This is a genomic window from Stenotrophomonas sp. 364, assembly GCF_009832905.1.
Classification (GTDB): Bacteria; Pseudomonadota; Gammaproteobacteria; order Xanthomonadales; family Xanthomonadaceae; genus Stenotrophomonas; species Stenotrophomonas maltophilia_AP.
Window position 1 is genome coordinate 4355001 of the sequence record NZ_CP047135.1, and the last position, 56420, is coordinate 4411420.

The 56420-nt window shown below is 69.4% G+C and carries 49 protein-coding genes (2 of these 49 cut by a window edge); 25 read left to right on the top strand and 24 right to left on the bottom strand.

The annotated features are described in order from the left end of the window. Positions 1-1074, top strand: partial view of a benzoate/H(+) symporter BenE family transporter gene (locus GQ674_RS19405; protein WP_159498515.1) — the 3' portion only. Its footprint begins 117 nt before the window's first position; the window shows 1074 of its 1191 coding nt (coding positions 118-1191); its start codon lies beyond the left edge, outside the window; it ends in the stop codon at positions 1072-1074. Between the two features lie 6 nt (positions 1075-1080). On the opposite strand, the gene GQ674_RS19410 is transcribed toward GQ674_RS19405, so the two are convergent. The 4 genes from GQ674_RS19410 to egtB form a co-directional block, all read right to left on the bottom strand. Next, positions 1081-1827: a GYF domain-containing protein gene (locus tag GQ674_RS19410; RefSeq protein ID WP_159498517.1), complete on the bottom strand. Its 747-nt coding sequence runs from the start codon at positions 1825-1827 to the stop codon at positions 1081-1083. A 57-nt stretch (positions 1828-1884) separates the two neighbouring features. Continuing rightward, positions 1885-4062 (bottom strand): lytic murein transglycosylase, encoded by a 2178-nt coding sequence (locus GQ674_RS19415; RefSeq protein ID WP_159498519.1) that lies wholly within the window; start codon positions 4060-4062, stop codon positions 1885-1887. 75 nt (positions 4063-4137) lie between these two features. Further along, positions 4138-5112, bottom strand: coding sequence for an L-histidine N(alpha)-methyltransferase (gene egtD / locus GQ674_RS19420; RefSeq protein ID WP_159498521.1), 975 nt, complete (start codon positions 5110-5112; stop codon positions 4138-4140). Further along, positions 5109-6398, bottom strand: a complete 1290-nt coding sequence (egtB, locus tag GQ674_RS19425) for an ergothioneine biosynthesis protein EgtB (protein WP_159498523.1) — start codon at positions 6396-6398, stop codon at positions 5109-5111. Before egtB ends, egtD begins: the two co-directional genes overlap by 4 nt. Before the next feature lie 169 nt (positions 6399-6567). Between egtB and GQ674_RS19430 the strand changes: the two genes are divergently transcribed. Next, positions 6568-7875, top strand: a complete 1308-nt coding sequence (locus GQ674_RS19430; protein WP_159498525.1) for a GGDEF domain-containing protein — start codon at positions 6568-6570, stop codon at positions 7873-7875. Here the strand turns inward: GQ674_RS19430 and GQ674_RS19435 are convergent. Continuing rightward, positions 7854-8243 carry a YchJ family metal-binding protein gene (locus tag GQ674_RS19435; RefSeq protein ID WP_159498527.1) on the bottom strand — a complete coding sequence of 130 codons (390 nt, stop codon included), beginning with the start codon at positions 8241-8243 and terminating at the stop codon, positions 7854-7856. The two genes, GQ674_RS19430 and GQ674_RS19435, sit on opposite strands and share 22 nt — an antisense overlap. Positions 8244-8400: 157 nt before the next feature. Between GQ674_RS19435 and GQ674_RS19440 the strand changes: the two genes are divergently transcribed. After that, entirely contained in the window at positions 8401-9177 is a 777-nt protein-coding gene (locus GQ674_RS19440; RefSeq protein WP_038691622.1) for a TSUP family transporter, read from the top strand. A gap of 90 nt (positions 9178-9267) precedes the next feature. Here the strand turns inward: GQ674_RS19440 and GQ674_RS19445 are convergent, their stop codons facing one another. The 4 genes from GQ674_RS19445 to folE all read right to left on the bottom strand — a co-directional run bounded on the left by GQ674_RS19445 (position 9268) and on the right by folE (position 15512). Further along, a complete protein-coding gene (locus GQ674_RS19445) occupies positions 9268-12639 on the bottom strand; it encodes an SbcC/MukB-like Walker B domain-containing protein (protein ID WP_159498529.1) in 3372 nt (1123 codons plus the stop codon). An 18-nt stretch (positions 12640-12657) separates the two neighbouring features. Beyond that, a complete protein-coding gene (locus tag GQ674_RS19450) occupies positions 12658-13359 on the bottom strand; it encodes a DUF4194 domain-containing protein (RefSeq protein WP_159498531.1) in 702 nt (233 codons plus the stop codon). Further along, a complete protein-coding gene (locus GQ674_RS19455) occupies positions 13346-14815 on the bottom strand; it encodes a DUF3375 domain-containing protein (protein WP_038691616.1) in 1470 nt (489 codons plus the stop codon). The genes GQ674_RS19450 and GQ674_RS19455 overlap by 14 nt, the downstream gene beginning before the upstream one ends. A gap of 94 nt (positions 14816-14909) precedes the next feature. Next, complete coding sequence (gene folE, locus GQ674_RS19460) at positions 14910-15512, bottom strand: GTP cyclohydrolase I FolE (RefSeq protein ID WP_038691614.1); 603 nt, start codon at positions 15510-15512, stop codon at positions 14910-14912. A 160-nt stretch (positions 15513-15672) separates the two neighbouring features. On the opposite strand from folE, the gene GQ674_RS19465 reads away from it, so the two are divergent. From GQ674_RS19465 to GQ674_RS19490, 6 genes are all read left to right on the top strand, one after another. Then, a complete protein-coding gene (locus GQ674_RS19465) occupies positions 15673-16128 on the top strand; it encodes a MarR family transcriptional regulator (RefSeq protein WP_038691612.1) in 456 nt (151 codons plus the stop codon). An 83-nt stretch (positions 16129-16211) separates the two neighbouring features. Further along, a complete protein-coding gene (locus GQ674_RS19470) occupies positions 16212-16421 on the top strand; it encodes a DUF1656 domain-containing protein (protein WP_017354740.1) in 210 nt (69 codons plus the stop codon). Next, positions 16418-17326, top strand: coding sequence for an efflux RND transporter periplasmic adaptor subunit (locus GQ674_RS19475; RefSeq protein WP_201290187.1), 909 nt, complete (start codon positions 16418-16420; stop codon positions 17324-17326). Before GQ674_RS19470 ends, GQ674_RS19475 begins: the two co-directional genes overlap by 4 nt. Then, positions 17323-18780: an efflux transporter outer membrane subunit gene (locus tag GQ674_RS19480; RefSeq protein WP_159498535.1), complete on the top strand. Its 1458-nt coding sequence runs from the start codon at positions 17323-17325 to the stop codon at positions 18778-18780. Before GQ674_RS19475 ends, GQ674_RS19480 begins: the two co-directional genes overlap by 4 nt. Before the next feature lie 4 nt (positions 18781-18784). After that, positions 18785-20833: an FUSC family protein gene (locus GQ674_RS19485; RefSeq protein ID WP_159498537.1), complete on the top strand. Its 2049-nt coding sequence runs from the start codon at positions 18785-18787 to the stop codon at positions 20831-20833. Between the two features lie 84 nt (positions 20834-20917). After that, positions 20918-21313, top strand: coding sequence for a hypothetical protein (locus tag GQ674_RS19490; RefSeq protein ID WP_137191504.1), 396 nt, complete (start codon positions 20918-20920; stop codon positions 21311-21313). A 13-nt stretch (positions 21314-21326) separates the two neighbouring features. Here GQ674_RS19490 and recD read toward each other — a convergent pair whose 3' ends face one another. The 3 genes from recD to recC are packed head-to-tail and all read right to left on the bottom strand — an operon-like array spanning position 21327 to position 30234. Then, positions 21327-23240: an exodeoxyribonuclease V subunit alpha gene (recD, locus tag GQ674_RS19495; RefSeq protein WP_159498539.1), complete on the bottom strand. Its 1914-nt coding sequence runs from the start codon at positions 23238-23240 to the stop codon at positions 21327-21329. Beyond that, positions 23237-26890 (bottom strand): exodeoxyribonuclease V subunit beta, encoded by a 3654-nt coding sequence (gene recB, locus GQ674_RS19500; RefSeq protein ID WP_159498541.1) that lies wholly within the window; start codon positions 26888-26890, stop codon positions 23237-23239. The genes recD and recB overlap by 4 nt, the downstream gene beginning before the upstream one ends. Then, positions 26887-30234 carry an exodeoxyribonuclease V subunit gamma gene (gene recC / locus GQ674_RS19505; RefSeq protein WP_159498543.1) on the bottom strand — a complete coding sequence of 1116 codons (3348 nt, stop codon included), beginning with the start codon at positions 30232-30234 and terminating at the stop codon, positions 26887-26889. Before recC ends, recB begins: the two co-directional genes overlap by 4 nt. 213 nt (positions 30235-30447) lie before the next feature. Between recC and GQ674_RS19510 the strand changes: the two genes are divergently transcribed. The 6 genes from GQ674_RS19510 (at position 30448) to GQ674_RS19535 (ending at position 34543) form a co-directional block, all read left to right on the top strand. Further along, complete coding sequence (locus GQ674_RS19510) at positions 30448-31236, top strand: ATP-binding cassette domain-containing protein (protein WP_159498545.1); 789 nt, start codon at positions 30448-30450, stop codon at positions 31234-31236. Then, on the top strand, positions 31236-31985 hold the full coding sequence (locus GQ674_RS19515) for an MlaE family lipid ABC transporter permease subunit (RefSeq protein WP_128095231.1): 750 nt from the start codon (positions 31236-31238) through the stop codon (positions 31983-31985). The genes GQ674_RS19510 and GQ674_RS19515 overlap by 1 nt, the downstream gene beginning before the upstream one ends. A 64-nt stretch (positions 31986-32049) precedes the next feature. Further along, a complete protein-coding gene (gene mlaD, locus GQ674_RS19520) occupies positions 32050-32577 on the top strand; it encodes an outer membrane lipid asymmetry maintenance protein MlaD (RefSeq protein WP_128095230.1) in 528 nt (175 codons plus the stop codon). After that, complete coding sequence (locus GQ674_RS19525; RefSeq protein WP_159498547.1) at positions 32574-33236, top strand: ABC transporter substrate-binding protein; 663 nt, start codon at positions 32574-32576, stop codon at positions 33234-33236. Before mlaD ends, GQ674_RS19525 begins: the two co-directional genes overlap by 4 nt. After that, entirely contained in the window at positions 33226-33537 is a 312-nt protein-coding gene (locus GQ674_RS19530) for an STAS domain-containing protein (RefSeq protein WP_159498549.1), read from the top strand. Before GQ674_RS19525 ends, GQ674_RS19530 begins: the two co-directional genes overlap by 11 nt. 1 nt (position 33538) lies before the next feature. Then, positions 33539-34543, top strand: a complete 1005-nt coding sequence (locus GQ674_RS19535; protein WP_159498551.1) for a VacJ family lipoprotein — start codon at positions 33539-33541, stop codon at positions 34541-34543. Positions 34544-34641: 98 nt separating this feature from the next. Here the strand turns inward: GQ674_RS19535 and GQ674_RS19540 are convergent, their stop codons facing one another. The 3 genes from GQ674_RS19540 to rmuC all read right to left on the bottom strand — a co-directional run bounded on the left by GQ674_RS19540 (position 34642) and on the right by rmuC (position 37295). After that, positions 34642-35202: a glutathione peroxidase gene (locus GQ674_RS19540; protein WP_128095226.1), complete on the bottom strand. Its 561-nt coding sequence runs from the start codon at positions 35200-35202 to the stop codon at positions 34642-34644. 57 nt (positions 35203-35259) lie between these two features. After that, positions 35260-35637 (bottom strand): hypothetical protein, encoded by a 378-nt coding sequence (locus GQ674_RS19545; protein WP_159498553.1) that lies wholly within the window; start codon positions 35635-35637, stop codon positions 35260-35262. 74 nt (positions 35638-35711) lie between these two features. After that, entirely contained in the window at positions 35712-37295 is a 1584-nt protein-coding gene (gene rmuC / locus GQ674_RS19550; protein ID WP_159498555.1) for a DNA recombination protein RmuC, read from the bottom strand. 50 nt (positions 37296-37345) lie between these two features. On the opposite strand from rmuC, the gene GQ674_RS19555 reads away from it, so the two are divergent. Next, entirely contained in the window at positions 37346-37972 is a 627-nt protein-coding gene (locus tag GQ674_RS19555; protein ID WP_159498557.1) for a glutathione S-transferase N-terminal domain-containing protein, read from the top strand. Positions 37973-37978: 6 nt separating this feature from the next. Here GQ674_RS19555 and nfsB read toward each other — a convergent pair whose 3' ends face one another. Together nfsB and GQ674_RS19565 are read right to left on the bottom strand one after the other, a co-directional pair. Next, complete coding sequence (gene nfsB / locus GQ674_RS19560) at positions 37979-38632, bottom strand: oxygen-insensitive NAD(P)H nitroreductase (protein ID WP_137191541.1); 654 nt, start codon at positions 38630-38632, stop codon at positions 37979-37981. 34 nt (positions 38633-38666) lie between these two features. Continuing rightward, complete coding sequence (locus GQ674_RS19565; RefSeq protein WP_159498559.1) at positions 38667-39674, bottom strand: zinc-binding alcohol dehydrogenase family protein; 1008 nt, start codon at positions 39672-39674, stop codon at positions 38667-38669. Between the two features lie 91 nt (positions 39675-39765). Between GQ674_RS19565 and GQ674_RS19570 the strand changes: the two genes are divergently transcribed. The 3 genes from GQ674_RS19570 (at position 39766) to GQ674_RS19580 (ending at position 41935) form a co-directional block, all read left to right on the top strand. Further along, positions 39766-40689, top strand: coding sequence for a LysR family transcriptional regulator (locus tag GQ674_RS19570; protein ID WP_159498561.1), 924 nt, complete (start codon positions 39766-39768; stop codon positions 40687-40689). A gap of 60 nt (positions 40690-40749) precedes the next feature. Next, positions 40750-41376, top strand: coding sequence for a leucine efflux protein LeuE (gene leuE, locus GQ674_RS19575; RefSeq protein ID WP_128095234.1), 627 nt, complete (start codon positions 40750-40752; stop codon positions 41374-41376). A 190-nt stretch (positions 41377-41566) separates the two neighbouring features. Further along, positions 41567-41935, top strand: a complete 369-nt coding sequence (locus GQ674_RS19580; protein ID WP_236546132.1) for a hypothetical protein — start codon at positions 41567-41569, stop codon at positions 41933-41935. Between the two features lie 11 nt (positions 41936-41946). Here GQ674_RS19580 and GQ674_RS19585 read toward each other — a convergent pair whose 3' ends face one another. After that, positions 41947-42849 carry a LysR family transcriptional regulator gene (locus GQ674_RS19585; RefSeq protein ID WP_159498563.1) on the bottom strand — a complete coding sequence of 301 codons (903 nt, stop codon included), beginning with the start codon at positions 42847-42849 and terminating at the stop codon, positions 41947-41949. Between the two features lie 120 nt (positions 42850-42969). Here GQ674_RS19585 and GQ674_RS19590 point away from each other — a divergent pair, with 120 nt between their 5' ends. The 4 genes from GQ674_RS19590 (at position 42970) to GQ674_RS19605 (ending at position 46814) form a co-directional block, all read left to right on the top strand. Beyond that, positions 42970-43965: an aldo/keto reductase gene (locus GQ674_RS19590; protein WP_159498565.1), complete on the top strand. Its 996-nt coding sequence runs from the start codon at positions 42970-42972 to the stop codon at positions 43963-43965. Positions 43966-44105: 140 nt separating this feature from the next. Beyond that, complete coding sequence (locus tag GQ674_RS19595) at positions 44106-44780, top strand: suppressor of fused domain protein (RefSeq protein WP_159498567.1); 675 nt, start codon at positions 44106-44108, stop codon at positions 44778-44780. A gap of 65 nt (positions 44781-44845) precedes the next feature. Beyond that, a complete protein-coding gene (locus GQ674_RS19600) occupies positions 44846-45253 on the top strand; it encodes a hypothetical protein (RefSeq protein ID WP_159498569.1) in 408 nt (135 codons plus the stop codon). 145 nt (positions 45254-45398) lie between these two features. Beyond that, positions 45399-46814: an amino acid permease gene (locus GQ674_RS19605; RefSeq protein ID WP_159498571.1), complete on the top strand. Its 1416-nt coding sequence runs from the start codon at positions 45399-45401 to the stop codon at positions 46812-46814. A gap of 121 nt (positions 46815-46935) precedes the next feature. On the opposite strand, the gene GQ674_RS19610 is transcribed toward GQ674_RS19605, so the two are convergent. After that, positions 46936-48186: a dipeptidase gene (locus GQ674_RS19610; protein ID WP_159498573.1), complete on the bottom strand. Its 1251-nt coding sequence runs from the start codon at positions 48184-48186 to the stop codon at positions 46936-46938. A gap of 159 nt (positions 48187-48345) precedes the next feature. Then, a complete protein-coding gene (locus GQ674_RS19615) occupies positions 48346-49515 on the bottom strand; it encodes a class I SAM-dependent rRNA methyltransferase (RefSeq protein ID WP_159498575.1) in 1170 nt (389 codons plus the stop codon). Between the two features lie 358 nt (positions 49516-49873). Between GQ674_RS19615 and GQ674_RS19620 the strand changes: the two genes are divergently transcribed. Together GQ674_RS19620 and GQ674_RS19625 are read left to right on the top strand one after the other, a co-directional pair. After that, positions 49874-50830, top strand: a complete 957-nt coding sequence (locus tag GQ674_RS19620) for a TerC family protein (RefSeq protein WP_159498577.1) — start codon at positions 49874-49876, stop codon at positions 50828-50830. A gap of 96 nt (positions 50831-50926) precedes the next feature. Next, positions 50927-51718, top strand: coding sequence for a rhomboid family intramembrane serine protease (locus tag GQ674_RS19625; RefSeq protein ID WP_159498579.1), 792 nt, complete (start codon positions 50927-50929; stop codon positions 51716-51718). A gap of 7 nt (positions 51719-51725) precedes the next feature. Here the strand turns inward: GQ674_RS19625 and GQ674_RS19630 are convergent, their stop codons facing one another. The 4 genes from GQ674_RS19630 to GQ674_RS19645 all read right to left on the bottom strand — a co-directional run. Next, complete coding sequence (locus GQ674_RS19630) at positions 51726-52685, bottom strand: hypothetical protein (protein ID WP_159498581.1); 960 nt, start codon at positions 52683-52685, stop codon at positions 51726-51728. 139 nt (positions 52686-52824) lie between these two features. Beyond that, entirely contained in the window at positions 52825-53880 is a 1056-nt protein-coding gene (locus GQ674_RS19635) for a glycerophosphodiester phosphodiesterase (protein ID WP_159498583.1), read from the bottom strand. Positions 53881-54041: 161 nt separating this feature from the next. Continuing rightward, the gene (gene mnmE, locus GQ674_RS19640) at positions 54042-55391 is read right to left on the bottom strand and encodes a tRNA uridine-5-carboxymethylaminomethyl(34) synthesis GTPase MnmE (RefSeq protein WP_159498585.1); all 1350 of its coding nucleotides are present in this window, start codon (positions 55389-55391) and stop codon (positions 54042-54044) included. 3 nt (positions 55392-55394) lie between these two features. Then, a protein-coding gene (locus tag GQ674_RS19645) for a polysaccharide deacetylase family protein (RefSeq protein WP_159498587.1) crosses the window boundary here: on the bottom strand, positions 55395-56420 show its 3' end. It continues 1650 nt past the right edge of the window; only the last 1026 of its 2676 coding nucleotides appear in the window; the start codon falls outside the window, past its right edge; it ends in the stop codon at positions 55395-55397.

Consider the following 56420-nt stretch of genomic DNA (forward strand, 5'->3'; position numbering starts at 1 on the left):
GCACGCGCGATGGGCGCCTCGCAGGCGCAGATCGCCTCATGGATGTGGGCGCTTGGACTGGGCATGGGCATCACCTGTATTGGCCTGTCGCTGCGCTACCGCGTGCCGGTGGTGACGGCATGGTCGACCCCGGGCGCGGCCATGCTGGTGGTGGGTGCCGGTGCGGTGGGCTACAGCGATGCGATCGGTGCCTTCGTGCTGGCCGCTGTGCTGGGCATGATCGCCGGCTTCTCGGGGATCTTCGCCCGGCTGATGCAGCGGGTACCGATGGCATTGGCCGCGGGCATGCTGGCTGGCGTGCTGCTGCGCTTCGGGCTGGATGTGTTCGTGTCCATGCAGACGCAGCTGGGCATGGCCCTGGCGATGTTCGCCACCTGGTTGATCGGACGCCGGCTGTTCCCGCGCTATGCGGTGATCGCCACCCTGGGGGTGGGTGTCGCCGTGGCGGCCGGCCAGGGGCTGCTGCATATGCAGGATGTCCGCCTGCAGCTGGCCACGCCGGTGTTCACCTGGCCCACGTTGTCGTGGGCGGCGGTGATCGGCGTTGCCCTGCCCCTGTTCGTAGTGACCATGGCGTCGCAGAACATTCCGGGAGTGGCGGTGATCCGTGCCTCCGGCTACGACACCCCGGTGTCCCCGGTGATTGGCTGGATCGGCGTGGCCAACACGCTGCTGGCCCCCTTCGGCGCATTCGGACTCAACCTGGCCGCGATCACCGCCGCAATCTGCATGGGCCACGAGGCGCATGAAGATCCCGCGCGCCGGTACACCGCCGCGGTGGCCGCTGGCGGCTTCTATATCGTCGTGGGTCTGTTCGGGGCGACGGTGGCGGCGGTGTTCGCTGCCTTCCCCAAGGAACTGGTGGCCTGCGTGGCCGGCATTGCCCTGTTCGGCACGATCGCCAACAGCCTGTCGATGGCGCTGCGGGAGGAGGCAGACCGCGAAGCGGCCCTGGTGACCTTCCTCGTCACCGCCTCCGGACTGTCACTGGCCGGCATTGGTTCGGCCTTCTGGGGGCTGGTGGCGGGTGGTATCTGCCTGCTGGTGCTGCGGCCCCGATCCGCGCGCGCCTGAGCCGGCTCAGGGATCCAGCAGGAAGGACAGCGCCCCGATCACCACGATGTAAACGGCTATGCCGACCAGTACCGCAGACCAGCGGGTGCCGCCCAGGCCAGCCAGTGCGGCGTGCTGGGCGGGCGCGTCGCCGGGATGGCGTGCCTCGGCCAACGCGATCATCCGCTGGGCATGCCGCAGGTACAGGTGGTTGCCCACCGAACCGGCCGCGGCGCTGGCCCCCAGCGTGATCACCAGCGAGACGTTGTCGCTGACATCGATCAGGGTTTCCAGGATGGACAGGACGGTGAGCGCGCCGATCCACATGGCCGCCACCGCATACATGCGGCGGTACAGCATCCAGAACGCGCCAAACAGGAAGGCGGGCCAATTCCAGGCGTTGGTGCTGGCCGCAACGCCGTCGGGCGTGAGGTCCAGGCGCCATTTACGGCGGTACACCGGGAAGTTACGGCCGACGAAAGCGGCATACGCCTGCTGGCCAGACGCCACGGGTTCCCGCGCAGGCAGGGCGGTGGGATCGAAGGCCGACGCCGGCGCAGCGTAGGGATCCTGCGGCCGCTCGACCGGCGTCGGCACGGGCACCGCCAGCTCGGCCACACCATGCAGGGGCTGCCACTGGGCCATGCCCTGCCGCCAGACCAGCGTGTCGGCGGTGATCTGGCCCTGCCCCAGCAACTGCTGCAGCTGCGTGGCGGGCACCGGGCCATGCCGCTGCTGCTGGTGATCGGCGTAGTACCACGGGGTATCGGACATGACTCGTTCCTTGAGGGAGAGGCACCGGTTCGCCCGTCCGGGCGTCGGCTTGGGGAGTTACAGGGGCAGCACGCGGAAGGTCTGGGTGAGCGTGTGGCTGGCGCCGGCTGGCAGGGTAATCACGTCCGGGCCGGCGTTGGCCGCCTCCAGGCAGACATAGTTGCGCCAGCCCGCACCGACGTCGGCCATGCCGGCCGCCCCCGCCTGGCCCGGGTTCCAGGCCACCAGCGAGCCACTGCCCTGGGTGGTGATCTCGATGCGCCGCTTCAGGCCGGGGTCCTTGAGCACGTAGCGGCCGCCGGCGCCGGTATAGATGCGGTCGCTGCGGCCGGGATCGCGCGGGTCACGCAGGTTCCAGTCACCCTGCTGCACGCGCGGGGTGGCGTAGTTCTCGAACTTGTCCAGGTAGGTGAGGCCGTCCAGCCCCTGTACGTCCACGGCCGTCGCGTCGTCCACCCGGAAGTAGTTGTGCAGGGCCTGGGTGAAGGTGACCGCCTGGCCGCCGGTGTTCTCGGTGATCAGGCGCTGCTCAAGCGTGCGACCGATGCGCAGCTGCATGGTCAGGCGCAGCGCCAGGTTGTCCAGCGGCGGCGGGGTCAAGGTGAGCAGGATGGTGCCGTCGGCGTCGCGGCGCGCCTCCTTGAGTGTCCATGCCACGTTGCGCACGAACCCATGCGAGGGCACGTCGGTGCCCTGCCCCTGGCGGCCGAAGTACGGCCAGCACACCGGGCTGCCGCCCCGGATCGGGGTGGGCAGTGCCTGCGCGCTGGGTGACAGCCACAGGACATCCTGGCTGCCCTTGGGAACATAGGACAGCAGCTGCCCGCCGAACACCGATATGGCGGCGCTGGCAAACGGGGTATCCACCTTCCAGGCGGGGAAGGCCTGGACGGTGCCCAGGCTCAGGCCCTCGACCTTGGGCAGGGCGGCGCTGGGCCCGGCCGGGGACTGGACCAGGCGGGCGTGGTTGGGCGGCAGGGTGAACACGGTGGATGCAGGCATGGTGGTCGAAGGTGTCCGAATGGGAGGCGCACTGCGCAGTGCGGTGAGGATGCGTTGGCCGGCGCGGCCGTCGGTGGTGGTCCAGCCCAGGCGCTGCTGCTCGATCTGGATGGCGCGGCGGGTGGCCGTGCCGACCATGCCGTCGGCGGCGCCGATGTCATGCCCCCGGGCGAGCAGCAAGGTCTGCAGTTCGCGGCGTTCACGGCGGCCGATGCCGGGGTCGTCGGTGGGCCAGCCCGCCACGGTGCCGTTGCCGCCGCGCAGGCGGTCGGCCAGGGTGGCGATGGCCAGTGCATAGCTTTCGGCGGCGTTGTAGGCGTAGATCGCGTCGTAGTTGCGGAACACCAGCCAGGCCGGGCCCTTGGCGCCGGTGGGCAGCAACAGTGCGGCGTTGCTGTCCTCGGGCAGGCCGACCGGGGCCAGCGCGCCACCGGCGACCGGGACGATGCCCAGTGCTCGCCAGCTGGCCAACGGCTTGCGTTGGGTGCGCCCGGCCAGCGCCGGGTTGAACCCGGGCGGGAGACGGACCTCGATGCCCCACGGCTGCCCGGTGCGCCAGCCGGCCTTGGCCAGGTAGTTGGCGGTGGAGGCCAGTGCGTCGGGAATGCTGGCGACCAGGTCACGCCGACCATCGCCGTCACCGTCCACGGCGATGCGTGCATAGGTGGACGGCATGAACTGGGTGTGGCCGAAGGCGCCGGCCCACGAGCCGGTGAGGCCTTCAGCCTGCAGGTCGCCGGCGTCGAGCAGCTTGAGCAGGGCCAGCAGTTCGCCGCGGAAGAACGGCTGGCGGCGACCATTGCACGACAGCGTGGCCAGCGACTGCAGCAGTGGGCGCTTGCCGAACACGCGGCCGTAATCGCTCTCCACGCCCCACACTGCCACGATGGTGGCCGGGTCGACGCCGTACTGGGCGGACACCCGGTTCAACAGGTCGCGGTGCTCGACCAGGCGCGCGCGACCGTCGTCGACGCGCTGGCTGTCGACCAGCGCGGCCAGGTAATCCCACAGCGGCGTGGTGAACTCCGGTTGCGCGTCGAGCAGCGGCAGCACGCTCAGGTCAGGGGTGAGGCCGGCAGTGAAGCGCGCGAAACCTGCCGCACTGATGCCCTGCTTGGTCGCCTGCGGTTGCAGGGTGGCCAGGCAGCGGTCGAAATCGTCCTGCGCGGCGGCCGCGACCGAGGCACTGGCCAGGCAGAGCGCGCCAAGCAGCCAGCGGAGGGAAGACCTCATTGGCGGAAATCCTTGCAGCCAAGTGAAGCAACATCATAGCGGCACGCTGCGGTGTGCCGGCGGGGAACGGTCGTTTCAGGCCGCCTGCAGCAGGCGCAGACCGAACGCCGGCGCGCTGGCGGTCCAGCCGGCACACACGCGCAGCCCGGCCCGGGCGGCCAGTGCCGCGAACGAGTCCTCGGTATACTTGTGACTGTACTCGACGGTCATTGCTTCGCCTTCGGCGAAATCGAACGTGCGGCCGGCCACCTCAACCCGCTGCGCACGGGTACTGACCAGATCGGTTTCGATGCGCAACCGTTCCACGCTATAGCGTGCGCGGTGCTGGAAGCCGTCGAGATCGAAGTCGCTGCCGATCTCGCGGTTGAGCCGGGCCAGCAGATTGAGGGTAAAGGCAGCGGTGACCCCGGCCGCGTCGTTGTAGGCCGCTTCGATCAGCGCGGGGTCCTTGTGCAGGTCGATACCGATCAGGGCCAGCCCTTGGGTGCCCATGGTCTGGTGCATCGCCTGCAGCAATGCGACCGCCTCCGGTTCGGCGAAGTTGCCCAGCGTGGAACCCGGGAAGAACAGCAGCCGGCGGGCGGGCTCGCGCTGCGGTTCGGGCAGCTGCACCGGACGGGTGAAGTCAGCGCACACCGGCAGCATCTCGATGTCCGGCAGGGCCGTGGCCAGCCGCGTGATGCTGGCCAGCAGGGCCGCGCGCGAGATTTCGATCGGGGTGTAGGCCACCGGGTCGGCAAGCGCGTGCAGCAGCAGCTCGGTCTTGCGGCCGCTGCCGCTGCCCAGCTCGACCACGTGCAGACGCGAGCCTACCACGCCGGCGATGTCGGCGGCGCAGTCCTGCAGGAGCTGCAGTTCGGTGCGCGTGGGGTAGTACTCGGGCTGGCGGGTGATCTTTTCGAACAGTGCCGAGCCGCGGGCGTCGTAGAAGTACTTGGAGGGCAGCTGCCGTGGCCGGGTGGACAGGCCGTGCAGGATATCGGCGGTGATCCGGGCGCGATCGGGCTGCAGGTCGGTGAGCGCGTCGAGCGCGTCGGTGACGGTGCTCATGCCGGGTCCCGCGCCAGGCGCACGCCGGCGAACTGCCAGCGCGTCGAGGGGGCGAAGAAGTTGCGGTAGCTGGCGCGCACGTGCGCGTCGGGAGTGGCGCAGCTGCCGCCACGCAGGATCCATTGGCCGTTCATGAATTTACCGTTGTATTCGCCGAGGTTGCCGGCGAAGGGGCGAAAGCCCGGATAGGCACCGTAGGCGCTGCTGGTCCATTCCCAGACATCGCCGAACAGTTGCAGGAGCGCGTGGTCGCCTGCCGGGGCGCCGCGCGGGTGGAGGTGGTCGGCGTCGGCAAAATGGCCGTGGGGCGCGACGCCGGTGGCGGCCGCTTCCCATTCGAACTCGGTGGGCAGCCGCGCGCCCTGCCAGCGGGCGTAGGCGTCGGCTTCGAAATAGCTGAGGTGGCAGACCGGTGCATGCGGGTCCAGCGGGCGCCAGCCGCCCAGGGTGAACTCGCGTTCCAGCGCGTCGTCCCAGTACAGCGGGTGCTGCCACCTTTCTGCCTGGCACAGCGCCCAGCCCTCGCTCATCCACAGACCCACTTCGGCATAGCCGCCGGCGTCGATGAACTGCCGGTACTCGGCATTGCTGACCGGGCGGTTGGCCAAGGCATGCGCCGGGACCAGAACGCGATGCACGGGCGATTCGTTGTCGTAGGCGAACGCGGCATGGGCGGGCCAGGCGGGCGCCCCGATCTCGACGATCTGCTCGGGGCTGTCCTGCCAACGCAACGGCGTGGCGGTGGCCTGCGCGTGCGCAAGATCGTCGCGGTACGCCGGTTGCAGCGGGTTGCACCACAGCGCGTGCTTGATGTCGGTGAGCAGCAGTTCCTGGTGTTGTTGCTCGTGGTGCAGGCCCAGCAGCAGCTGGTGGCAGGCCTGCGGTTCGAGCGCGCCAGCCTGCAGCAGGGCGATCACCTGTGCATCCACCCGGGCACGGTAGTGCAGCACCTGCTCCAGCGAGGGGCGCGAGAGCAACCCGCGTTGCGGGCGCGCGTGCGCCGGGCCGATACTCTGGTAATAGCTGTTGAACAGGTAGTGCCACTCGGCATTGAACGGCACGTGGCCGGGCTGGCTGGCCAGCACGAAGCGCTCGAAGAACCAGGTGGTGTGGGCCAGGTGCCATTTGGCGGGGCTGGCGTCGGGCATGCTCTGCACCATCGCATCCTCGGCGCTCAGCGGCGCCGCGAGCGCAACACTGCGCGCGCGGATGCCGGCGTAGCGGGCCGCAAGCGCAGCGTCAGGGGATGGGGCAGCGGGCGGGGGCGAGGCGACGGCGGTGTTCATCGCGGTCAGGATCGACCAGCGCCGGTGAGCGGGACGTCATGGGAAGGCTCACGTGGCGTGACACGCTCAAGTTGAATACGCAGCGGCCGCTATCGGGAAGACCATCGCCTGCGTGGTCCGGTTTGCACCTGCAGCCCTGGCGCGCCGGCCTGCTTTCGTGGAACCGTTCTTGCCCAGTCACCCGCTACGCCAGCCCGGCCATTACCTGTTCCTGCTGCCTGCCCTGCTGGTAGGCGTGGGGGTGTGGTCGGCCACGCCGACCGACGAGGTGGGCAGTGCGATGCACCGCATTCTGCCGCTGGTGCTGACCTGCCTGGGCACCGGCCTGGGCCTGGTCTACAACCGCGTGCGTGCGGTGTGCCTGTTGCTGGCGATCGCAGTGGCCTTTGCCGTGCTGCACGGGCTGGTGGGCAGCTTCCTCAACACCGGCACGGTCAGCGCACTCACGCCGCTGGTGTTCCATGCGGTGTCGCTATGGCTGCCGCTGCTGTTTGCGTTGCACGGGCTGTGGCCCGAGCGTGGCCGGATGCGCCAGGACCTGCTGCTGCGCGGCATCGCCAGTGGCGTGGCTGTCGGTGTGTTCGCGCTGCTGGCTGCACAGGGGCCGCAGGGCATGCACGACCTGCTGTCGAACCATCACTGGCCTTGGTTGCCAACCGGCTGGAGCCGCCTGGCCCAGGTGCCGACGGTGGCCTTCGTGGTGGCCCTGCTTGGGCTGGCGGTGCAGGCGCTGCGCCAGCCGCGTCCGCTGCATACGGCGATGCTGGTGGCCTTGCTGGTGGTCTGGACGATGCTGCCCCGCGTGTTCCTGTCGCCGGCCCTGCTACCGGCGTTGGCCAGCACAGCCCTGCTGTTGCTGGTCTCGGCGATGGTGCAGGAGTCCTTCCACATGGCCTATCGCGATGAACTCACCGGCCTGCCCGGCCGGCGGGCGCTGAACGAGTGCCTGCAGCGGGTGGGCGCCACCTACACGATCGCGATGGTGGACGTGGACCACTTCAAGCGCTTCAACGATACCCATGGTCACGACAACGGCGATGACGTGCTGAAGCTGGTGGCCGCGCGCCTGGCCGGCGTGGGCGGTGGTGGGCGTGCGTTCCGCTACGGTGGTGAAGAGTTCGCGCTGGTGTTCCTGGACCGCCCTGCCCCGGCGTGCGTGGATGCCGTGGAAGCGGTCCGGGCCACCGTGGAAGGTACCCGGCTGCAGCTGCGCGACCGCGCCGCCCGCGACTGCGACGATGCGGTGGGCCGGCTGCAGCGGGGCCGCGGCGGCGCCGGCACGGTGGTGCAGGTAACGGTGAGCATCGGCATGGCCGACAACCGGGTGGGCGACAGCCCGCAGGCCGTGCTGAAGGCCGCCGACCAGGCGCTGTATGCGGCCAAGGACGCCGGGCGCAACTGCGTCCGCGCGCACGGCCAGCAACGGCCGGTGGCGGTGCGCAGCCGCGAGGCGGCTCAGGGCAGCGCGTCGAGGTAGAACCAGCGGCCGTCTTCGCGGACGAAGCGGCTGTGTTCCATCATTTTGACCGCTCTGCCGCCTCCCACCTTGTAGCGGGCGGTAAACGCGACCTGGGCGTGGTCCGGTTCGGTGGTGGTGTACGTGCGGATGGTCAGGCCCAGCCACCGGGTGCGCTGGCCGGGCGCTTCGTCCAGCGACAGCGCGTCCGGGCGCGTGGACGGATGCCAGCTGGCCAGCAGGTAGTCCGGCAGCTGCTTTACGTAGGCGCTGTAGCGCGAACGCATCAGGGCTTCGGCATCGGGTGCGGCGGCGCCTGCGTGGTAGACGCCGCAGCAGGCGGTGTAGGCCAGCGGGCGGCCGCAGGGACAGGGGTCGGGTGTGGTCATGGGGGCATTGTCGCGCGTTTGGGTGGGGGCGCCGTAGGTACCGACGGTTGGTTGGTACATGACCGCGCTGGCGGAGGGCAGCCGACCAACGGTCGGCTCTACCCCGGGTGGGGGGCCGGGCGTATGCTTGCGCGCCTTGTGTCGCGAAGTTGCTGCCGTGCTCGAGCTGGTTCCCCCTGAGCTGTTGTGGTTGGTGGCGATCGCCTTTATCGCCGGCCTCGTCGATGCCGCGGTCGGTGGCGGTGGGCTGGTGCAGTTGCCCGGGCTGTTCACGGTGCTGCCGCAGCACACGCCGGCGATGCTGTTTGGCACCAACAAGTTCAGTTCGATGTTCGGGACCGGCGCGGCCGCATGGCGCTATGCGCGCAATGTGCGCTTCCCGTGGCGGCCGGTGCTGTTCGCGGCGGGCACGGCGTTCGTGTTTTCCTTCGCCGGGGCCACCGCGGTGAGCCTGCTGCCCAAGGACGCGGTGCGCCCGCTGGTGCTGGTGCTGCTGGTGGCGATGCTGGGCTACACGTTGTGGAAGAAGGACTTCGGCGCGCTGCACCGGCCGCGCGAGATCGGCCGCAAGGAGCTGGGCACGGCGCTGGCGATCGGCGCGGTGATCGGCTTCTACGACGGCTTCTTCGGCCCGGGTACCGGCAGTTTCCTGATCTTCCTGTTCGTCCGCTTCTTCGGGCTGGACTTCCTGCGCGCGTCGGCGGCGTCGAAGGTGGTGAACCTGGCGACCAACGTAGCGGCGATCTCGTTCTTCGTGCCGACCGGCAACATCCTGTGGCTGTTCGCGCTGCCGATGGCCGCAGCCAACATCATCGGCTCGGTGGTGGGCACGCGGCTGGCGCTGCGTGGCGGCACGCCGTTCATCCGCAAGCTGTTCGTGGGGCTGGTGGTGGTGCTGATCGCGCGGATGGGGTGGGATACATTCGGCGGGTAACCCGTAGAGCGGGGCTCTGCCCCGCTGCGGTGGATGCGAACGGGGCGAAGGGCAGCCGACCAACGGTCGGCTCTACCTGCGGTGGGCGCGTCAGGCGACCGGTTCGGCGTCCTGCTGGCGGCTGCGTTCGGGCAGCTTCAGTCGCTTGGCTTCTTCGTCGTACTCGATCAGCAGGACGCCGGAGTCGTGGCGGCCGCTGATTTCGACGAAGCAGGCGCCGCCGATGAACGGCTCCAGCGTCATCACCGACTTCAGCGGCGTGGCCACCACCATCTGGAAGCCGAAGTTCTCAAAGATGTTCATCGCCAGCGCGGTGAACTCGTTGTCGGCCTTGTCGAATGCTTCGTCCAGCACCACCGCAGCGTAGCTGGGCAGTTGGCTTTCCGCACCGCCCAGCTGGTAGCGCAGCGCCGCGGCCAGGCAGGTGGTGGCCAGCTTCTGACGCTGGCCACCGGACTTGCCGGCGCCACTGCGGTAGATCTCCACCTGCTGCCGGGTCGCCGCATCCAGCTCGACGCCGATGAACTCCACATGCAGGCGCACGTCGAGCACGTTCTCGCGCCAGCGGCGGTCTTCGCCTTCCTGCGAGCCCAACCGCTTGACCAGCTCACGCAACACGGCGAACTGCGCCTCGGCCAGCTCGCGTTCTTCGGTCTGGTGGTGCGACAGCACCTCGCGCAGCTGCTGGTGGAACTCCAGCACCTCCGGCAGGCGTCGGTCGCTGAGCTCGATGGTGAGCAGGGTGCCGCGGTTGAACGGCACCTGCTCCAGCGAGGCGTTGACTTCGTCCAGGCGCTGGCCGATCGACTTGCGGGCCTCGGCGCTGTGCCGCTGCAGGGCCAGCAGGTTGTTCTTGCTCTGGTTCTGCAGCAGGTCGAAGAAGCGCTCCTCGTGCTGCGGCAGGCCATCGCGCTCCAGGCGCTGCAAGCGGGCCAGGAAATCCTCGGCCGAGGCAACCGACGCAGTGAAATCACCGGATTCTTCCGGCCATGCCTGGGCGAAGCGCCGGAAGCAGGCCACCAGCTGCGTCTCGACGCGGTGCACGTCGTGCTGCGAGGCAGCCAGGCTTTCGTTGATGCCCTTGCTGATCTCGCGCATGTGCGCTTCCAGCGTTTCCAGGCTCAGCCCACCCAGTGCATCGAGACGACGCTGCAGCCCGGCTTCCTGGGTGGCGCCGAGCGCCGGCAGTACCAGAGCGCGGCTGCGCTGGCGCTGGGCGTCGAGCTTGTCGCGTTCGCGCGCGTGCTGGGCAAGCTCGACGCGGGTGTCTTCGTAGGTACGGCGTGCCTGCGCGATGTCCGCGCGGGCCTGGTCGATCTGCTGGGCCAGGCGGGCCAGGTCGGCGTTGCCGTCCTTCAGTTCGCGCAGCGAGGCGGCAATGTCGTCCAGGCGCTGGGCTGCCGTTGCGACGTCCACTTCTTCCCACACGAAGTTGACCAGCTGGTTGCAGGCCAGGCGGCGGTCGTTGTCGCGGTCGCGCTGGCTGCGCAGCCGGACAACGTCTTCGTCGCAGGCGGCGATGCGTTGCGCCAGTTCCTGCGCTTCCTTGCGGAACAGCGCCAGCTTTTCGGTGTTGCTGAAGCCGAGCAGCCAACGGCGACGGTCGCTGATGGAATTGCGGTCGTCCTTTTCGAAGCGGTCGCCCGGATGCTTGACCTGGCCTTCGCGGGAAATGCCGCGGTCGACATCGCGCAGCTGCTTGGCATCGACGCACTCGTAGTCGTAGCGCTTGCCCAGCTCGCGGCGCAGCCACGGTTCAAACACGCTGTCGCGGAACTCCAGCTTGTGCAGCAACGAACGCGCGGAGGGCTCGCGGGCGATGGCATCGTCGTTGCGGCGCACGCGGTAGTAGGTCAACCGCATGCCAAGGTGGGTGCGATTCACCCACGCGTTGACTTCGTTGTAGTGCTTGTCTTCCACCAGCAGCGACTGCGCGAAGCCGAACAGCACGCGTTCGATCGCGCCCTGCCACGCGCCGTCTTCCTGGCGGACCTGGATCAGTTCGCCCACGAACGGCAACGCCGCTTCGGGCACGCCGGTTTCTTCGGCCAGACGGCTGCGCAGCTTCTGCAGCGGCGCGGGAATGCTCGACGGGTTGCGCTCCATCGCCTCCAGCTCGGCACGGACATCGCCGAAACGGCGGGTGTCGTCCTGCTTGCCGGCCAGGCGTTCGGTGATGGCATCGTCCAGCGCAGCCGCGGCCTGCTGGCGATTGTCCAGCTCGCCTTGGGCGCGGGCGATCAGCTGGGCGAAGCCGTGCGCATCGTCGGGCACCGTCTCCTGCAGCTTGCCGGCGGCCTGCTGGGCCTGGTCATGCTTGGCCTGGCGGCGGTCGCGTTCGGCCTGGGCACGGCCTTGTTCGCGCTCCAGCTCTTCGATGCGCTCGCCGCCCTGTTGCCGCCGCTGCAGTTCCAACCCGGCCAGGTGTTCTTCGTGGTTGGCCAGGGTCTGGCGGCGCTGGGTTTCTTCGCCGAGCAGCCCGCGGTGGCGCACGTCGATGTCGTGCAGGCGCTTTTCCAGCAGCTGCTGCAGGCGCGATTCGCGGAAGCTGTCCAGGCCGAGCTTCAGGGTTTCCTCGTCGGCCCGCTGCAGGTTCATCGCCTTCAGCTCGGCGTGCAGCGCACGCGCGGGCAGCAGCGTTTCCACCTGGCGGCGGGCGGTGACCACGGAGGTGTGCGCGCCATCGAGTTCGGCGAAGTCGCTGACCAGCCGTTCGGAGGCGTCGAACGTCTTGGGCGTGTCCAGCATGAAGTCGCGCAGGAAGACGTTGAGGTCGCCCAGGTTCTTGGCCGACTGCGTCTTGTGCAGCAGGCGCAGCGCCATTTCATTGTCGATGCCCAGCAGGTGCCGGAAGCGTTCGGCGTAGCCGACGAAGCTGTCGAAGTGGTGCACGTCGCCCAGGCGCTGCTTGAGCTTGCGCAGGTCCAGGTCGAAGCCGCCCAGATCCTTGGCGATGTCGAACGGCCGCTCGGCAATCAGGTAGTGCTTGCGCACGTCGGCGGCGGCCGCGCCGTTGCCGGCGATCCAGAACAGGCGCACCAGGCTGACCACGCGGCCATCGCCGGCGCGGTATTCCAGCACCAGCGCGGTCCAGGTGGCGCCCTTGCGCAGGTACTGGGTGGCGATTTCACCGGTACCCCGATCCTGCTGGTCGGCCCAGGCGCCGCGCACGTAGGACACCAGGTTGCGGTCGCGACCACTGCGTTCGGCTTCGCGTGCGGCGGCGTTGAAGTCGACGATCGACGGCGGCACCAGCATGGCCGACATCGCATCGAGCAGGGTCGACTTGCCCGAGCCCGACCGGCCCACGAACAGGAAGCCGCGCTCGGCAATCGGCACTTCGGTCAGGCCGTTGAAGGTGCCCCAGTTGTGCACCTGCAGGCGGCGCATGCGGAACTGCTGCAGCCGCGGATCGGGCAGCCCGTCATTGAACAGGGCGGGGGTGTGCTTGGAAATGGCCATGCGTTATCGGTGGTCCGTTCAGGCTTTTGCTGCGGGGGTGTCGCGCAACTGGCGGTACACGTTGGACAGCGCGGAGACGTCTTCGGCGGAGAACAGCAGCTTCAGGGCCGGCGACACTTCGTGGCGGTCGTCCTGGCCGGCAAGGCGGGTCAGGATGTGGTTTTCCTTCATCTTCTGCACCGCCGCGGCAACGCGACGATTGAAGCCGGCGCGGTCGGTGGACAGGTTCTTTTCGTAGATGGCCAGGGCCTCGGCCATCTCGGTGTCGGCCACCACCGCGCGGTTGCCGCGCGCATCGGCCTCGGCCAGCTGCTGGCGCAGGTACAACAGCAGCACCGAGTCGATGAAGGTCAGCGGCGAGCTGCGCAGCAGCACCGGCGCGTCGATGTCTTCGGTGTCGGCCTGGCGGGTGAACGCCACGCCGCTGTCGCGGTCCAGCACCAGTTCCAGGAACAGGTCGGCCAGCGCCGAGCGGATGGCCGCCTCGCTGCGGATCAGGGCCGGCCACAGCTTGGCGTGGCGCAGCTGGTCGATGCTGGGGCCGATCAGCAGCTGGCACAGCGCGCGGCGCCCATCCAGCGGCAGCCGCCCGGTGTCGCCCATGTAGAACACGTCGTTGCTTCGCCGCGGCAGCGGCGTCACCACCACCGGTTCGGCGTCGTGATCGTCCGCAGCCCCATCGTTGGGGGCGACGTCATGGGAATCTTCATGCCAGTTCATGGCGTTTCTCCTGGGTGAACCAAACCAGCGGGATGCGGGCGCGTCGCCACTGTCCATCGCCGCCACGCCAATGGGCGGTTTCCTGTTCGCCGTCCACCACGGTGCCGTGGCGGGTGCCCAGCGACAGGTAGCCGATCACGCTGCCCAGCCCCTGCGGCGCTTCGCGCTGCGACAGGGCCTGGGCGATGCTCAATTTCGGTTGCGCGCCCAGCAGTTCGTGCAGGTCGCGGCGCAGGGTGCGGAAGTCGATTTCCGACGACGCCACCAGGTCGCCGACGCTTTCCAGGCTGATGCTGGCCGCGTCGTTGCGCTGCACGCTGCCGTCCACCTGCGCGCTGCGCGGGTCGTGCAGCTTCCACTGCGACCACGAGCGCAGGCGGCTGGTGGTGAGCTGCAGGTCGCGGCCGATCGGGCGCTGGGCGGAGAATTCGTCGCGCAATGCCAACGCTTCGGACTGGGCCTGCTTGAGCAGCTGGTTGAGCCGGCGCTGTTCCAGGTAACCGCGGCTCTGCACGAACCCGCGCAGGCTGCGCGCGAAGTGCTGCAGCACGTCGTGGACCTGGCCGCCGCGGTCGAGCATGGTGCCGGTGAAGCCGCGCAGGAAGGCGCGCTCGTTGCGGTCCAGCTTGCGCGCGAAGCCCCGTGCCAGCACCGCCTCCAGCGCAGCATCCAGCTGGGCGCTCTGTTCGGCATCGTTGAGCAACCGCCAGAATGCCTGGAAGCTGCGCCCGGCGTCGCTGTCGCCGATCACGTCCACGCCCTCGAACAACCGGGACAGCACGTCGCCGCGCTCGCTTTCGTCGTCGATGATGCGTTCGCGGAATTCGCGGTTGAGGCGTTCGAAGTCATCGCGCACGCGGCGGAAGTCTTCGGTGAGGTCGTCGGCCAGGCCGATGATCTGGCGCGCACGTTCCAGCGCGCGCTTGCCGTCCAGCGCCACCACCCTGCCCTCGCCCACCCGCGCGATCTCGGCGTCGATGCGGTCGCGTTCGTCGCGCAGTGCAGAGAGGCGCGCATCCGGGTTGGATTCGGTCTGCGCCGCCAGCTGCGAGAGCTGCTCGATCACCAGCGCCAGCCGGCTTTCGGTGGCGGCCACGCGGCTCTGCTCCAGGCTGTCGGCGAACCGGATGGCCTGCAGTGCCTGGGTGGAGAGCTCGTACTGCTCCTGGTCGGCACCGTCGGGCAGGCGTCGCTCCAGCCAGCCCTGGGCCAGCCAGTGGGCGATGTAGGCCTGGGCGGTACGCGGCAGCTCGCGCGAGAGTTCCTCGCCGTTGAGCTGGTCCAGCGCGCGCTGCAGGCGTTCATGCAGGGCGGCGGCCGGCAGGGTGCGCTCGCCATCCATCAGCAGGCTTTGCAGCAGGCCGATGATTTCCGGGGCGTTGGCCGCGGCCAGCAGCTTCCACTGGGGCTGTTCGCGCAGGGTACGGTAACGGGTGATGCGTTCGCGGTGCTTCATGCAGCCAGGACATCCGGAAGAACACCGCGCGGCCGGACGCCGCGCAGCAGGAAGGGAACCGGCCCGGCACGATGGTGCCGGGCGCGCGGCAGGTTCAGCGCTTGCCGCCCACTTCGATGAAGCGCAGGAACTCGGCACGGGTGCGGGCGTCCTCGCGGAAGCTGCCCAGCATCTTGGAGGTAACCATGCTGACGCCGCGCTTGTGGATGCCGCGGGTGGTCATGCACTCGTGCGCCCCTTCCACCACCACGCCCACGCCCACCGGCTGCAGCACGTCCTGGATGCACTGGGCGATCTGCGCGGTCATCTTTTCCTGCACCTGGAAACGGCGTGCATAGGCTTCGACCACGCGGGCCAGCTTGCTGATGCCCACCACCTTGCCGGCCGGCAGGTAGCCCACGTGCACGCGGCCAATGATCGGGGCCATGTGGTGTTCGCAGTGGCTTTCGTACTCGATGTCGCGCAGCACGATCAGTTCGTCGTAGCCGGCCACTTCCTCGAAGGTGCGCTCCATGTAGGCGCGCGGGTCGTCGCGGTAGCCGCTGAACCAGTCGCCGTAGGCTTCGGCCACGCGCCGCGGGGTATCCAGCAGGCCTTCGCGGGTGGGGTCTTCACCGGCCCAGCGCAGCAGGGTGCGCACGGCCGATTCGGCATCGGCCTGGGTGACCGGGGTGGCGTCGTTGTCTTTCTTGCTCATTACATACAGCACCCGAAGGGGGGCGAGCATCGTACCCGACAGAGCCCTCGGGCGTCCCACGCCGCCGGCCCGGGACGTGCCCCGACGGGCCCGGCGTTGGGCCGCGGTTGGGGCGGGGGTATTGATAGGATGGAAATTAGTAGTATCCTATCGATCTGCCATGAAACGTACCCTCGACGAACGTACCCAGCTGCAGATGCAGCTCAGCTCCGGCCTGCTTTACGCAGGGCGGCAATGGCAGCGCCTGGCCGACCAGGCCCTGGGCAGCTATGGCATTTCCGCGGCGTGCACCATGCCGCTGCTGATGATCGGGCGCGCCGGCGGCGGTATCCGCCAGGTGACCCTGGCCCAGCAGCTGGGCATGGAAGGCCCGTCCCTGGTGCGCCTGCTGGACAAGCTTTCGGCCAGCGACCTGGTCCGCCGCGAGTGCGATGCCAGCGACCGCCGCGCCAACCTGCTGTGGCTCACCGACAAGGGCGAGGCTCTGGTGAGCCAGCTGGAGACCCAGCTGATCGGGCTGCGCCAGGACGTGTTCGGCGAACTGTCCGTGGACGAACTGCGCACCGTGCTGAAGCTCTGGCAGCTGCTGGCCGATGCGGCCGACCGCGTGACGTAAGCGTTGCCCCGTTGTACCGCCCGGTGTCGTGCCGCGACGCCGGGCGTCCCCCTTTCCGCTCCCCCAGTGAACCCTTTGCCTCGATGTACGGTGAATTCAGTCTCTATGGTGTGTTCGTCCCGACCCTGCTCGGGCTGATGCTGCTGGCCTACCTGCTCAAGAGCGGGTTGCGCCTGGTCCTGCAGCGCACCGGCGCCTACCGCCACATCTGGCACCCCGCCCTGTTCAACCTGGCCGTGTACGTGATCGTGCTCGGCGGGTTGTTTTCCCTGATGCGTTGGATGCAATCGTGAACAAGATCCTCAAGCAGACATTCCCGGTCCTGTTGACCATCGTGGCGGTGCTCGTCGCCGTGCTGGTGCTGCGCCACCTGTGGGCGTACTACATGGACGAACCGTGGACGCGCGATGCGCACGTCAGCGCCGACGTGGTGCAGGTGGCACCGGACGTGTCCGGGCTGGTGGAGGCGGTGAAGGTGACCGACAACCAGCCGGTGAAGCGTGGCGAGGTGCTGTTCGTGGTGGACCGGGCCCGCTACCAGATCGCGCTGGAGCAGGCCCAGGCCGCACTCGGTGAACGCCGCGCCACGCTGGAGCAGCTGCGCCGCGAGATCGCCCGCGACCGCAGCCTGTCCGACCTGGTCGCCGCCGAGGATGCCGAAGTGCGCCGGGCCAAGCTGCAGGCCGCGCAGGCTTCGATGGGTACCGCGCAGGCCGCCGTGGACCTGGCCCGGCTCAACCTGGCCCGCACCGAGGTGCGCAGCCCCAGCGATGGCCACGTCAACGACCGCACCGTGCGCGCCGGCGACTACGTGACGGCCGGGCGCCCGGTGATCGCGGTGCTCGACACCGGCTCGTTCCGGGTCGATGGCTACTTCGAGGAAACCCGCCTGCGCGGCGTGCATGCCGGGCAGAAGGTGGACATCCGCCTGATGGGCGAGGCGCAGCCGCTGCAGGGCCACGTGCAGAGCATTGCCGCCGGCATCGAGGACCGCTACCGCAGCGAGGGCAGCAGCCTGCTGCCCAACGTGACCCCGGCCTTCGACTGGGTGCGGCTGGCCCAGCGCATCCCGGTGCGCATCCATATCGACCACATCCCGGCCGGCGTGTCCTTGATTGCGGGGCGCACCGCCACCGTCACCATCCAGCCCGATGCGGCCCAGCCGGCGCCGGCACGACCGGCACAGGCGGCGTTGTGAGCCGCCCTGCCCTGCACCGCATCGCACTGGGGCTGGCGCTGACCACGCTGGCGGCGTGCACGACCGTGGGCCCGGACTACGTCGTGCCCGCAGGCGCGGCGTTCCAGCGGCCGGAAGCGAATGCCGCCTTCATCGACACCGGCAACCCACAGGTGGCCGCCGGCGCCGAGCTGCCCGCGCGCTGGTGGGAGCTTTACCAGGACGATACCCTCAACGCACTGGTGCAACAGGCGCTGCGTGACAACGTGGAACTGAAGGTGGCCGATGCCAACCTGCGCCGCGCCGCCGCCGTGTACGAGCAGGCGCTGGATGCCGGTGGCTTCGAGTACGAGGCCGAGGCCGGGGTGAGCCGCGCGCAGCTGTCGGCCGAGTCGTTCCTGCTCGAACACGAGCTGCCGCCGATCAACCTGGCCGACGGCAAGTTCGCGGTGTCCTACCAGTTCGATCTGTTCGGCAAGCTCAAGCGCGCCTCCGAGGCCGCGCATGCGGACGAACAGAGCGTGGCCGCCGCGCTCGATCTGGCCCGCGTCTCGCTGGTGGCCCAGGTGGCCGGCAGCTACGTGGAGATCTGCCACGCCAACCATGAGCTGCACGTGGCCGAGCACTCGCTGCAGCTGCAGCAGCGCAGCCGCGAGGTGACCCAGCGGCTGATCAACGCCGGCCGTGGCACGCCGCCGGAGCTGGCCCGCGCCAACGCCCAGGTGGCCATGCTGCAGGCTGCGCTGCCGCCGCTGCATGCGCACCGCCAGGCCGCCGAATACCAGCTGGCCGCCCTGCTCGGCCGCACGCCGGGGCAGCTGCCCGACGGCGTGGCCGACTGCAGCCAGGCCCCGACCCTGGCCCAGCCGCTTCCGGTGGGCGATGGCCGCGCGCTGCTGGCGCGCCGCCCCGACGTGCGCCAGGCCGAACGTCGGCTGGCCGCGGCCACCGCGCGCATCGGCGTGGCCACCGCCGAGCTGTACCCGGACATCCGCCTGGGTGCCTCGGCCGGCGCGGCCGGCCTGCTCGAAGATTTCGGCCAGCCGCTGACCCAGCAATGGTCGATTGGCCCGCTGATCTCCTGGACGCTGCCGTCCTCGGGCACGCATGCGCGCATCCACGCTACCGAGGCCGGGGCCGACGCGGCGCTGGCCGAGTTCGACCACGCCGTGCTGCAGGCGCTGCGCGAAACCCAGACCGCGCTGAGCCGCTATGCGCAGGACCTGCAGCGATTGCAGTCGCTGCAGCTGGCCCAGCAGCAGGCCGCGCTGGCGGCCAGCCAGAACCGCCGCCTGTACCAGGGCGGGCGCACCCCGTACCTGTCCAGCCTGGACGCCGACCGCACGCTGGTGTCGGCCGATGCCACCCTGGCCGACGCGCAGGCGCAGGTATCACGCGACCAGATCCAGCTGTTCCTGGCGCTCGGCGGCGGCTGGAATGCCGACGCCGTGGCCCCGCGCACGGCCACGAGGTAACCCCATGTTGCTGCTGGACCGCCAGGCGTGGCTGTTTTCGGTCAAGACCTTCCTGGCCGCGCTGGCCGCGCTGTACATCGGCCTGGCCGGCAACCTGTCGCGCCCGTACTGGGCGATGGCCACCGTGTACATCGTGACCCAGCCGATGCTCGGCCCCACCCGCGCCAAGGGTGTGTACCGCATCCTGGGCACGATCATCGCCGGGGCGGCGACGCTGTGGATGCTGCCCCACCTGGTGGAAACCCCGTTCCTGCTCAGCGCGGCGATGTCGCTGTGGCTGTCGGCCTGCCTGTTCATCGCCCTGCTCAACCGCGGCCCGCGCGGCTATGCGTTCCTGCTGGCCGGGTACACCACCGCGTTCATCGGCTTCCCCGCGGTGACCGCGCCGGACACCATCTTCGATACGGTGGTGGCACGCAGCGAGGAGATCATCCTGGGCACGGTGGTGGCGGTGCTGTTCGCCTCGCTGTTCTTCCCGACCTCGGTGCAGCCGATGCTGCGCGCGCGGATCGGCAACTGGATGGGCGATGCGGCGCAGTGGTGCCGGCAGATCCTGCTGCGTGGCCAGGCGCACGTCCCGCGCAACCGGCTGGCGGCCGACCTGGTGCAGTTCGAGGCACTGATCGAATTCCTGCGCCGCGACGACCCGCGCCATGCCGGGGCGGCGGTGTCGATGCAGCGGCTGCGCGAACGCATGCTGCTGATGCTGCCTGTGCTGTCCTCCATTGCCGACCGGCTCGGCGCGCTGCGCGCCGGCGGGCGCGCGCTGCCGCCCGGGCTGGAGCCGCTGGTGGCCGACATCGCCACATGGCTGGACACGCCCGGCCGTTCCACGGCCAGTGAATATGCCGCGCTGCGCGCGCGCATCCTGGCGCTGAAGCCGGCCGTGGATGGCGAGCTGGACCACCTGCTGCTGGTCACCCTGCTGCTGCGCTTGGAAGAGCTGGTGGACCTGTGGCAGGACTGCACCACCCTGCAGGCGGCGATCGAGGACGGCGATGCCCCGCGCGATACCGCCCACTACCGGATCCGCACCACGCGCAGCGCCGATGCCCGCCACGTGGATTACGGCATGGCGCTGTTCTCGGCCGCCAGCGCCGGGGTGGCCCTGATGACCTACTGCGCACTGTGGATCACGCTCGGTTGGGAAGGCGGTGGCAACGGCGCGATGATGGCCGCGGTGGCGGCCGCGTTCTTCGCCGCGCAGGACGATCCGGCGCCGAGCATGCTGTCCTTCCTGCTGTGGGCCATCGTGGCCAGCCTGGTGGCCGGCGTGTACCTGTTCGGCGTGTTCCCCGCCGTGCACGATTTTGGCAGCCTGGCGCTGGTGCTGGCGGTGGTGTTCCTGCCGGTGGGGCTGCTGCTGCACACGCCGAAGAACGCGTTGATCGGGCTGCCGCTGATGGTCAACCTGGTGGCACTGCTCAACGTGCAGAACACCTACAACGCCAACATCCAGAGCTTCATCAATTCCTCGGTGGCGATGTTCATCGGGATTGGCTTTGCGGTGGTGATGACCCGGCTGTTCCGCTCGGTGGGCGCCGAATGGACTGCGCGCCGGCTGGTCCGCCAGGGCTGGACCACGCTGGCCGACGCCGCGCAGGGCCGTGGCCAGCAGGACCGCCAGCAGTTCGCCGCGCGCATGCTGGACCTGCTGGGCCTACTGGCGCCGCGGCTGGCGGCCACCCCCGAAGGCAGCGACATCGCCTCGGTGGACATGCTTACCGAAGCGCGGATCGGGCTGAACATCCTGCAGCTGCGTCGCGCCCGGCACGGGCTGCCGCCGACCAGCGTGGAGGCAATCGAGGCGATCCTGGATGAAGTGGCCGCGCACTACCGCGCGCAGGTTGCCCAGCGCCGGCCGCTGCCGGCCCCCGCCGGGTTGCAGGCCAAGCTGGAGGCCTCGCTGCGGCGGGTGCAGACCGTAGACGCCGGCAAGGCCCGCGATGAAGCGCTGATGGGCGTGATGGGGCTGCGTTTTGCGCTGTTCCCGGACGCACCGGTGGTGGACAGCCCTGCTGCTCTCTCGCCCAGCCTGCCCGCGCCGCGCTGAACCGGCCGGGTGCGGGCCCGCCAGCCCGCGCCGATCAACGCTATCCTGACCCCTGCATTTCTGCATGGAACAAGGTGATCCTGGATGAGTTACGACCTGATGGTGTTCGACCCGGCCGTGGCCCCGCGCGATGCGGCGGCCTTCCTGGAGTGGTACGACGCGCAGACCGAGTGGAGCGAGGAACACGACTACAACGATCCGGCCGTGTCGGTGCCGGCGCTGCAGGCGTGGTTCGCCGAGATGGTGGAGCACTTCCCGCCGATGAACGGCCCGCTGGCCGATGACGAAGATGACCGTCCCGAAGTGACCGACTACAGCGTCGGCAAGCACGTGGTCTACGCCGCATTCGCCCATTCGGTGGCCGAGACCGCCCATGGCCTGGTGCAGGTGCTGGCCAACAAGCACCAGCTCGGCTTCTTCGATGTCAGCGGCGACGGCGCCATCGTGTTCCCCGATGGCACCGTGGTAGTTCCCGAGTAGGCCCGGCGCGGCGCTAGAACAGCTGGCCCTGGGCCGGCGTCGGCGCCTGCACCGCAGGTTCGGCTGCGGCTGCATCACGCGATGCAGCCGCGTTGCCGGTCAGCCGCACCGCCAGCCCGGACACGCGGCTGGCATGCCGCTTCAAGGCGGCCTCCAGCACCGGCGCGCTGCCCAGCACGTGCAGTGACTGGCGTGCGCGGGTCATGCCGGTATAGAGCAGCTCGCGCGACAACACCCGGTTGTCGCGCCACGGCAGCTGCAACCAGACCTCATCGAATTCAGAGCCCTGCGCCTTGTGCACGGTCATCGCGAACGCGCTTTCGTGCGCGGGCAGCGCGCCCGGATGGAAGCCGCGCGGTTGATCGGGCGTGTCACCGGGGAACCAGGCGGTGATTGCACCGTGGCGGTCGGCCAGGCAGATGCCGATGTCGCCGTTGAACAGACGATGGCGGTAGCTGTTCTCTGTCACCAGCAGCAGGCGCCCGTGGAAGTAACCCGGCGCCATGCCCGCGCGCGGCACGCCGGCCAGCAACGCTTCGATGCGCGCATTGAGCCCGCGCGCACCTTGCGGTCCTTCGCGCACGGCGGTGAGCAGGCGGATGCGACCGGCGTTGGCCAACGCCTGGCCCGGGTCGACGGCATCGCCGAGCCCGCGCCAGTGCGACAGCAGGTGGTCGCGGTGCTGCTGCAGCGGATCGACCTGGTCTTCGTGGAAGTGCACGCCGGCCAGGTGACCGCCCCGCAGCAGGGCCAGCGCAGTAGCAGGGTCGCCCTCGCGCACGGCATGCGCCAGCGGTGCCAGATCCAGTGCATCGGTCTGCCGGTAGCCACGCTGCAGCTGCACGCGGCGACCGGCGAAGTGCGTGGCCGGCGCCAGCGGCTGCAACGCGGCCGGGGCCAGCAGCGTATGCAGCGCTGCGTGATCGTCGGCCTGGGTACCCAGGCCGTCACCGCTGGCGCGCAGGATCGCACTGAGCACATCGCCCGCTTCCACCGACGGCAACTGGTCCGGGTCGCCCAGCAAGACCAGCCGGGTACCGGAGGCGATCGCTTCCACCAGCTTGGTCATCAACGGCAGGTCGATCATCGAGGCTTCGTCCACCACCACCACGTCGAACGGCAACGGGTTGTCGCCGTGGTGGCGGAAGCGCGGCGAATCAGGGATCACCCCGAGCAGCCGGTGCAGGGTGGTGCCGGTGCTGGGCATGGCGTCGCACAGCGCCGGCGCGATGCCGAGCAGGCGCAGCCGCTGCACCGCCAGGCGCAGGCTTTCGGCCATGCGTTCGGCGGCGCGACCGGTGGGCGCGGCCAGGGCGACCCGCGGCACCGGCTGGTCGGCCTGTACGGCCTGGGCCGCCAGCAGCACCAGCAGCCGCGCGATGGTGGTGGTCTTGCCGGTGCCCGGCCCGCCGGTGACCAGCACCAGTGGATGCCGCAAGGCCACGCCTGCCGCGCGGGCCTGGTGGTCGATGCCCTCGCGCGCCTGTGGGAACAGCTGCGCGAACAGCGATGCCAGCACGGCAGGATCAACCTGCCCGGGCGCATGGGTGGCGATGCGCTGCAGGCCGTCGGCCAGGCGGCGCTCGTACTCGCGGTAGCGGCGCAGGTAGAGCAGGCCGTTTTCCAGCACCAGCGGGACCTCGGTTGCCGGGACGCTGTCGGCGTCGGGCACGTCCACCCACGGCGACTCGCGCAGCTGGTCCAGCCAGGTGTCCGCATCGGGCCAGGCGGTGTCCGCCTCGACCAACCGCTGCGGCTGGCGGGGGTCCAGCCCGGCATGCCCCTGCGACACCGCCAGCGAGGCCAGCGCGGCGGCGGCCAGCACCGTATCGGGCGTGTCCGGGCGCAACCGGCGCAGGCTCTGCGCCAGGGCGTGGTCGAGGGTGCGCAGCGCGCCGCCGTTCTTCAGTGCCGCGAGCAGGCTCATGCTTCACCCCGCGCGCGGGCCGCCATGCGCGCCTGGGCGTGCTCGCCGCCGGCGAACAGGGCGTCCAGTGCATCCACCAGGACCGGGTCGAAGCGGTGCGCATACACGCCGGGGCTGTCGGTGCGGGCGGCATCCAGGCCACGGCAGAACAGGTAGCGGATGCCACCCATGTCGCGTGCGTACTCGTATCGTGCGCCGAGGCGGAAGCGCAGCCAGCGGTGCAGTGCCACCGTGTAGATCAACGCCTGCAGGTCGTATTCGCTGTGCTGCATGGCGCTCTGCAGCCGCACCGGGTCGTAGCCGGGCAGCCGGTTGGATTTGTAGTCGAGCACGTACCAGCGATCGCCGCGCACGTAGGTGAGATCGATCTTGCCGGTCATCAGGCCCTCCAGCTTGCGCCGCGTGCCGAAGCCGCGCCGTTCGCGGACCAGCCCATGCGCGTGCAGCAGGTCGAGCAGCAGCGGCACGGCGGTGGGTTGCATGGCGAAGTGGAACTCGATTTCCGCCCGCCGGTCGGTGGCCGGCAGGTCGTGCAGCGCGCCCCCTTCGGGCAGCGCCACGGTCAGGGTCTGGCCGACCAGGGCGGTCAGCACCGCTACGCCATCATCGAGGTCTTCGTCGGCATAGCCTTCCTCGCCCAGCGAGGTGCGCAGCACGTCCGCCTCGTCATCCGGTGCCGGTTGCCCGGCCTGCCAGTGCGCCCAGCGCGCGAAGTCAGTGTTCTCCAGCGCGTCGTGCAGCACGTTGCCAAAGCGGCTGCCCATGAAGCGGGGGTCGACCTCGTCGTCGCGAAGCGGCACGGCCTGCGCGGTGTCCAGGGTGAGATCCTCGCCGCTGGGTTCGTCGGCGGCGGGCGCCGGAACCTCGGTGGCGGCGGCATCGGTGTCGTGGCCGGCGTCGGCATGCGCCAGCTGGGTGAAGCTGTACACCCACCAGTCGTGCGGGATGCGCCGGGTCAGCGCGCGCACCGGCGGCAGGTCGCCGTCGCGCTCGGTGGCCAGCTGCGCCGGACGTGGTTCCAACGGGGCCTGGATCACGGCGATGTCCGGATGCGCGCGCAGCGCATCCAGGTCGGACAGCATCGGCGCCAGCCGGGTTTTCGCGGTGCCGGCCAGGTCGCCCGCGGCGATCCACAGCGCGTGCTCGGCGCGGGTCAGGCCCACGTACAACAGGCGCGCGTCTTCGGCTTCCTGCTCCTGCGCGCTGCGCGCGCTGGCCGCGCTCCAGGCCTCGTCCTTGTCCAGTTTCCAGTGCAGCTCGCGACGGCCGTTGGCATGCACGGTGCACTGGGTGTCGGTGTTGGGTGCACTGCCGCCGATGCCCACGAACGGCAGGAACACCAGCGGATACTCCAGGCCCTTGCTCTTGTGCAGGGTGATGATCTGCACGCGGCGGGCGTCCGACTCCAGCCGCAGCAGCTGCGCCTCGTCGTTCTGGTCGGCGTGGGCCATCTGCACCTGCAGCCAGTCCAGCAGGCCATGCATGCCCAGCGTCTGCGCCGCGGCGTGCTGCAGCAGTTCCCCCAGCTGCAGGTAGTTGGTGAGGCGGCGTTCGCCGTCGATCAGACCCAGCAGGCGCTCGGCGTGCTCGGCGCACAGGTCGGCGATCACCGCGAACGGACCACCGCGCTGCCAGCGTTCGCGCCACAGCAGCAGGCGGACCTGGAAACTGCGCTGTGCGTCGCCCTCGCGCTCCAGCGCGTCGATGGCAGCAGCATCTTCGCCCAGCAGCACGGTGGACAACGCGGCGCGCAGGCGGCCTTCGTCGGCCGGTTGCAGCAGGGCCAGCAACAGCACGCGCAGGTCCTGCGCCTCGGGCGTGGCATACAGGCTCTGCTTGCCGGCGGCGACGGCCGGAATGCCTACCGCGCTCAACGCCTGTTGGATGCGCGTGGCTTCCTTGTGCGAGCGCACCAGCACGGCGATGTCACCGGGCTGCAGCGGTTGCCCGCGCAGCAGCGCGCGGCCTTGGCGGGCCTCGCTGAGCAACTGGTGGATGGCCGCCACGCAGGCATCGCTGGCCTGTTGCCGCGAAGCATCGGCCTTGAGCGCGCCGCCCTCGGGATTGTCCAGCAGGCGCAGGGTCAGGCCGGGCGCGGGTACGCCATCGCGCAGGAAATCGGTGTCCAGGCGGGTGCTGCCCGGGTGCACCGGCTCGAAGCGGATATCCGTCTCCAGGAAAGCCGTGTCGCCGGCGTTGGCATACAACGCCTGGATGGCGTGCAGCACGGCCGGCCGCGAGCGGAAGTTGCGGTCCAGCGGCGGCGCGGGATCGGCCTGGTGCTTGGCATTGAGGTAGGTGTGGATGTCGCCGCCGCGGAAACCGTAGATCGCCTGCTTGGGGTCGCCGATCAGGAACAGCGCCGGGGTCAGGCCCGCCGCGCGGGTTTCCTCCGAATCGCCGAACACGCGCTGGAAGATGCTCCATTGGCGGTCATCGGTGTCCTGGAACTCGTCCACCAGCGCGATCGCGTACTGCGCGCGCAGCTGTTGCACCAGCACGGCGCGATGCGGCCCCTCCAGCGCGTCGGCGACGCCGTCGATCAGGTCGTCATAGGTCTGCACGCGGCCGATCCGCTTGAGCTCGGCCAGGCGTGCGCGGGCCTGGTCGCGCAGCGCATGCAGGAACGCGATGGCCTGGCCACGCTGCCACTGCGCCAACGCATCGGTGGCGGCCAGGTACAGCGCCAGTGCGTGCTGCAGCGGTGAATGCGGCGTCCTGCCGGCGTGCGCCTTGTTGGTGCGCGCGCTGAGCTCTTCGGGGGTCAGCCTGCGCAGCCGCTCCGGATCGGCGTCCAGCGGCGCGTCCGGAGCGTCCGCCCCGGCCCAGCGGTGCAGCTGCACGCTCAGCGGCTCCAGCCAGGCCAGCTTGTAGCTGTTGCCATTGAGCACCTTGGCCTCGACCGCGGCACAGACCTCACCCATGAAGGCATCGCCGTGCTGGCGATAGGCGTCGGCGAACTGGCGTGCGGCCAGTGCATGCGCCGGGCGCGGATCGTCATGCAACCCGGCGGGCACCGGCGGCAGCAACGGCAACGGCTTGATCAGCGTTGCCAGGTCGCCAGCCAGCGCCTCCGGGCTGGACCACAACCGGGTCAGTGCGTCGACAGTGGCCGCATCGTTGGCGTGGACCCGCCACAGGTCGGCGGCCAGTTCGTCGTGCAGGGCGCGTTCGCTGGGCAACAGCGTCGGCGGGTCGAAGGTATGGCCGCTTTCCAGCGCGTGCTCGCGCAGCACCCGCGTGCAGAAGCCATGGATGGTGAAGATGGAGGCCAGGTCGATTTCATCGGCGGCGGTCTGCAGCCGGCGTGCCAGCGTGGCCGGGGTTTCCTCGCCCAGCGCCAGCTGGCGCTGCAGGATCCACCGGGTCAGCACCACCTCGGGGCTGTCCTCGTCGCTGGGCGCGCGTTCCACCAGCTGCGCGGCCAGGGCCAGGCGTTCGCGGATGCGCTTGCGCAGTTCCTGGGTGGCCGCATCGGTGAAGGTCACCGCCAGGATCTGGCCGATGCGCCAGCCTTTTTCCACCACCAGCCGGGTAAACAGGGTGGCCAGGGTGAAGGTCTTGCCGGTGCCGGCACTGGCCTCGATCAGGCGTACGCCGTCCAGCGGCAGCGCCAGGTAGGGGTCATCCAGCAGGTCGGGGGCGGTCATCGCGCAGCACCTTGTTCGTCGAAGCCGGCAAATATCCGGCCTTCGCGCACCGCGGTGAACACCACAAAGCTGTTGTGGAGCAGCTGCCCGTAGCTGTCGGGGCTGGCGAAGAGATCGTGGCCGCGCAGCGCCAGCTGGTAGCCGGCACCGCTGGATTCGGCCCAGCTGCGGTCACTGCCATACCAGCGCGCGCGGCCCTCGGCCTCGCGCTTGGCCGGCAGCGCGGTATACAGCGCCCAGGCGGTGGACGGCGCATACAACAGGGGCGCGCGCAGCCCCTCGTTGCGCAGCTGCAGCAGCCGCCGCAGCACCTGCTGCGCCCGTTCGGGCGGCAGCGGGGGCAGGACATGCGGGCCCAGGCCGTCTTCGCCGCTGTCGTGGAACTGCACCAGGGGCAGCCCGTCGCCGGCGGCGTTGGCCAGCAGCCAGTCCAGGCCGTGGCGGATCGCCGCGCGGCCGTTGAGCGGCCCCGGGCGCAGCCGCACGATCCCCTGCGCATGCACGTCGTTGATGCGCCCGTGCAGGCGCACGCCATCGATGTCCACCTCATGGCGGCGGCTGTCGGCCACGCTGCCGGCCTGCCACTGCGCCAATGCCTGCGCGTAGGGGCGGGTCTGTCCCTGCAGGGCCTCGAACTGGCGCTCACCCAACGCACCGGACGGCAGCAGCGCACGCGCGCGCAGCCGCGGATACAGCGGCGCCTCGTCCTGGCCCAGGGTGGCGTCGATCACCGCCTGCTGCAGCCGCAGGGTGTCGGTGCCGCGCGCGGCCATCACCAGCGGCTCCACGTCGTCGGCGTCGGCCAGGTCTTCGGGCAGGCGCAGCCCCAGCCGTTGCGACAGGAACTGGCTGGCCGGATCGGTCAGGAAGCGGCGCAGCGCATCCAGGCTGAGTTCGCTCTCGCCTGGCAGCGTGTCGGCCGGCGGCAATGGCTGGTCGAACCAGGCCGCCAGCGGGCGCCGCCGCCCGCCCAGCGATCCGGCGGCCGGATGCCACTGCTGGCGATAGCTGAAGCGCCGCGGCTCATCGCCGCCGCCGAACGCGGCCGGGGCGAACGGCTGCAGCGAATGGCGCACGGTGAGCTGGCGGGCAGCGGTGGCCGGCACCTGGTGGTACTCGGCCGCCGCATCGATCAATTCGCTGACCAGCACCGAGGGCTCGCGCACGCTGCCGTCGCGTGGGTCGGCGCCCAGGTAGCTCAGGTAGAACACGTCCTGCGCCGAAGCGAACAGCTGCAGGAACAGGAAGCGGTCGTCCTCGCGCAGCGACCGGTCGCCGTACCGGCGCTTGTCGGTGCCCAGTTCGGCCGTGAGCTGGTTGAGCCCGGCGGCCGGATCGCGACGCGGGAAATCGCCGTCGTTGAGGCCCAGCACGCAGATCACCCGGAACGGCAGCAGGCGCATCGGCACCATGCGGCCGAAGCTGATGCCGCCGGTGAGCAGCGGCGCACGGGTGTCGGCTTCGGCCAGGACGCCGGCGAAATGCGCGCGCACCACCTCCGGGGCCACCTCGCCCTGGTACTGGGCCTGGTGGGCGTCGCGGGCGAACTCGTTGATCAGCTTGCGCAGGCGCTCCAGTGCACGCTGGCTGCTGGCGGCCTGCTGGGGGACCGGCAACAGCGCGTCCAGCAATGCCAGCAGGCGCTGGCGCCAGTGCGACGGCGGCATCGCCTCGCCCAGCGCGCGCTGGTAGCGGGCCAGCACCCGCAGCAGGCCCAGCAGGCGATCCAGCGCGTCGAGCGCGCTGCCTTCCAGTTCCGGCCAGGGCGCCACCCCGGCGATATCGCCGTCACTGCCACTGGCATGACCCAGCAGCAGCCGGTCCAGCGCGAACTGCCAGGTAAAGGCATCGTCGCGCGGCGCCTGGTGCTGGTGGCGGTGCTGGGCATGCAGGCCCCAGCGCGCGCCGGCCGCCTGCAGCCAGTCGTGCAGGCGATCAAAGGCGGCCGCATCCAGCCCGGCGGCCTCGGCCAGCGGCGCGCTGGCCAGCAGGTCCAGCACTTCGTTCAACCCGAAGCGCGACACCGGCAGGCCCAGCAGATGCACGAACACGTCGGCCAGCGGTTCGCCGGCCAGCGGGCTGGTGTCGGCCAGCGCGTAGGGAATATGGTCCTCGCCGCCGCTGCGGCCGCCGAACACCGCTTCCAGGTACGGGACGTAGGGATCGATGTCCGGCGCCAGCACCGCGATGTCGCGGGCCTGCAGCGGCGGATCGAAGCGCGGGTCCTGCAGCAGCGCCCGCAGCTGGTCGTGCAGCACCTGCAGTTCGCGCAGGCGGGTGTGGCAGGCGTGCACCTGCAGGCTCGGGTCATCGTGGCGCAGCGCCTCCCGGCGCGCGCCGGCCGGCTGGCCGCGGCGATGGAACAGGTCGCGCTGCAGCCGGTGCAGCAGGCTGTCGGACAATCCGCCGGCGTCCATGTCCGGGCGCGCGTCCTCTTCGGGATCGTCGTAGGCGGCAATCTCGCCGGACGGGTGCACCACTTCATAACTGCCCAGCACCGCCATGAAGTCGCGGCCTGCCGCGCCCCAGGCCTGCAGCAGGCGGTTCTCGCCGGCCGCTTCGCCAAACGGGTCCGGCGCGCCGCTGCGCAGCTTCTCGCCCAGCGTCTGCAGGTCGCCCCAGTAGGCCTGGGTGGGCGTGGGCAGGTAGAAGTGCATCGTGCCGACCCGGGCCTGGGTGGCCATCACCCGCAGCACGTCGGGGGAGATGTTGAGCGTGGCGAAGGCGAACACCCGCGCCGGCAGGCCCTGCGGCAGCGGACGCCCCGGGCCTTCGAAGCGCGACAGGTAGGCATCGATGCGGCGCGCGCGGTACTGGTGGCCGCTGGCGATGTGCCGCCACAGGATCGCCTGCGGGTCCTGCGCGTCGGCCCCGGCCTCCCAGCGCAACAGCCAGTCGCGACGCCAGGCCTGGTACTTCTCGTACACCGCCGCCAGCTCGCCCGCCAACGCCCACGGCTTGAGTGGATCGGCCGCCGACAGGTAGGCCTGCAGCGCCTGCATCGGCGCCTGCGCCAGCACGGCCGGGTCGGTCAGCGCGGCGTACAGCTTCCAGCGCAGCGCCGCCGCGGTGAGGTCGTCATGCTCGCCGGGCACGTTGGCGTTGAGCGCCCGGGCCACGAATTCACCGGGGGTGAGGAATTCCAGGTTGGCGGCAATGCCATACTCGACCGCCAGGGTGGACTGCAGCCAGCGCCGCATCGCTACCTGCGGGATCAGCACCACCTCGGGCACCAGGACGGACTGGCCCGGCACCGGCTCGCGCACCGCCGTGGCCAGCAGCGCAGCCAGCACGTCGAGTGAATTGGAGTGGTACAGGCGGAAGTCGGATGCAGCATCAGTCATCGCGCCAGTGTGCCGCAGCGGCCGCGCGATCACGAGGGTGGCCGACGTGGGAACCGGCCGAGAAACCGACCATGCCGCGTCCCGGCACGGTGTGTTGCGAGCGGCGTCGCAGGCCGGGCGGCGGGGTCGTGCCACAATACTGCACGGTCCAGTTCGGTTATGTTCAGCCGTTCACCACGATCTTACAACGTTGGAATTTTGTTAATGGCGTCCATGACGGCTTCCGAAGAATCGCTGGTGCAGTTGTCCAACGTGCGTATCGATCGCGGCGGTCGCAGCATCCTGCGCGACGTTTCGCTGCAGGTGCCGCGTGGCAGCATCACCGCCGTGCTGGGCCCGTCGGGCAGCGGCAAGTCCACCCTGCTGGCGGCGCTGACCGGCGAGCTGCGCCCGGTGGCCGGCATGGTCACCCTGTTCGGCCAGCCGATCCCCGAGCGCAGCAGCGCGCTGCGCGAGATGCGCCGCAGCGTGGGCGTGCTCCTGCAGGGCAATGGCCTGCTCACCGACCTGACCGTGGCCGAGAACGTCGCCCTGCCGCTGCGCACCCACACCCGCCTGCCGGCGCCGGTGCTGCGCCGCCTGGTGGACATGAAGCTGCACGCGGTGGGCCTGCTGGCCGCCGCCGATGCCTGGCCGCGCGAGCTGTCCGGCGGCATGGCCCGGCGCGTGGCGCTGGCCCGCGCGCTGGCCCTGGACCCGCCGCTGATGATCTACGACGAGCCGCTGACCGGGCTGGACCCGATCGCCTCGGGCGTGATCATGAGCCTGATCCAGCGCCTCAACCACAGCCTGGGCCTGACCAGCATCATCGTCAGCCACCATGTGCACGAGACCCTGCCGATCTGCGACCAGGTGATCGCCATCGCCAACGGCGGCGTGGTGTTCCAGGGCAGCCCGGCCGACCTGGACGCCAGCCAGGACCCGCTGCTGCGCCAGTTCCTGCACGGCCAGCCGGATGGCCCGATTCCGTTCGATGCCGCGCCGCGCGCGAGGGTTGCCTGATGCCGTTTGTTGACGCCACCCGCTCGCTGGGCCGCGCCGGCCTGTTCTCGCTGACGGTGCTGCGCGGTTCACTGCCCACCGCCGATTTCCTGGCCGAGCTCACCCGCGAGATCTACAAGGTGGGTGCCCGCTCGCTGCCGATCATCGCCGTGGGCGGTGCCTTCGTCGGCCTGGTGCTGACCCTGCAGGGCTACCGCACGCTGACCACCTTCGGCGCCGCCGATGCCCTGTCCACGCTGCTGGGGCTGTCGCTGTACCGCGAACTGGCCCCGGTGCTGACCGCGCTGCTGTTCATCGGCCGGGCCGGCAGCTCGATCGCCGCCGAACTGGGCCTGATGCGCGCCACCGACCAGATCAAGGCGCTGGAACTGATGGCCATCGACCCGATCGCCAAGGTGGTGGCGCCGCGCTTCTGGGCGGCGGTGCTCACCGTGCCCCTGCTCACCGGCATCTTCTGCTCGCTGGCGATCAGCGCCAGCTACTTCGAAGCGGTCCACGTGCTGGGCCTGGACAACGGGGTGTTCTGGTCGGCGCTGAGCAACAGCGTGGACTTCTGGGACGACTTCGGCGTGGCAATGCTGAAGTCGGCGATCTTCGGCGGTACCGCCGCGCTGGTGGCCTCCTACGTGGGCTTCCACGCCGAACCCACCATCGAAGGCACCTCGGTGGCGACTACCCGCGCGGTGGTCAACGCCTCGCTGCTGGTACTGATGTTCAACTTCGTGCTGTCGGCAATGATGTTCCGCTGAACACCGATCCATGAAACCCGCCCGGGCACGCCTGGGCACCTGACAAACGAACAGTGAGACAACCATGGCCATCCGCGGTCCCAGACTTGAATTTTCCGTCGGCGCATTCCTGCTGCTGGCGCTGGCCTCGCTGCTGGTGCTGGCCGTCGCCTCCACCAACCAGCGCTGGGGTTTCGGCAGCGACGGCTACGAACTGAAGGCGCGCTTCACCCAGATCGGGCAGCTGCGCAAGCAGGCCCCGGTCAAGATCGGCGGCGTGACCGTCGGCCAGGTCGGCGCGATCGAGCTGGACCCGCTCAAGTTCGACTCCATCGTCACCCTGAAGCTGGACCCGAAATTCAAGGATCTGCCGGCCGACACCTCGGCAGGCATATTCACCAGCGGTTTGCTCGGCGAGAGCTATATCGGACTGCAGCCGGGCGGTGACCCGGACGTGCTCAAGTCCGGCGACGAGATCGTCTTCACCCAGCCGGCGGTCGACCTGCTGCAGCTGGTTGGCAAGTACATGTTCAGCGGCCCGGCCAACGCCGGCGGTGCTGAGTCCCAGGATGCCCAGGGCGCAGAAGCGCCTGCAACGGAACCGCAAAAATGAACCTCAAACTGATCCCCGCCCTGCTCACCTCGGTCCTGCTCGCCGGCACTCCGTCGCTCAGCTTCGCCCAGGCCGCCCCGGCCCCGGCCGTTGCCGCGCAGAACGATGCCGGCCAGGCCGTGCTGGACGCCAGCACGCGCATCCTGAGCACGCTGCAGCAGCGCCGCAGCGAGTTCCGCGCGAACCCGACGGTGCTGCGCACCTTCATCAACAGCGAGCTCAACAAGACCTTCGACCGTGACTACGCCGCCCGCCTGGTGCTGGGCGTGCACGGCCGCGGCGCCTCCGATGCCGACGTCAAGCTGTTCGCCGATGCCATGGCCGACAACCTGATGCAGCGCTACGGTTCGGCCCTGCTGGAAATCCAGGGCAAGCCGACCTTCCGCCTGAAGGGCCAGTCCCCGCTGCCGGGCAACCGCGGCGTGCGCGTGTCCACCGAACTGATGCGCGCCGGCAACGAGCCGACTCCGGTCGACTACCTGATGCGCAACGTCAACGGCCAGTGGAAGATCTTCGACGTGATGATCGAAGGCATCTCCTACGTGCAGACCTTCAAGACCCAGTTCGATGCACCGCTGCGCCAGAAGTCGATCCAGCAGGTGGCCACCGAACTGCGCAACGGCACCATGCAGGCCGGTCAGGCGCCCCGTGGCAAGTAACCCGGCCAGCGTGCAGCGCAACGGCACGGCGCTGGTCTTCAGCGGCGTGCTCGACCGCACGGCGGTGACCGCCCTGTGGCCGTCGCTGTCGTCGCTGGAGGGCGTGCGCCAGCTCGACCTGACGGCGGTGACGCGGGTGGACAGTGCCGGCCTGGCGCTGCTGGCCGAACTGGCGGCGCGTGCGCGCGCGGCCGGCGGCACCGCGGAGATCATCGGCAGCCCCACCGGTTACAACGAACTCAGTGCCGCCTACCGGCTCGCACCGACCCTGGATTTCCATGCCCTTTCTGCGGCGAGCTGACATGAACGTCATACGCACCCTTCCCCTTCTCGTGTTGGCGCTGGCGCTGACCGCCTGTGCCGGCAAGCCCGCGCGCGACAGTGCACCGGCCAATGTTGCCGTGGACAGCAGCCCCGCTGCAGCCACGACCGACACCGCGGTTGGCGCAACCGACAGCGCCAGCACCGACGTCCCGGCCCCCGTTGCCGAGGTCGCGGCGCCCACCGATGCCGGCACGCCGCCGGCCAGCGGTGACGCTGCGCCGACCAATGCCGAAGACGACTTCGCCGCGTTGTACGGCGGCCCGGCGCCGACGGCGGACGGGGTGGAACCGGAGCGGGCCATCTACGACCCGTGGGAACCGTTCAACCGCCGCGTGCACAGCTTCAACAACGTGGTCGACCGCGCCATCGCCCGGCCGCTGGCCACCGCCTACACCCACGTGGTGCCGCGCTTCGCGCGGACCGGCGTCAGCAATTTCTTCAACAACCTGCGCGCCCCGGTGACCATCACCAACCAGCTGCTGCAGGGCCGTCCGGACGATGCCTGGGACAGCCTGGGCCGGTTCCTGATGAACTCCACGCTGGGCATAGGCGGTCTGTTCGACCCGGCCAGCAAGGCGCTGGTGCCCAGCCGCAAGGAAGATTTCGGCCAGACCCTGGGGGCCTGGGGCTGGCGCCGTTCGCGCTACGTGGAACTGCCGTTCTTCGGCCCGCGTACCGTGCGCGACGTGTTCGGACTGGCCGGCGACATGCCGCTCTCGCCGATCCGCACCATCGAGGAAGACAAGGTGCGCATCGGTCTGCAGGGCCTGCAGCTGGTGGACATGCGGTCGCAGTTGCTGGCCATCGACGACATGCGCAACAACGCCGTGGACGAATACACCCTGGTGCGCGATGCGTGGCTGCAGCGCCGCAACTACCAGATCGAGAACGACCTGCGCGGCAAGCATGCCCGCGGCAAGGACGCCGACGACACCGCCCCGATCCCGGTCGATGCGATGCCGATGCCCAACTGGGGCAACTGACCCAACAAAAAAAACCCCGCCTCGGCGGGGTTTTTTCATGGGTGCTGGCCCACCGCCTCAACCTGATAGTGCCGGGCATGGCCCAGCACCCTTTGGGCTCAGACGGCCAGTGCGGCGTCGATCGCGGCCACCAGGCGGGCATCGTCGGCCGGCACGTCCGGGGCGAAGCGGCCAATGACCTGGCCGTCGCGGCCGATCAGGAACTTCTCGAAGTTCCACAGCACGCCCGGCGCCGGGTTGACCACCAGCTCCGGGTACTTGGCCACGGCGCCCTGCAGCTTCTCGCGCATCGGGCCTTCGCCGGTGGCGGTCGGCTGTGCGTCGGTCAGCGCGCGGTACAGCGGGTGCACGTCATCGCCGGCCACGCTGATCTTGGCGAACAGCGGGAAGGCCACGTTGTATTCCAGCTGGCAGAACTGCTGGATCTCCGACTCGCTGCCCGGCTCCTGGGCCAGGAAGTTGTTGGCCGGGAAACCCAGCACTTCCAGGCCGGCATCGTGCTTGGCCGCGTACAGCTGCTGCAGGCCTTCGTACTGCGGGGTCAGGCCGCACTTGGAGGCCACGTTGACCACCAGCAGCACCTTGCCGCGGTAGTCGGCCAGCGACGACGGCTGGCCTTCGATGGTGGTGACGGGGATGTCGTAGACAGTCTGGCTCACTACAGGTTCCTTGGGTTGGGACAGGAACGCCACGGGCTCGCCCATGGCGGGAAAGATTCAATCAACGCAGATCGTGCCCACCGCCACGCCGCCGTCGATGCGCTGGCGGCAGCCGAAGTTCTGGCTGATGTCGGTCTGGCAGACGCCGCGCGCCTTGGCACCGGGGGCCACCTCGCCCTGGGCCAGGCACTGGCCTGTGCAGTCAGCCTTGGTGCTGCAGGCCTTGCCGGCATCGGCGTAAGGCACCACGCACTGCACGCGTTGCAGCCGGCCCAGCGGCGTGAGCTGGCCACCGGCCTGCCGGCACGCGGCCGCATCCAGGTGTGCCGACGTTGCGGTAGCGGCGCCGTCGGCGGGTCCGGAGGCATCCGGCGTGGAGGTGGTGGCGCAACCGGCGACAGCCAGCAGCAGGGACAACAACACGGTCAGGCGCATGCAGGTTTTCCTTGAACGATCGACAGGTGCACAGCATGCGCGATCACGTGCATGCGGTGCATGTACGCCAGGTGTCAGTCCTGCGCGCTGCTGCCCTCGTCCAGGCCGCCGTCCTCGTCGTCGCCGGTGGCGTCGTCCAGCAGGTCCTGGCTCTGCTCGGCGGTGAGCGATTCCACCCCGCGCAGGCGGCGTTCGATGGTGCGGGTCTTGCGACTGGCTTCGCCCAGGCTGCGGCCGACCGTGCTGATCTGCTTTTCGGCCTTTTCCAGGATGCCGGCGAACTTGCCGAACTCGCTCTTGACCGCGCCCAGCAGGCTCCACACCTCGCTGGAACGCTGCTCGATGGCCAGCGTGCGGAAGCCCATCTGCAAGCTGTTGAGCAGGGCGGTGACGGTGGTCGGGCCGGCCACCACCACGCGATGCTCGCGCTGCAGCAGGTCGACCAGGCCGGGGCGGCGGATCACTTCGGCGTAGAGGCCTTCGGTGGGCAGGAACATCACCGCGAAATCGGTGGTGTGCGGCGGCACGATGTACTTGTCGCAGATCGACTTGGCCTGGATGCGGATGGCGCGTTCAAGCTGCGCGCCCTGCACGCGCACGCCGTCGGCGTCGCCCTGTTCCTGCGCATCGAGCAGGCGCTCGTAATCCTCGCGCGGGAACTTGGAATCGATCGGCAGCCACACCGGGGTGTCCTCGTGGCCACGGCCGGGCAGGCGCACGGCGATGTCGACCATTTCCCCGCTGTCCGGGCGCACCTTCACTCCGCGCGCGTACTGCTCCTGGGTCAGGGTCTGCTCCAGGATGTTGTCCAGCTGCACTTCGCCCCAGCTGCCGCGGTTCTTGACGTTGGTCAGCACGCGCTTGAGGTCGCCTACGCCGGTGGCCAGCTGCTGCATTTCGCCCAGCCCGCGCTGGACCTGCTCCAGGCGGTCGGAGACCAGCTGGAACGAGGCGCCCAGGCGCGCTTCCAACGTGGTTTGCAGCTTCTCGTCAACGGTGACCCGCATCTGGTCGAGCTTTTCGGCGTTGTCGGTCTGCAGGCTCTTGAGCTGCTGCTCCAGCGTGGCGCGCATCTCGCCGATGCGCGCCTCGTTGCGCTGGGTCATCTCCTGCAGGCGCAGGCCCAGCGATTCGGCCAGGCGCTGCTGCGACTGCGCGGTTTCCTCGCGGCCCTTGCGGGCGTCTTCGCCCAAGGCCTGGCGCAGCGCGACCATGTGGCTGTCGGTGCGCGTGGTCAGGTCCACCAGCTGCTGGCCGAAGGCCTCGATGCGGGCCTGCTGCTGCTGGCCGAAAACGTCCAGCTGCGCGCGCATGTCGTGCAGGCGCTGGGCGAGCAGTTCGCCGGTGCGCTGCTGGGCCAGCGCGCTCTCTTCGCGCGCCTTGCGTGCATCTTCGCCCAGCGCATCGCGCAGCAGGTCCAGGCGCTGGTCGGTGCGGGTGGACAGGTCGGTCAGCGCGCGCGCGAACGATTCCAGCCGCGCGTCCTGCTGCCGGCCCAGGCCTTCCAGCTGCTCGCGCAGCTCGCCGCGGCCCACCCGCGCTTCATCGCGCAGGGCCTGCTCAAGGCCGTCGTGCTGGGAACGCCGCAGCAGGACCAGCAGCTGCAGGACGAGGACGACACAGACAAGGCCGCCAAGGATCAGGAATTCGGTTTGCATGCGAGCAAGTGTAGGCTGAGCCGGTCTCATTGGCTGCGTCGGGCGGGTACATGCTGGAGTTGTATGGGAAGTCGACCTCGATCAACGTACGCAAGGTGCTGTGGCTATGCGCCGAGCTGGAGCTCGATTACCGGCACATCGGCGCCGACGCCGCGGCGGCCGACGCGGACCTGGATGCCTGCGTGCGCCGGTTCAATCCCAACGCGCAGGTCCCGGTGCTGCGGGAGGGCGACTTCGTGCTGTGGGAATCCAACAGCATCTGCCGCTACCTGGCGGCACGGGAGAAACGGCATGACCTCCTGCCGCAGGCGCCGCAGCGTCGGGCGCAGGTGGAGCAATGGATGGACTGGCAGGCCACCGATCTCAATACCGCATGGCGCTACGCTTTCATGTCAGTTGTACGCCGGCATCCCGAGTACACCGATGCTGCGGCGGCGGCATCCAGCCTGGCGCACTGGAATCGCCTGATGGGCGTGCTGGACCGGCAGCTGGCGCAGACCGGCGCGCATGTCGTCGGCGACGCCTTCAGCCTGGCCGACATCGTGCTGGGGCTGTCGACCCAGCGCTGGCGCATGACCCCGGGCGAAAAGCCGCTATTGCCGGCGGTGCAGGCGTGGTTCGCGCGGCTGGGTCCACGTGCGGGTTTTGCCCTGCACGTGGACAACGGCGTGCCCTGACGCCGTTCAGAGCTGGGTGAACACCTGCTCACGCGGCAGCCGCGACTTGGGCAGGCCGGCATTGAAGTTGGCCGCGCTGCCGTAGCCCAGCGCCACCAGCACCACGCTGGTGAAGCCGCGCGCGCGCAGGCCCAGTTCGGCGTCCAGCACCTCGGCGTCGAAGCCTTCCATGGGGGTGGCGTCGATGCCGTGCACGCCCGCCGCCAGCAGCAGCGTGCCTACGGCCAGGTAGGTCTGCTTCTGCATCCAGTGCTGCACGTCGCCCAGGGTGTGGCGGTGCAGGTCCACGTAGTGGTGCAGCGCGCCGCGCTGGCCCTCGCGCGCCTCGGGGGTGGGATAGCGGCCGTCGGCGGTTTCCTGGTCGATCACCTGGGCCAGGTACGCGTCATCGATACCGGTGCGGGTGGCAAACACGATCACATGCGAGGCATCGGTGATCTTGGCGGTGTTGTAGGGCTGGTGGGGCTGCGTGGCGCGGGCGATGCGCGCCCGTGCCTCTGGGGTGCCGGCCACGAGGAAGTGCCACGGCTGCGAATTCACCGACGACGGGGCGTTGTGCAGCACCTCGAGCAGGTCCTCCAGCACGGCCGGCGGCAGGGTGCGGGTGGGGTCGTAGGCCTTGGTGGTGTGGCGGCGCAGGGCCACCGGTGCGAGGGTCATGGGAACAGCGTCCATTGCAGGGTCAACAGGGGGTTCAGAAGCCTTCGAGGACCAGCTTGCCGCGCGCGCGGTGGCTCTCGATCAGGGCGTGTGCCTGGCGTAGATTGGCGGCGTTGATGCGGCCGTAGTGCTCACCCAGGGTGGTGCGCAGCACGCCGGCATCGACCAGTGCGGCCACCCGTTCCAGCAGGTCGTGCTGGCGCTGCAGGTCCGGCGTGTTGAAGCTGGAGCGGGTGAACATCGACTCCCAGTGCAGCGACAGGCTCTTGCGCTTGAGCGCCATCACGTCGAGCTGGCCGGGGTCGTCGATCAGGGCCAGCTGGCCCTGCGGGGCGAGCGCGGCCACGATCTGGTCGTAGTGCTGGTCGGTGTGGGTCAGGCTGGCCACGTGGCTGACCGCGGCGATGCCCAGCCGTTGCAGGCCGTCGGTGAGCGGTTGCGCATGGTCGATCACATGGTGCGCGCCCAAGCCATACACCCAGTCCTGGGTATCGGGGCGCGAGGCGGTGCCGATCACCGTCAGCCGGGTCAGCTGGCGCGCCAACTGGACCAGGATCGAGCCCACGCCACCGGCCGCGCCCACCACCAGCAGGGTCTGGTCCTTGCCACCGCCTTCGGGGATGCGCAGGCGGTCGAACAGCAGTTCCCAGGCGGTGATCGCGGTCAGCGGCAGCGCCGCGGCGGCGGCGTCATCCAGGCTGGCAGGCTTGTGCCCGACGATGCGTTCGTCCACCAGCTGGTACTCGGCGTTGCTGCCCGGGCGGCCGATCGCGCCGGCATAGAAGACCGCGTCGCCCGGCTGGAACAGGGCCACCTCATCGCCCACCGCGTCGACGATGCCGACCGCATCCCAGCCCAGCACCCGCGGTTCGGTCACGGCCACGCCGTTGCGCACCTTGGTGTCGACCGGGTTGACCGAGATCGCACGAACCGCCACACGCAGGTCGCGCGGACCCGGCTGCGGGATCGGCAGGGTGATGTCCTGCAGCGCGCGCGGGTCGCTGATCGGCAGGCCATGTTCGGTATAGGCAACAGCTTTCATCGGGGGCAGATCCGTTCGGGAAGACGCACAGCCTGCGCTTCACGGCGCGGGCCGGAAAGGCGCAGAATCGGGCAGCACTTTCTCTGTGGGAATGAAAATGGTCCGCATCGACGATCTCGGCCTGTTCGTGCGTACCGCCGCGCTGGGCAGCTTTTCCAATGCCGCGCGCGAAGCCGACCTGCTGCCCGGGCAGGTGGCCGCGGCGGTGGCCCGGCTGGAGCGTGAGCTGGACCTGCGCCTGTTCGTGCGTTCCACCCGCAGCCTGCGCCTGACCGCCGAAGGCGCGCTGTACCTGCCCTACGCGCAGGAAGTGCTGGCCGCGCTGAGCGAGGGCCAGGCACGGGTGCGGGGCGAGGACGCCGAACTGCGCGGGGTGCTGCAGGTGGCCGCACCGTCGGACCTGGGCCGCAACGTGCTGCTGCCGTGGCTGAGCGAGTTCCGCAGCGCGCACCCCAGGCTGCAGCTGCGCCTGCACCTGTCCGACCAGGTGGCCGACGTGTTCCGCGATCCGGTCGACATCGCCTTCCGCCTGGGCCGGTTCGACAACGCCAGCTACGTGGCGCTGCCGCTGCTGCCGGGCAACCGCCGGGTGCTGGCGGCCTCACCGGACTACCTGGCCCGGCATGGCACGCCCGACAGCCTGGACGCGCTCAAGGACCACCACTGCCTGCTGTACCAGCTGGCCGGGCGCGCCTACGACCGCTGGAACTTCGAGACCGATGGCCGCCGGGTCGTCGTGCCCGTACGCGGCAACATGGTCTGCGACGATGCCGACGTGGTGCGGCGCTGGGCCGTGGCCGGCGAGGGCATCGTGTTCAAGTCGTGGCTGGATGTGTGCGCCGACGTGCGTGCCGGGCGCCTGCAGGTGCTGCTGGGCGGTGCCGGCGACAGCCTGCCGTTGAACCTGGTGTGCCCGCACCGCAAGCAGTTCTCCCCCGCGATCCGCCAGCTGCACGCGATGTTCGAGCAGCGCCTGCAACCACTGCTGAAGGATCTGCCGCGCGTGGCCGGCTGACGCTATCGGGATGCGGGGCGGTGCCGGACAATGGCGCTCCCCCGTAGTCGAGTCGCCGCCATGCCGTGGATGGGCATCCAGGACCTGTGGACCTTCGTTGCCGCCGTGCTGGTGTTCCTGGCCCTGCCCGGCCCGGGCACCTTCACCCTGCTCACCGCCACCGGCCGCGGGGGCGTGCGCGGCGGCTACACGGCGCTGTTCGGGCTGCTGCTGGGCGACCAGATCCTGATGTGGCTGGCGGTGGCCGGCGTGGCCGCGCTGCTCAAGGCCAACCCGCTGGTGTTCCACGCGGTGCAGTACCTGGGCGCGGCCTACCTGGTGTGGGTTGGCATCAGCCTGCTGCGCCGGCCGCGCGGTGGGGGCGAAGAAGGCGGCATCCGCCTGCAGCCCGGCCACTACTTCCGCCAGGCGGTGCTGATCAACCTGCTCAACCCGAAGGCGATCATCTTCTACATGGCCTTCCTGCCGTTGTTCATCGACCCGGCCCGCCACCAGGGCGTGGTCACGTTCGCGACCATGGCGGTGATCATCTTCGTCATGGGGTTGGCGTATTGCTCGGTGCTGATCGGGGTGGGCAACCTGTTGCGGCGTAGGATTCTTCAGCATCCTCGTGTAGGACTTTTCCTGAAGCGCGTCGCGGGTGTTTTCCTGATCGGCTTTGGCGTGCGGCTCGGCGTCAGCGGCTGACGCCCCGCCCTCCGTGCCGATGCGCCGATCGGGCAGGCGTGGGTGCCGCGCGGCGAATAGACAACGCCATCGGAACGCCTGCTTTCGATCAGCAACTTGAGATTCCCCGCGACGCCCGTGCGGTGTCCAATCGGCCCCATCGCCCAACGGTCGCCGTCCACCGCGACCGCGCGCCCCACGCGAGGAACCGATGCCGCCCGTGTATTTCGTCCACCACCTTGCCGGTCACCGCGAGCGCCTGCTCGGCATGGCCACCGACCGTGTCGACCTGGCCCACCCGGCTGTCAGCCGGATCGTCGCCGGGTTGCAGCCACTGGATCGCATCGACCTGCGCGCATGCCGGTTTGACTGCCAGGCCAGCCTGGACCTGGCGTTGCGTCGGCGCATCCGCGAGGCCGAGCAGGCCGCGCAGGGCTGGCGGGTGTTCGACGCGCACGGCGTGCTGCGCTGCAAGCGTTTCCCCTGCGACGACCGGGTGGTGTTTCCCCACGGGCTGCCGGGCGATGCGCTGTGGCTGCGCACGCTGGTGGACGACCGGCCCGACCTGCTCGCCGGGTGACGCGTGCCGCCTCAGCGCGCGTCCAACGCCTGCCGCAGGTGGTCGATGAACACCCGCAGCTTCGGCGCCATCTGCTCGCGCGCCGGGTAGTACAGGTGGAATCCCGCGAACGGCTGCTGCCAGTCCTGCAGCACGCAGCGCAGGCGCCCGGCGGCCACGTCGGCGGCCACCACGGCCTCAAAGGCCTGGCCCATGCCCAACCCGGCCCGCACCGCCGCGTGGATCAGGCCGGTGTCGTTGAACACCAGCGGCCCGCTCACCGCCACGTCGAAATCGCGGCCGTTACGGCTGAACTCCCAGGGCATCAGCCGGCCGGTGCTGAGCCGGTGCACGATGCAGGCGTGGTCGACCAGCGCGGCCGGCGTCTGCGGTTCGCCGTGGCGCGCGAAGTAGTCAGGCGTGGCCACCACCACCTGCCGCTCCAGCGGGCCGATCGGCACGGCGATCATGTCGCGCGCCAGCGATTCGCCCAGCCGGATGCCGGCGTCGAAGCCACCGGCGACCAGATCGGCCAACCCCGGCTCCACGAACAGCTCCACCTCCACCTGCGGATACCGCGCCAGGAAACTGGGCAGGTGCGGCAGCACCAGCAGTTCGGCGGCCACGCGCGGCACGTTGATGCGCAGTTTGCCGGCCGGTACCGCACGCACGCTGTCCAGGTCCACGAACGCGGCCTCGATCTGCGCCAGGCCTTGGCTCACACGCGCCAGGAAGCGCGCGCCGTGTTCGGTCAGGCCCACCCGGCGCGTGGTCCGGTGCAGCAGGCGCACGCCCAGGCTGGCCTCCAGCGCGCGCACGGTCTGCGACAGCGCCGACGGCGAGACGCCCAGGTCATCAGCGGCGCGGGTGAAGCTGGCGCGCTCGGATACCCGGGCGAAGGCAACCACGGCAGACAGCGGGGGCTGGGAGGACATTGTGAAGCCTGCCTTCAAGGTCGATGTGGCGAACACCAGTTTATCCACATGGTGCGGCGGAGGATGCTGTGGGCACCGGCGCTCGACCGCGCCGCCCCTTCCCCGCTTCCGGAGCCTTCCATGCAGACCCGTACCCTTGGCCGCCACGGCCCCACTGTTTCCGCGCTCGGCCTGGGCTGCATGGGCATGAGCGCCTTCTACGGCGGTCGCGGCAGCGATGCCGAGGCCACTGCGGTCATCCACCGCGCGCTGGCGCTGGGCGTCACCCTGCTCGATACCGCCGACATGTACGGCCCGCATACCAATGAAGTGCTGGTCGGCAAGGCCATCGCCGACCGCCGCGACCAGGTGTTCCTGGCCACCAAGTTCGGTATCCGGCAGGAGCCCAGCGACAGCGCCGCACGCAGCGTGGACGGCCGCCCGGAGTACGTGATCGCCGCGTGCGAGGCCAGCCTGCAGCGGCTCGGCGTGGACCACATCGACCTGTACTACCAGCACCGCGTGGATACCCGCGTGCCGATCGAAGACACCGTGGGCGCGATGGCGCGGCTGGTCGAGCAGGGCAAGGTGCGTTTCCTGGGCCTGTCCGAAGCGTCGGCGGCCACCATCCGGCGCGCGCACACGGTGTACCCGATCACCGCGGTGCAGACCGAGTTCTCGCTGTGGTCGCGCGACCCGCAGTCCAACGGCGTGCTCGACACCGTGCGCGAACTCGGCATCGGCTTCGTGCCCTACTCGCCGCTCGGCCGCGGCTTCCTGACCGGCGCCATCCGCAGCCCGGATGATTTCGACGCCGATGACTACCGCCGGCAGTCGCCGCGCTTCCAGGGCGACAACTTCGCCCGCAACCTGGCCCTGGTCGATGCGGTCACCGCCATGGCCCAGGCCAAGGGCATCACGCCCGGGCAACTGGCGCTGGCCTGGGTGCTGGCGCAGGGCGAGGACCTGGTGCCGATTCCCGGCACCAAGCGCCTCGCCTTCCTGGAAGAGAACCTGGGCGCGCTGCAGGTGCAGCTGAGCCCGGACGAGCTGGCCCGCATCGACGCGATCTTCCCGGCCGATGCCGCGGCGGGTCAACGCTACGCCGATGCGGCGATGGCCACGCTGGACCGGTGAGGGAGCGGTCACGACCAACGGTCGTGCCCCGGTCGGTACGAACACGCCGGGTGCGGATCCCCGCCGGTAGGTACCGACCGTTGGTCGGTTTCGACCTTCCGATGGGCCAAAATGGTGGGCCATCGCCTGTGAGTAAACGGATGTCCCCCCCCGATGACCTGCTGGCCCGTGCCTGGGCAGAGCGCGAAGAAGTCCTGTACCCCCGCCTGCTGGGCGCCCTGGGCCCCGGCCTGTATCCCCTGGACGCGGCGGTGTTTTCCACCGTGTTCGGCCAGGACAGCGTGGACCCGCGCTGGCTCACCATCGGCGTGTTCGAGTGCCCGCCCACGCCTGACCGGCCCGGGTGGGCCTATGTGAGTTCTGGCCTCTCCAACCCTTGGGATGACACCGAGGCCGAGCCGGACAGCGTGTCCGGCCTGGGCATGGAGTTCCTTCTGCAGACCACCGAACGCGCACCATGGGCATTGGCCCTGGTGCAGCGGTTCTGCGCCTACCAGTTGCTGCTGGCCGCCGGCCGCATGGGCGACCACGCGCCGCTGGACCTGTGGGACCGCATGCGCATCGGCAGTCCGATCGACAACGCCGACAGCCAGCTGCAGGCGCTGGTGTTCGTCGCCGCCGAGCACCTGGGTGACATCCAGACCCTGGTCAGCGGCCAGTTCCGCTTCCTGCAGATGCTGCCGCTGACGCTGGAAGAACATGCCTTCGGCCAGCAGCACGACTTCGAGACCGTGGTTGAACAGCTGCAGGCCCATAACGCCGCACCGGTGGTGGATACCCGCCGCGGCAGCATTCCGCTGCAGCCGCCGGCCTGATCCAACGGTGGCCCCGCGCGCGGGGCCGCCGCCTGCGCCACACGCCCGACCCCCAAGGACCGCCGATGCGCTGGTTTGCCCTGCTTCTCCTGCTGGCGCTGTCCGCCCCGGGCGCAGCCCAGGCCGATGAGATCCGCTGCCTGACCGGCGGCTCCCGGGCGCAGATCCACCTGTCCTGGAAACTGCCGGCCGAGGGGCAACGCACCAGCTACGTACGGTATGCCGGCAAGACCGCCTGGCTGCGCCTGACCCTGCTGAACGAGCACAGCACCGAAATGGCCGAGGGCCGCCCCTGGCAGTTCGATACGGTGTGGGAGGAGCACCTGGACGGCAAGGTGATCGGCCGCTATGCGATCTCCACCCAGGGCGCGCGCATCTATGGGTTCGACTACACCAACGGCCGCACCGGACGGCAGACGGCCTTCAGCGAAGACATCGGCGCCCTGAGTGATACCGGCTGCCGCTGGGACTGACACCGGCGCGTTTGTGCTGTTTTCGTCATCCACTGGCAGTCAGGGTTTACTTACGCCCTCCTGTGACGCCCAGCAGTAGTAATGCTGCACCGCATTGGGTAAAACTCGCTGACTAGTCAGTAGCCGTCATTTACCGCGAGGTCCCATGTCATCGTTGCTCCGGCGCAAGTCCCTAGACCAAGTCACCGTCCATGAAGCCGGCAGGCGACTGGTCCCGACCCTGAGCTGGCCGCACCTGATCGCACTGGGCATCGGCGCCATCGTCGGCACCGGCATCTACACCCTGATCGGCGTGGGTGCCAACCTGGCCGGCCCGGCGGTGCTGATCTCCTTCGCCATCGCCGGTGCGGTCTGTGCCTGCGCGGCGCTGTCCTATGCAGAGCTGGCCACCATGATGCCGGCCGCCGGCAGCGCCTACACCTACAGCTACGCCGCGCTGGGCGAAATGATCGCCTGGGTAGTGGGCTGGAGCCTGATCCTGGAGTACTCCCTGGTGGTGAGTACGGTGGCGGTCGGGTGGTCCGGCTACGCCGTGGGCTTCCTGCATGGCTGGGGCATCGACCTGCCGCTGGCGCTCACGGCCGGCCCGCACGTGGCCGGTGGCTTCATCAACCTGCCGGCGGTGCTGATCACCTTCGTGGTGGCCGGCATGCTGATGGCGGGCACCAAGGAAAGCGCCACGCTCAACGCCATCCTGGTGGTGGTCAAGATCATCGCGCTGACCCTGTTCGTGGCCATCGCGCTGCCGCACTTCGATACCGCGCACATGGACCCGTTCATGCCGTTCGGCTTCGCCAAGTCGGTGGGCGTCGGCGGTGTCGAGCAGGGCGTGATGGCGGCCGCGGCGATCATCTTCTTCGCCTTCTACGGCTTCGATGCGATCTCCACCGCGGCCGAGGAAACCAAGAAGCCCGACCGTGACCTGGCCATCGGCATCATCGGGTCAATGGTGGGCTGCACCATCATCTACGTGCTGGTGGCGCTGGCCGCCGTGGGCGCGATGAGCTACACCATCTTCGGTCAGAGCGCCGAGCCGCTGGCGCTGATCCTGCGCGAGCTGGGCAGCCCGGGCGCGGCCAAGTGGATCGGTGCGGCAGCGGTGATCGCCCTGCCGACCGTGCTGCTGGCCTTCCTGTACGGGCAGAGCCGCATCTTCTTCGTCATGTCGCGCGATGGCCTGCTGCCGCGCGGGCTGTCCAAGGTCAGCGCGCGTACCGGTACGCCGATTGCCACTACGTTGTTCACCGCGGTGCTGGTTGCCGCGCTGGCCGGCGTGGCCCGCCTGGATGAAATCGCCGCACTGGCCAATGCCGGTACGCTGGCTGCGTTCACCGCGGTAGGCCTGTGCCTGGTGGTGCTGCGCGTGCGCGAGCCGGGCCGCGTGCGCAAGTTCCGCACCCCGCTGGCCTTCATCGTCGGCCCGCTGGCGGTGATCGGGTGCCTGTACCTGTTCTTCAGCCTGCCCAGCAAGACCCAGCTGTATTTCCTGGCGTGGAACGTGGTGGGCCTGATCGCCTACTTCGCCTACGGCCGGCGGAACGCGGTGATCACCAAGGCCTGATCCGGGCAGCCGGCGTCGGCGGGCAGCCGGGTAGAGCCGGGCTCTGCCCGGCTGCCATAACGCCCAACGTCGGTGACAGACATACCGGGCGCCACGCCAAGCACGGCGCCCGCAATCCCCGTCAGTTCTTCGGCGCCGCCACCTGGTCCGCATGGGCCTGCGCCTGGGCCATCACGCGCAGCAGGTTGTCGCCCCAGATGCCGGCGATCTGCTTCTCGCTGTAGCCCTTGCGCAGCAGCCACGCGGTGATCTTCGGCAACTGGCTTACGTCCTGCAGGTCGGTCAAACCGCCGCCGCCATCCCAGTCCAGGCCGATCCCGGCATGCTCGGGGCCGACCACCTTCAGGATGTGCTCGAAATGGGCGAAAAAGTCGTCCAGCGTGGCCTTGCGCAGCGGGTAGCGCGCATCCAGCGCGTCCAGCCCCTGCTTCAGCGCCACGCCCTGGGCGATGGTCAGCCCGTCGTAGTCGCCGCCGAGTTGCTTCATCAGCGCGTCCTCGGCCTGCGCGCGCGCTTCGGTCTTGCCGGTGTCGATCAAGTAGCCGCCATAGGCGTTGACCTGGATCACCCCGCCGGCCTTGGCCAGCTGCTTCAAGCGTGCATCGTCGAGGTTGCGCGGATGGTTGTAGATCGCCTTGGCCGAACTGTGCGACAGCACGAACGGCACCGGCATGCGCTCGAGCAGGTCATCGAACACCGCGTCGGACGCATGCGACTGGTCGATCACGATGCCCAGCCGCACCGCTTCGTCCACCAGCGCTTTCCCGGCGGGGCTGAGGCCCTTCCATTCGGCACCCTTGTTGTCGGTGGCCGAATCGGCGAACTCGTTGTTGGCGAAGTGCACCGTGCTCAGCAGGCGCAGGCCCGCCCGGTGGTAGAAGCTCAGCAGTGAGGGATCGTCCACCAGCGGGCTGGCGTTTTCCATGCTGATGTAGACCACGCGCTTGCCGGCCGCCTTGATCCTGGCCGCGTCGGCGGCGGTGAGCGCCAGCTGGAAGGTGTCCGGGTGCGCGGCGAGCATCTCGCGGATTTCCATCAGCCGCAGCAGCCCCGCATCGCGTTCGTGCACATGCGCCGCTTCGCTGCGGTCGCCCTGGTCGGTGTAGATCGCCCAGAAGCCGCCGTCCAGCGCGCCTTCCACCATGCGCGGGTAATCCACCTGCGAGAGCGCGTTGCGGTCGTGGCGCTGCTGGATATCAAAACCGGCGCGATGGAAGTTGGCCGGCGTGTCCAGATGGCTGTCGAGGGTGAGCAGCGTTTTCTGCAGGGCCGAGGCCCTCGCCAGCTCCTGCGGGGTGAACTCGATGGCGTGGGCGGCCAGCGGCGTGCACAACGCCAGCGATACCAGCAATGACAGACTGCGCAACGTCATGACGCCTCACCTTGGATGGGAAGCGTCAGACCATAGCGCTGTGAGGACAACAAACGGTAGTGCCGGCCGCTGGCCGGCTCCCCGCGACAATCGCAGACCAGGAGGAGCCGGCCAGCGGCCGGCGCTACCCGAAGCCGAACGTGGCCGGGATCCTGCGAATCAGTCCAGCACGCGGCAGAACACCGCCTTGAGGTAGCGCGATTCCTGCACGTGGGCCATGAACGGGTGGTCCGGGCCGGCGCCGGCCACCTTGAGGATCTGGATGGTGCGGCCGGAATAGAACGCCGCGCGGCGCAGCATGTCCAGGAACTGGTCCTCGGCCACCAGGCCGGTGCACGAGAACGTGGCGAACAGGCCACCGGGCTTGACCACGCCCAGCGCCAGCTTGTTCATGTCCAGGTACTTCTTCAGCGCGGTGATCACCTGGTCGCGGTCGCGGGTCATCTTGGCCGGGTCCAGGATCACCACGTCGAACTGCTCACCGCGGTTGGCTGCATCGCGCAGCCACGGGAACACGTCGGACTGGATGAACTTCGGGCGCACGTTGTTGAGGCGCGAGTTGGCCTTGGCAATGGCGATCACGTCTTCATCGATGTCGATGCCGACCACTTCCGACGCACCGCGCGCGGCCGCGTACACCGCAAAGCCGCCGGTGTTGCAGCACAGGTCGAGCACGCTCTTGCCCTCCACCTGCTCGCTCAGCCACTGGCGGTTCTCGCGCTGGTCGGCGAAGAAACCGGTCTTGTGCGCACCGGCCGGGTCGGCGCGGAACTTCACGCCGTACTCGGTGATCACCGACGCTTCGGTGGTGGTGTTGCCGTGGAAGTCGAAGCTCTCCTGCTTCTGCACGTGTTCGTCGGCGAAGCTGTGGAAACGGCAGCCCGGGAACTGCTCACGCAGCGCTTCGTAGATCCACTCGCGGTGGCGGAACATGCCGGCGGCGAAGAACTCCACCACCACCAGGTCGTTGTAGCGGTCCACCACCAGGCCGGACAGGCCGTCGCCTTCGCTGTGCACCACGCGCCAGGCGTCGGACACCGCGTCCAGCTTCAGCACATCACGGCGCAGCGAGACGGCCTGGGCGATCTTGCGCGAGAACCAGCCCGCGTCCACCGGAACGGCCTGATCGGTTTCCAGGATGCGCACGGCAATCCGCGAATGGCCGTTGTAGAAGCCCCGTCCGATCCACTCGCCGTCCACGCCGATGACGTCGACGATGGCACCGGGTTTGGGACGGACGGCCGGCTTTTCGACCAGTTTCTGGAAGATCCACGGGTGGCTGGAGCGCCAGGCGTTCTTGAGGCGGACAACGGGGGCAGGGGTATTCATCTCCGTATTGTATCCGGGAAGCCCCCGCGCCCCGGTAGTGACAGCCGCTGGCCCTCTCCCCATCGCGTCCGGCCCGCACGCGGTTGGCGCCCAACGCCCTTCATTAGCGGGCAATGGGCGCCCAGTTGACGCCGGCCCGGCCACCCCGCAGAATCGGCCCCAGAAGGGGAGTAGCTCCCAGACGTTGTCGCCGTCAATTCGAGCCCGCAGGCTCCGGTGCAACGGCAGTCCCACGCATCGGGACTGCGAGCGAGACCTTCGCCGTATGGCGAAGCTCTGTCCCCGGATCCCCCCGATCCTCCGTTGCAGATCCTCGCCGTCCGGCTTGAGGCATTCATTTTTCCAACGGATAAACCCAATGCAGACGATCGGTAATGTGTGGTTGTGGGGCGGCTTCGGCGCGGTGGTGATCATCGCACTGCTGGTCGACCTCGTATTGATGCGACATGGCGGGCCGCACAAGGTCACCTTCAAGGAGGCCCTGTGGTGGTCGATCGGCTGGGTCGTGCTGGCCCTGGCCTTCAACGGCGGCCTCTGGTACTACCTGAACGAGACCGCGGGCCAGGTAGTGGCCAACAAGGTCGGCCTGGAGTTCCTGACCGGTTACCTGGTCGAAAAAGCCCTGGCCGTGGACAACATCTTCGTGTTCCTGATGATCATGGGCTACTTCGCGGTGCCCGAGGAACAGCGCCAGAAGGTGCTCATCATCGGCATCCTGGGCGCGATCGTGCTGCGTACGATCATGATCTTCGCCGGCAGCGTGCTGCTCACCAAGTTCCACTGGCTGCTCTACGTGTTCGGCGCCTTCCTGCTGTTCACCGGCTGGAAGATGTGGTTCTCGGCCGGTAGCGAGCCGGATCTGGAGACCAACCCTGCCCTGCGCTGGATGCGCAAGCACCTGCGCCTGCTGCCCGACTACGCCGGCAACGCCATGAGCGTCATGCGCGATGGCAAGCGCTGGTTCACCCCGCTGTTCGTGGTGCTGATCCTGATTGCGGTCACCGACGTGATCTTCGCGGTGGACTCCATCCCGGCCATCTTCGCCATCACCACCGACCCGTTCATCGTGCTCACCTCCAACGTGTTCGCGGTGCTGGGCCTGCGCGCGATGTTCTTCCTGCTGGCCGGCATGGCCGATCGCTTCCACCTGCTGCCGTATGGTCTGGCCCTGGTGCTGGCCTTCATCGGCATCAAGATGATGCTGATCGACATCTTCAAGATCCCGACCCCGATCTCGCTGGGCGTGGTGGCCGTGATCATCGCCGCCACCGTGGTGCTGAGCCTGAAGAACCCGCCGAAGACCGGCGACGCGTAACCGACGTGCCACCGGCGGGATTGTCCCGCCGGTGGCACTACTCTCTCCCGTCGCGTTGCCCTTGTGTTCAGCCCGGGCGACGCAATCCCTAAGGGTATGAACGCCAACCTGCCCCTGCCCGCCGTCGAGCCGCCGACCTCTCCCCGCAACGACCGCGGTCGCGTGCTGCGGGCGTTCAACCTGAGCCTGGCCTTCGTGCTGGTGCTGGTGGCCATCTACACCGCGCAGGGTCATTTCGACTGGCGCCCGTGGGCCGTGGCCCCGCTGGACAAGGCCGGCCTGCTCGGCATCCTCGGTGCACCGCTGCTGCACGGTTCGGTGCAGCACCTGGGCGCCAATGCATTCGCCCTGCTGATCCTCGGCACCCTTGCCGGCAGCGTCTATCCCAAGGCCACCGTGCGCGCGCTGCCCCTGCTGTGGGTCGGCTCCGGACTGGGTGCCTGGCTGCTGGGTGACCTGGGCAGCCGCCATCTCGGTGCCAGCGGCATCACCCACGGTCTGATGTTCCTGATCTTCGTGCTGGGCCTGCTGCGCCGCGACCGGCCGGCCATTGCCGCCGGCCTGATCGCCTTCCTGTTCTACGGCAGCATGCTCATCACCATCCTGCCGCACGAACCGGGCGTGTCCTGGCAGTCGCACATGGGCGGTGCCTTCGCCGGCATCATCAGCGCGCTGCTGTTCCGCCTGTCCGACCCGATGGCCCCGCGCAAGCGCTACAGCTGGGAAGAGGAAGAAGACGAGGACGAGGACGACCTGCAGCTGCAGCGTGACAACGACCTCGAACCGCCCTCCCCGCACCGCGTGCCGGTGCTGTGGCAGCCGCGCGAAGGGCAGGACTTCGTGGTCCTCCCGTTCCGTCCGCGCGATCCGGGTGCGCCGCGCGAATAACGGCGGCTCACTTCGGTGGCTTGATCACGCCGGTGGCACTGATGCGCAGGCATTGCCAGGCGATGTAGCCCACGACCAGCACTTCGATCACCCCGAACAGTGTGTGGACCGAGAACGCCATGGGGCGTTCGTCCCAGAGATAGCTGTGCGATCCGGTGCGGAATCCGCTGACCCGCAGGCGTCCGGTGAACAGCGCCGTTCCCACGGCCAGTGCCTGGGACAGCTCCAGTACCGCCAGGAACAGCCCAAACAGCGCGACCACCGCACGGGCAAGGAGGCCGATCCGGTCGTTGGGGTCGGATGCTTTCGGCGCATTGGGAGTGGTTGCTTTCCGCACCACGCGGGGGGGCGGGGCATGCACCGCGTTGAAGGCCGCTGCGCGCCGTCGCCAGGCCGGTAGTGGGGCCACCGGGCGGGCCTCTGCACCGGCAACCTCCCGTTCAACGCGGGTGACCGCCACCTGCAGGTAGCCGGCAACTTCGCCAAGCCACCGCTCTGTCGACGCTCGGCCCGGTAGAAGCGCGACGTTGCCGGGGCTGAGGCAGTGTTCGCGTCCGTCGGGCAGGATCATCCACAGCGTGCCGATGGCTGGCCGGGCATCCTTGCTGACGCGTAACTCCAACGCAGCGGGTCGGCCAAGTGCAAACTGCTCGACCTCCTCACGCAGGCCCAGCAGCATCCGGCGGCGGCGTTCAACCACGTCGTTGCGCCGGGACACGGTGAGGATCTCCCGCGGCGCCGACGACCAGAGCGCCAGCAGGCTCATCGCGGGCGGCAACACCATCGCCAACCCTGCCAGCAGCGTATTCAGCAGTGAGCCGGCCTTCATTCCCGCCATCAGCGCCGCCGCGGGGATGCCGAAGCCGATAGCCAGGAACATCAGCACCATGCCACCGAGCACATGGTTGTGTGAGCGAATGCGTAGATCGCCGTCCGACGTGTGTTCGTAGCGATGCCCGATCAGCATGCGACCTCCTTGTCTGCCGGGCACGGTAACGTGCGCAGCGCGCGGTCGGCAAGCGCGGTTGGGGCATGCCCCGGTAGGCATCGACCGTTGGTCGATGCACGCAGCACCGATCACGGCCGCACCGACCAACGGTCGGTACCTACGGGTTGGCCACCGCCGTGCCATCGCCATCCACCGCGCGCCGGCCCAGCGCCGGGTCATCGGTGAAGAACGCATCGATGCCAGTGGCGAGATAAGCGCGCATTTCAGCCACCGAACCCTCGGCATTGCGCGCGTTGGCTTCGCCCGTGCGGAACTCGGCGGCCTGGAACGGGTTCTCCGGGCGGAACGTGTACGGAATCACCATCAGCCCTGCCGCGTGTGCATCGCGCACCAGCGAAGTGGGCGTACCCAGCTTGCCGGCGGCGTCCAGCGGAATGACCAGACGCAGGCTAGGGCCGATGCCGTCGGCATAGGCGGCCACCTGCTCCAAGCCGGCCGGGGTGATCATGTCGGCATAGCGCTGGCTGCCCTTGGCGGCCAGCACGTCGCCGGGCTGCTGCTTCGGATCACCGATCAACTGCAGCAGGCGGATGTTGGAATCGCGTGCCAGCTTGCTGCGCAGGTAACGCAGGTTGCCCACCTCGAACGACTGGATCGTCACCGGTGCCACGCGGGTATAGGCGTTGCCCTGCAGCGTGGCCAGCACCTTGTCTTCCATCGGCAGGCCGATGCCCTTGAAGTAGGTGCCGTGCTTGATCTCCGGCACCAGCCCGATGCCGCGGTTGGCGCGGCCGGCCTGCTGGACCAGGAAGGCGATGATCTCGTCCAGGGTGGCGATGCGGAACTGGCCGTCGAAGGCGGTGCTGCGCAGCTGCGGCAGGCGCTCGCGGGCGTACAGCGTCTTCAGCTCGGCCAGGGTGAAGTCTTCGGTGAACCAACCCTCCATGCGTTCGCCGTCGATGGTCTTGACCGTCTTGCGGCTGGCGAACTCCGGGCGGGCGGCCACGTCGGTGGTGCCGCCGATCTCGTTCTCGTGCCGGGACACCAGCACGCCGTCCTTGGTCATCACCAGGTCCGGTTCGATGTAGTCGGCGCCATCGGCGATGGCCTGGGCATAGGCGGCCAGGGTGTGCTCGGGCAGCAGCGCACTGGCGCCGCGATGGCCGTACACCGCCACCTTGCGCGGCCCGGGAGGGGAAGATTCAGCGCTCATGGCCACCGATGGTGCCACGGTCAGCGACAACAGCAAGGCACAACCCCACGACAACTTCGACACTGCAAAACCCCTGTTTGATGCGGCCCGCGCCAACGCGGCCGGGCGTGGATGGACCGGCGCATTGTGGTGGTGCGGTGTGACAGGGGGAAGAAAGCCCCCTACTTCCCGATGCAGAAGCTGGAGAAGATCCGCCCCAGCAGATCATCGGCGCTCATCCGCCCGGTGATCTCGCCCAGTGCCTCATGTGCCAGGCGCAGTTCCTCGGCGGCCAGCTCCAGGTGTTCGTGGACCAGCTCGGCGTCGGCGCGCTCGGCGTGGCCGATGGCCAGCAGGATGGCTTCAACATGGCGGGCGCGCGCGGAGAACTCGCCGTCCACGCTGTCGCCGGCGCTGCCGCTGGCCAGTGCGCGCAGGCGGGCGTGCAGACGGTCCAGGCCCTGGCCGGTGGCGGCGGAGACGTGGACGACGTTCGCCTCGCTGTCGGCGGGAAGGTGCTCCAGCAGGTCGCTCTTGTTGTGGATCCACAGCTGCTGCGGCACCCCCGCCAGGGCATCAGCCACCGCCGCGTGCCCGGCCTGCGGGTCGCGGGCGTCCAGCACGATGATGGCCAGGTCGGTGCGCTGCATCTCCACGTGCGCGCGGCGCATGCCTTCGCGCTCGATCGCGTCGCCGCCGTCGCGCAGGCCGGCGGTGTCGACCAGGGTCAGTTCCAGGCCATCAATGCGGATGGTTTCGCGCAGGGTGTCGCGGGTGGTGCCGGCAATGTCGGTGACGATGGCGCGCTCGCTGCCGGCCAGTGCGTTGAGCAGCGAGCTCTTGCCGGCGTTCGGCGGGCCCACCAGCACCGCATGCAGGCCATCGCGCAGCTTGCGGCCGCGCTCGGCATCGTCGCGCAGCTGCTCCAGCGCGCGCAGCGCCTGGCCCAGCCCGGCGTGCACCTGCTCGCCACCCAGGGTGTCCAGCGGCTCGTCGGCGAAGTCGATTGCCGCTTCGACATGGATGCGCAGCAGAACAAGCTGTTCTGCCACCTCGTCCACGCGGCGCGAGAACACCCCGTCCAGCGACCGCCGTGCAGCGCGCGCTGCGCGGGTGTCGCTGGCCGCGATCAGGTCGGCGATGGCTTCGGCCTGGGCCAGGTCGAGCTTGCCGTTGAGGAAGGCACGCTCACTGAATTCACCCGGCCGGGCCTGACGCGCGCCCAGCGCGATGCAGCGCGCGACCAGCTGCTGCAACACCACCGGGCTGCCATGGCCCTGCAGTTCCACCACCGCTTCCCCGGTGAAGCTGTGGGGTGCCGGGAACCACAGCGCGATGCCATCGTCGATCACCTCGCCCTGCGCATCGCGGAAGCGGGCGTAATGCGCCTGGCGCGGCTGCATCGTACGTACGCCGATGGCCTCGGCGATGCCGCGCGCACGCGGGCCGCTCAGGCGCACGATGCCGACGCCGCCGGCACCGGGCGCAGTGGCGATGGCAACAATGGTGTCGATGTTGGACGGGGTGGTCATCGCTCAGAGCTTCTCCAGCTGGGCACGGGCCTGCGCCGCGTTGCTGCCCTGCGGTTGCAGGGCCAGGTAGGTGCGGTAGGCCTGTTTGGCCCGGGCCGTGTCGCCGCCATGGAAGTAGGCGTCCCCCAGGTTGAAGTGGGCCACCGCCCGCGAGGGATCGATCTTCAAGGTGTTCTCCAGCCAGCGGGCTGCTTCGGCATAGCGCTGCTGCCGGTAGTAGACGAAGCCCAGGTTGTTGGCGGCCTGGGCGAAGTCCGGACGCAGCTTCAGGGCCTCGGTGAACTGGGCCACCGCCTCGTCGTAGCGCTTCTCGCGGTACAGCTGCAGGCCGCGGTCGTTGGCCTGCTGCGCGCGCTGACGGTCGGAGGTGGGCGCGGCGGCCGGCACCACCAGCGTGCTCTTGCCGCCCTGCAGGTCGGCCACGGTCACCGGCGCTTCGTCCTTGCCCTTGGCGTCCTGCGCCGCATCGACCTTGTTGTTCAGCGCAATGGCGTCGGCCGACAACTGGCGCGTATCGGCGGTGAGGTACTCCTGGCTGTCGGGCACCTGGAACACGAACTCGCCGCCCTGCGACCCCGGCAGGCTGCCGAAGGCGGGCGTCTGCTGCGACACCGCCGACACGGCCGGGGCCACGTACGCGGCCAGCTCGGTACCGGTGATCAGTCCGTCGCCATTGAGGTCGCCCTTGCCGGCCAATGCCTGCAGCAGCACCCAGGTGAACACCGAATGGCCGTTCGGCCCGGCATCGGCCACCTGCTGGTCGGCCCCACCGGCAGTGAGCATCTGGCGCGCGCTGCGGCGGGCATTCTCGCGCAGGAAGGCAGACGACGAAGGCCCGCCGCGGGTCAGGCCGAGACCGCTGTAGCAGGCATCCATCACGAACATCACATGCTTGGCCTGCATGCTCTCGGCGATGTTCTGGATGTCGGTCATCGCGATGGCATCGGTGGCGAACTCGTCCGGGTTGGAATCCACCGGGATGATGTAGCCAAGGTCGCGGCCCGAGGCCAGGCGGCGGGTGGCACCATG

Coding starts and splice junctions, on each gene's coding strand:
- GQ674_RS19410 (WP_159498517.1), bottom strand. CDS start 1,827: ATGTCCGATACCCCGTGGTACTACGCCGATCACCAGCAGCAGCGGCAT.
- GQ674_RS19415 (WP_159498519.1), bottom strand. CDS start 4,062: ATGAGGTCTTCCCTCCGCTGGCTGCTTGGCGCGCTCTGCCTGGCCAGT.
- egtD (WP_159498521.1), bottom strand. CDS start 5,112: ATGAGCACCGTCACCGACGCGCTCGACGCGCTCACCGACCTGCAGCCC.
- egtB (WP_159498523.1), bottom strand. CDS start 6,398: ATGAACACCGCCGTCGCCTCGCCCCCGCCCGCTGCCCCATCCCCTGAC.
- GQ674_RS19435 (WP_159498527.1), bottom strand. CDS start 8,243: ATGACCACACCCGACCCCTGTCCCTGCGGCCGCCCGCTGGCCTACACC.
- GQ674_RS19445 (WP_159498529.1), bottom strand. CDS start 12,639: ATGGCCATTTCCAAGCACACCCCCGCCCTGTTCAATGACGGGCTGCCC.
- GQ674_RS19450 (WP_159498531.1), bottom strand. CDS start 13,359: ATGAACTGGCATGAAGATTCCCATGACGTCGCCCCCAACGATGGGGCT.
- GQ674_RS19455 (WP_038691616.1), bottom strand. CDS start 14,815: ATGAAGCACCGCGAACGCATCACCCGTTACCGTACCCTGCGCGAACAG.
- folE (WP_038691614.1), bottom strand. CDS start 15,512: ATGAGCAAGAAAGACAACGACGCCACCCCGGTCACCCAGGCCGATGCC.
- GQ674_RS19465 (WP_038691612.1), top strand. CDS start 15,673: ATGAAACGTACCCTCGACGAACGTACCCAGCTGCAGATGCAGCTCAGC.
- GQ674_RS19470 (WP_017354740.1), top strand. CDS start 16,212: ATGTACGGTGAATTCAGTCTCTATGGTGTGTTCGTCCCGACCCTGCTC.
- GQ674_RS19485 (WP_159498537.1), top strand. CDS start 18,785: ATGTTGCTGCTGGACCGCCAGGCGTGGCTGTTTTCGGTCAAGACCTTC.
- GQ674_RS19490 (WP_137191504.1), top strand. CDS start 20,918: ATGAGTTACGACCTGATGGTGTTCGACCCGGCCGTGGCCCCGCGCGAT.
- recD (WP_159498539.1), bottom strand. CDS start 23,240: ATGAGCCTGCTCGCGGCACTGAAGAACGGCGGCGCGCTGCGCACCCTC.
- recB (WP_159498541.1), bottom strand. CDS start 26,890: ATGACCGCCCCCGACCTGCTGGATGACCCCTACCTGGCGCTGCCGCTG.
- recC (WP_159498543.1), bottom strand. CDS start 30,234: ATGACTGATGCTGCATCCGACTTCCGCCTGTACCACTCCAATTCACTC.
- GQ674_RS19510 (WP_159498545.1), top strand. CDS start 30,448: ATGACGGCTTCCGAAGAATCGCTGGTGCAGTTGTCCAACGTGCGTATC.
- GQ674_RS19515 (WP_128095231.1), top strand. CDS start 31,236: ATGCCGTTTGTTGACGCCACCCGCTCGCTGGGCCGCGCCGGCCTGTTC.
- mlaD (WP_128095230.1), top strand. CDS start 32,050: ATGGCCATCCGCGGTCCCAGACTTGAATTTTCCGTCGGCGCATTCCTG.
- GQ674_RS19525 (WP_159498547.1), top strand. CDS start 32,574: ATGAACCTCAAACTGATCCCCGCCCTGCTCACCTCGGTCCTGCTCGCC.
- GQ674_RS19535 (WP_159498551.1), top strand. CDS start 33,539: ATGAACGTCATACGCACCCTTCCCCTTCTCGTGTTGGCGCTGGCGCTG.
- GQ674_RS19545 (WP_159498553.1), bottom strand. CDS start 35,637: ATGCGCCTGACCGTGTTGTTGTCCCTGCTGCTGGCTGTCGCCGGTTGC.
- rmuC (WP_159498555.1), bottom strand. CDS start 37,295: ATGCAAACCGAATTCCTGATCCTTGGCGGCCTTGTCTGTGTCGTCCTC.
- GQ674_RS19555 (WP_159498557.1), top strand. CDS start 37,346: ATGCTGGAGTTGTATGGGAAGTCGACCTCGATCAACGTACGCAAGGTG.
- nfsB (WP_137191541.1), bottom strand. CDS start 38,632: ATGACCCTCGCACCGGTGGCCCTGCGCCGCCACACCACCAAGGCCTAC.
- GQ674_RS19565 (WP_159498559.1), bottom strand. CDS start 39,674: ATGAAAGCTGTTGCCTATACCGAACATGGCCTGCCGATCAGCGACCCG.
- GQ674_RS19570 (WP_159498561.1), top strand. CDS start 39,766: ATGAAAATGGTCCGCATCGACGATCTCGGCCTGTTCGTGCGTACCGCC.
- leuE (WP_128095234.1), top strand. CDS start 40,750: ATGCCGTGGATGGGCATCCAGGACCTGTGGACCTTCGTTGCCGCCGTG.
- GQ674_RS19580 (WP_236546132.1), top strand. CDS start 41,567: ATGCCGCCCGTGTATTTCGTCCACCACCTTGCCGGTCACCGCGAGCGC.
- GQ674_RS19585 (WP_159498563.1), bottom strand. CDS start 42,849: ATGTCCTCCCAGCCCCCGCTGTCTGCCGTGGTTGCCTTCGCCCGGGTA.
- GQ674_RS19590 (WP_159498565.1), top strand. CDS start 42,970: ATGCAGACCCGTACCCTTGGCCGCCACGGCCCCACTGTTTCCGCGCTC.
- GQ674_RS19595 (WP_159498567.1), top strand. CDS start 44,106: ATGTCCCCCCCCGATGACCTGCTGGCCCGTGCCTGGGCAGAGCGCGAA.
- GQ674_RS19600 (WP_159498569.1), top strand. CDS start 44,846: ATGCGCTGGTTTGCCCTGCTTCTCCTGCTGGCGCTGTCCGCCCCGGGC.
- GQ674_RS19605 (WP_159498571.1), top strand. CDS start 45,399: ATGTCATCGTTGCTCCGGCGCAAGTCCCTAGACCAAGTCACCGTCCAT.
- GQ674_RS19610 (WP_159498573.1), bottom strand. CDS start 48,186: ATGACGTTGCGCAGTCTGTCATTGCTGGTATCGCTGGCGTTGTGCACG.
- GQ674_RS19615 (WP_159498575.1), bottom strand. CDS start 49,515: ATGAATACCCCTGCCCCCGTTGTCCGCCTCAAGAACGCCTGGCGCTCC.
- GQ674_RS19620 (WP_159498577.1), top strand. CDS start 49,874: ATGCAGACGATCGGTAATGTGTGGTTGTGGGGCGGCTTCGGCGCGGTG.
- GQ674_RS19625 (WP_159498579.1), top strand. CDS start 50,927: ATGAACGCCAACCTGCCCCTGCCCGCCGTCGAGCCGCCGACCTCTCCC.
- GQ674_RS19630 (WP_159498581.1), bottom strand. CDS start 52,685: ATGCTGATCGGGCATCGCTACGAACACACGTCGGACGGCGATCTACGC.
- GQ674_RS19635 (WP_159498583.1), bottom strand. CDS start 53,880: ATGAGCGCTGAATCTTCCCCTCCCGGGCCGCGCAAGGTGGCGGTGTAC.
- mnmE (WP_159498585.1), bottom strand. CDS start 55,391: ATGACCACCCCGTCCAACATCGACACCATTGTTGCCATCGCCACTGCG.